A 55,917-nucleotide genomic window follows, 5' to 3' on the forward strand; every position below is an offset into this window, starting at 1 on the left:
ATCAGGATGTGCGGCAGGCCGGCGGTGCCGAGCACGAGCGCGAGGCCGAGGCTGACGAAGTCGATCTTGGACGTCAGGCTGACCCCGTACTTCAGGCCGGGCTGGAGGAACGCGTCGCCCTTGCCGGTGTTGGAGGCCGCGGCGCCGAGCAGGTCGGAGATGTTGAAGCGGAACTGCCACAGCACGAGGAAGGTGATCAGCACGGTGCCCGTCATCAGCAGCACGGCCTTGACGATCTGCACCCAGGTGGTGCCCTTCATGCCGCCGACGACGACGTAGAAGATCATCAGCACGCCGACGCCGGCGATCACGGTGTTCTTCAGCGCGCCGGAGTCCACGCCGAGCAGCAGGGCCACCAGCGAGCCCGCGCCGACCATCTGCGCGAGCAGGTAGAAGATCGAGACGATCACGGTCGACGTGGCGGCCGCCGTCCGCACCGGACGCTGTCGCATCCGGTAGGCGAGCTGGTCGGCCATCGTGTACCGGCCGGAGTTCCGCAGCAGCTCGGCGACGAGCAGCAGGGCGACCAGCCACGCGACCAGGAAGCCGATGGAGTAGAGGAAGCCGTCGTACCCGTAGAGCGCGATGGCTCCGGAGATGCCGAGGAACGACGCGGCGGACATGTAGTCGCCGCCGATGGCGAGGCCGTTCTGGAAGCCGCTGAACGACCGGCCGCCGGCGTAGTAGTCGGTGGCGCCCGAGCCCTGCCGGCTGGCCCAGATCGTGATGCCGACGGTCAGCGCCACCACGGAGAGGAAGAGGATCGAGGTCAGGGTCTGCGTGCTCATCGGCCGAGCTCCTCGTTGTAGCGCGCCTGGAGGCGCGAGGCGATCGGGTCGAGCTCCTTGTTGGCGTGCCGGGCGTAGAGCCAGGCGATGCCGAACGTGGAGACGAACTGCAGCAGCCCGAAGACGAGCGCGACGTTGATGTTGCCGAAGAGCTTGGTGTTCATGAAGTCGTTGGCCCAGTTCGACATGATCACGTAGGTCAGGTACCAGACCAGGAAGGCGACCGTCCACGGGATCGCGAAGCGGCGGTAGCGCCTGCGCAGCTCCTGGAAGTCGTCGCTGCTGTGCAGCTCCTCGTACACCGCGTGCCCGGACGACTGGTGGGTCGTCTGGCGGATTTCCTCAGCCACGGAGGTCACCTCTCTCTGGGTGTCGCCGCCACGCGGAGGGCGCGCCGGTCGGAAATGCTGTGACGCCCGTCACCGTAGGGAGGCCGGGGTGCCCGTGGGGAGGGGCCTGAGGGGGCGTTGCGGTCAGCGGCGAACCGGCGTCGTCGTACGGCGTGAATCGCACGACGAGCGGTCAGAGGGGGGACGGCCCCCGGTCGAGCGCGACGGCCTCGGGGGTGTGCAGCCGGACCATGGTCCGCGAGACGTGGACCGGCAGCCGTCGGGGCGTGGCCAGGGACACCACGACCATGGTCAGGAAGGCCGCGGGGACGGTCCATGCCGCGGGCTGGTTGAGCAGCGCCGCGAGCCACGCGCCGTGCTCGTGCTGGAGCAGGGTGTCCACCACCGCGGCCCCGGACAGCCCGCCGCCCACGAGGATCCCCGCCACCGCGCCCGCGTCGGTGAGCCGGCGCCACCAGATGCCGAGCACCAGCAGCGGGCAGAACGTCGACGCCGCGACCGCGAAGGCGAGGCCGACCGCGCGGGCCACGCCCACCCCGCTCGCGAGCACGGCGAGCAGCAGCGGCACGAGCACCGCGACGACGGCCGCCGCCTGGAAGGCCCGCACCCCGCGGAACCGCCGGCCCATCACGTCCTGGCTGAGCACGCCGGCCACCGCGATGGTGAGGCCCGAGGAGGTGGACAGGAACGCCGCGAACGCGCCGGCCGTGGTCAGCGCGGAGAGCAGGTCGCCGCCGACCCCGCCGACCATCCGGCTCGGCAGCTCGAGCACCACCGTGTCGGTGCGGCCGCTCGCCACGAGGTCGGCGGCGTAGAGCCTCCCGAGGGCGCCGTACACCGGGGGGAGCACGTAGAAGACCCCGAGCAGGCCGAGCACCACGAGCGTCGTACGGCGGGCGGTCCGGCCGTCGGGGTTGGTGTAGAAGCGCACCACCACGTGCGGCAGGCCCATCGTGCCGAGGAAGGTGGCCACGATGATCGAGTACGTCGTGTACAGCGGGTGTGCGCTCGCCGAGCTCAGCGGGTCGGACCACACGTCGCCGGAGACCCCCGAGGTGACCACGTCGGTGGCGGCCGGGGAGGTCGCGCCGTCGCCGGCCCACACCGCGAGCAGGAACATCACCGGGACCAGCAGCGCGGTCAGCTTCAGCCAGTACTGGAACGCCTGGACGAAGGTGATGCTGCGCATCCCGCCGGACATCACGTTCACCAGCACCACGACCGCGACGATCAGCCCGCCGACCCACGGCTCGGTGCCGGCCACCGTGCCCAGGGAGAGCCCGGCGCCCTGGAACTGCGGCATCAGGTAGAGCCAGCCGATCGCGACCACCAGCACCGAGGAGACCCGCCGGGCGAACCGCGACTCCAGGCGCATCTCGGCGAAGTCGGGGAGCGTGTAGGCGCCCGAGCGGCGCAGCGGCGCGGCGACCAGGACCAGCAGCATGAGGTAGCCCGCGGTCCAGCCGACCGGGTACCAGAGCATGTCGGTGCCGAACGCGAGCACGAGGCCGGCGACCCCGAGGAACGATGCCGCGGAGAGGTACTCCCCACCGATCGCGGAGGCGTTCAGCGCCGGGCGGACCGACCGGGAGGCGACGAAGAAGTCGCTCGTCGTGCGCGAGAACCGCCAGCCGTAGGCGCCGATCGCGAGCGTGGCGACCGAGACCAGGGCCACGGCGATGAGGCCGTACGTCGAGCTCATCCGGCGTCCTCGCGGGGTCCCGTGCGCCGGTGCGGGGTCACGACCGCTCCACCACGTCGGCGAAGTCCCGCTCGTTGCGCTCGGCGGACCGGACGTAGAACCAGCCCAGGAACCACAGCAGCGGGTAGACCGCGGCGCCGAGCAGCACCCAGGCCAGCGGCATGCCGAGCACGACGGTGCCGCTCAGCCCCGGGAACAGCCAGAAGAACACCGGCAGGCCGGCGACCAGGACGCCGACGGTGAGGATCACGAGGCCGGCCAGCCGCAGCTGGGCGCGCAGCAGGGAGGCCATGTAGATCTCCCCGATCCGGGTCTGCGCGTCGATCTCGGAGGTCACGTCCACCCGCCGGGGGCGGCCGGCGGTGGTCCGCGGGCTGGTCACCCGGACCCGGCGCGGAGGGGTGCCGTCGGGGGTCATGACCGTGACGCGGTACCCGGGCGGGACCGCCGTACGAGCAGGTCGCGCAGCTCGCGGGTGTGCCGGCGGCTCACCACCAGCTCCTCACCGCCGACGACCACGGTGCAGCGGCCGGCGTCCATCCGCACCTCCTCGACGTGCGGGAGGGCGACGAGCAGCGAGCGGTGGATCCGGACGAAGCCGGCGTCCTGCCACTGCTCCTCGAGCGTGGTCAGCGGCACCCGCACCAGGTGGCTGCCCGAGGGCGTGTGCAGCCGTGCGTAGTCGCCCTGCGCCTCGACGTACCGGACCTCGCCGCGGGAGACGAACCGGGTCACCCCGCCGAGCTCGACGGCGATCTGGTCGTCGTCGGCCTGCGCGGTGGTGGTGCCCTGCGCCTCGACCACCCGGCGCACGGCCTCGGCGAGCCGGTCGTCGCGGACCGGCTTGAGCACGTAGTCGACGGCGTTGAGCTCGAAGGCGTCCACCGCGTGCTCGTCGTGCGCGGTCACGAACACCACGGGTGGCGGTGCCCTGAACCGGGAGAGCACCCGGGCGAGGTCGAGGCCGGTCAGCCCCGGCATCCGGATGTCCATGAAGACCGCGTCGACCTGCTCCTCCTGGAGCACCCGCAGCGCCTCCGCGGCCGAGTCGGTGGTGAGCACGGTGCCGACCCGGGGGTCCCGGTCGAGCAGCCAGGCGAGCTCGTCGAGGGCGGGACGCTCGTCGTCGACGACGAGGACCCGGAGCGCGGGCGTGCTCATGCGGACCCCCGGTGGACCGGTGGCCGGGCGGAGCGGTGGCGGGCGGTGCTCACGGGCGGACTCCTGGCGCGTACTTCGGCACTCGAACGATAACCTTCGTGCCCGCTCCGGGGGCAGTCTCGACGACGAGCCCGTAGTCGTCGCCGAAGGCCGAGCGCATCCGTTCGTCGACGTTGCCGAGTCCCACGGAGTCCATGGACACGTCCCCCGACATGGCCTGCCGGACCCGCTCGGGGTCCTCGCCCACGCCGTCGTCCTCCACCGAGATCACGCACTCGCGGTCGAAGTCCTCGGCGATGATCGTGATGTGGCCGCTGCCCTCCTTGCCCTCGAGGCCGTGGCGTACGGCGTTCTCCACGAGCGGCTGGAGCGCCAGGAAGGGCACCGCCACCGGCAGCACCTCCGGCGCGACCCGGAGCGTGACCTGGAGCCGGTCGCCGAACCGGGCCTTCTCGAGCACGAGGTACCGCTCGATCGAGCGCAGCTCCTCGGCCAGCGTGGTGAACTCCCCGTGCTTGCGGAAGGAGTACCGGGTGAAGTCGGCGAAGTCGAGGAGCAGCTCGCGGGCCCGCTCGGGGTCGGTGCGCACGAACGACGCGATCGCGGTGAGCGAGTTGTAGATGAAGTGCGGGCTGATCTGCGCGCGCAGGGCGCGGACCTCCGCCTCCATCAGCCGGGTGCGGGAGGCGTCGAGCTCGGCGAGCTCGAGCTGCGCGGAGACCCACCGGGCGACCTCGTTGGTGGCCCGGACCAGCCCCGCCGACGCCGACGGCGCGAACACCTGGAGGGTGCCGACCACCCGCTCCTCGACGGTCAGCGGGCTCACGATCACATGCCGCAGCGGGCACCCGGGGTCCCCGCAGGAGATGTCGGAGGGGTCGCCGACCGACGTGCCACCGTCGGAGACCACCGGTGCGGCGAGCCCGGGGGCCTGCGCCGCGTGGTGGTGGTAGCGGCCGTCCCACGCCAGCAGCCGCTCGGTGTCGGTGAGGGCGACGGCGGGCGCCCCGAGCAGCTCGCGGAGGAACCTGATGGCTCGCGTCGCGGAGGCCTCGGTGAGCCCGGCCCGCAGCGGCGGGGCCGCCAGGGAGGCGGTGTGCAGGGTGCGGAAGGTGGCCCGGTCCGACTCGCTTCCGAGGTGCCCCGGCCGCAGCCACCCCCAACGCGAACGCATCGCCGGCCTACCGGAAGTCGATCAGCAGGGCGTCGGTGTCGACGTCGTCGGGGTGGACCCTGGTGGGGCGCCCGGAGGACGGCGGCGCCGCCTGCGGACGCACCCGCGCCCGGTAGGCGTGCGTCACGTAGGGCAGGAGCATCCCGTCGGCGCCGCGGCCGTACTCCTCGTACAGCTCGTCGACCTTGCGGAGCACCCGCTCGCGCTCCAGGTCCGACATCACCGCGACACTCGACCGTGAGGTGACCAGGTCGCGCAGCGACTGCGGGGTCAGCGGCTGCCAGAACCGGAAGGTCCGGCTCTCCACCTCCTCGAACAGCTCCGACTCCTCGAGCGCGGGCAGTGCGACCTCGGGGCCGGGGGCGGTGCCGAGCAGGCCGCTCAGCCGCCGTACCCACGGGATCCGCTCGTCGCGCTGGTTCCACACGAGCGCGAGGTGGCCGCCGGGCCGGAGCGTCCGGGCGGCCTCGGGGAGTGCCCGGGCGGGGTCGAACCAGTGGAAGGCCTGGGCGGACACGACCACGTCCACGCTGCGGGCGGGGACCGGCAGGGCCTCCGCGGCGGCGACCGCGCACCGGGCCCGCGGCGCCCGGTCCCGGAGCCGCGCGAGCATCGCGGAGGAGGGGTCGGTGGCGAGCACGGCATGGCCGAGCGCGGTCAGCTGCTCGGTGAGCTTGCCGGTGCCGGCGCCGAGCTCGAGGATGCGGCCGCGCTCGGGCCCGGCGAGCCACCGGGCGGCCTCCCGCGGGTACGTCGGGCGTCCGCGGTCGTAGGCGTCGGCGACGAGGTCGAAGGACCGCGCGTGCTCGACGTCGGGCAGCGGGGGAGGGAGGGAGGTCATCGCCCGTGAGGCTACCAACTGAGGCCACTGGTCTGGTCCGTGTTGGGATGATGCGTAATGATGATTACATGATTACAAACGAAGCGTTGGAGCGGGTGCGGGGCTGGTTCTCCGGCCGGCTGCCCGAGGAGTGGCAGCACGCCGCGCCCACCGTGACCGTGGACCGTGAGGAGATCACGGTCGTGCTCGACCTCGGCGACGTCGACCTGGCCGAAGACACCGGCGACGCCGAGGCGGCCGAGAAGCGCGCCGGGCGGGCGAAGGCGTTCCGCGAGGAGACCCGGGACCGGCGGATCGCCATCGCCCGGGAGGCCGAGCACCGCTACGACCGCAAGGTCGCCTGGGGCGTCCGTGTCGGCGGGCACGAGGAGCTGTTCACGCACATCGCGGTCCCCGTGATGACCCGGCTGCGCCAGCCGCAGCGGCAGGTCCTCGACACGCTCGTCGAGGCCGGCGTCGCGCGCTCGCGGTCCGAAGCCCTCGCGTGGTGCGTGCGGCTCGTCGGCCAGCACGCCGACGACTGGCTGGAGGAGCTGCGCGAGGCGATGAGCCACGTCGCCGAGGTGCGCACCAAGGGCCCGGACGCCTGACCCGCCGTCTGCTGCCCGGAGTGGGGGTCGGCTAGCCTGCCGCTCGTGCCCGACGCCGCCCCTGCAACCTCCGACCCCCTGGCCCGGCTGACCTCGCTCGAGGGGGTCGCGTCCGCGATGGCGGCCGCCCGCGACGGCATCGACGCGCTGCTGCGCGACCGCGGGCTGCGCAAGACCGCCCCGGACCTGACCGGCGAGTCGCTGCTGCGCGGCGCCCACGCCAGCGCGGTGCTCGAGGGGTCCGGGGCCGACCTCGAGCAGGTGCGCTCCGGGAACGCCGACGCGGTGGCGCTGGCCTCGGTCCGGCTGAGCACGGAGCTGCTCGGTCTCGCGCCGGTGCTGGGGGCCTCGCCCCTCCAGGCGTTCGCGCGGATGCACACCCTGGCCGGCAAGGGCGAGGTCGACGAGGAGACGCTCGGCCGGCCCCGCGACGCCGGGTCGGCCGCCCGGGTCAACGACCTGGCCCGCACCCTGCTCGCCCCGACCACCGCGCCCGCGCTCGTGGTGGCCGCGGTCGTCCACGCCGAGCTGGCCACCGCCGCGCCCTTCGTCTCCCACAACGGCCTGGTCGCCCGGGCGGCGGAGCGTCTGGTGCTCGTGGCCCGCGGCGTCGACCCGAAGGCGCTCGTCGTCCCCGAGGCCGGGCACCTCGCGCTGCGGGCGCAGTACGAGTCGAACCTGCGCGGCTACCGCGAGGGCGGCCAGGCCGGCGTCCACGCGTGGCTGCTCTACGCGGCCGAGGCCTACGCCGCCGGCGCCGAGGCGAGCCCCGTCGCCGGGTGACCCGCCGGGGCAGGAGTCCAGGCCCGTACATGCGAGCGGCACTCCAGTCGCATGACCGAGAGTGCCGCCGCTGACACGTGAATACCTCTGGCTACCAAGCGTGCACCGGTTATTTGTTGCTCCGGGTCAACCCGAAGACAACGCCCAATAGGAAGGGTAGGTCGCCGCGTGGGTACCGGATTCACGTGCGGCTCTGGAGTTGTTGTCTCCTTTGTACGCCGGATGCACGAACCGGACAAGGCCCCCTAGTCCTGGTCTAGTGACAGGTCCGGGGTCAGCCCTGGGCGTCCCGTCTGCGGGCGCCGAGGTAGATCGCGCCGCCCACCGCGGCCGCCGTCCCGAGGGCCAGGGCCGCCAGCGTCGGCTTGGCCGCGGGCAGTCGCACCCGGCTCTCCAGCGCCACCGGCCGGGTGAAGACGAGGATCGGCCACCCCCGGCTCGACGCGTGCCGCCGCAGGTCGCGGTCGGGGTTGACGGCGTACGGGTTGCCCACCGCCTCGAGCATGTGGACGTCGGTGACCGAGTCGCTGTAGGCGTAGCTGCGCCCGAGGTCGTACCCCTTGCGCTCGGCCAGCTCGAGCATCGCCGCCGCCTTGTTCTCCGCGTAGGCGTAGAAGCCGATCTCGCCGGTGTACTTGCCGTCGACGATCTCCATCCGGGTCGCGATCACCGCGTCCGCGCCGAGCATCTCGCCGATCGGCTCGACCACCTCCGCACCGGAGGCGGAGACGATGACCACGTCGCGTCCCGCGAGCTGGTGCTCCTCGATCAGGGAGACGGCCTCGTCGAAGACCAGCGGGTCCACGATGTTGTGCAGGGTGTCGGCGACGATGTCGCGCACGGTCTGCACATCCCACCCGGCACACAGGTCGGAGAGGAACTCGCGCATCTTCTCCATCTGGTCGTGGTCCGCACCACCCACCAGGTAGACGAACTGCGCGTAGGCGCTGCGCAGCACCGACCCGCGCGAGATCAGGCCGCCGGCGTAGAAGGAGCGGCTGAACGCCAGCGTGCTCGACTTGGCGATGATCGTCTTGTCGAGGTCGAAGAAGGCGGCCGGGCGGCCCGTCGAGCGGCGAGGCCCGTCGGAGTCAGTGGCGGAGGCCATGGGGTGGCCCTTTCTCGAGTGAGGCGGAGGCCGGGAGCCGGGGACGCCAGGGGTCGCGACCGGCAGTCTCTCTGCGGGTGCCACCGGACACGCCTGGCGTGGCACGAACCAGCATAGGTGGCGACAAAGGTAAAGGACGCGCTACCGTTGCCGTGGCCGGGGGACGACGTCCCCCGGCCTCCGGCGACATCGGAATCCTGGCCCCGCCAGTCCATATTCCGCCAGCGGCACTTTCCCCCCGCCGCTGGCCCCCCGGCCCGGCTCATCCCCCCCGAGCCAGGCCGCGCGGCCCTCGGTCATCCCCCCGGCCGAGGGCCGCACCCTTTCTCCGGCGTTTCGTCCCGCAGAGCCCGATTTCGTCCTCAGCCTGGCGGTCGTACGGCGTGCGCACAGCCCGTGCCCCGCCCCTGGAGGCGGCCCCGGTCCCGCGGCACGGTCGGCGCATGACCTCAGACCATCCGCTCCTCGTCACGCGGGACGAGGCCCTGCTCGACGACCTCCTCCGACTCGCCGCCGCGGCCGGGGCCGTGCTCGACGTGGCCCACGACAGCGGTGCCGCACGGACGGGCTGGGCCACCGCGCCGGTGGTGCTCGTGGGTGCGGACGCCGTCGCCTCCCTGGCCGCGACCTCGCCGCTGCGCCGCGAACGGGTGCACGTGGTCGGTCACGGCCCCGCGCCCGACGACCTCTACCGGGCCGCGCTGGCGGTGGGCGCCGACACGGTCGCCGAGCTGCCCGCGGCCGAGACCTGGCTGGTCGAGACCCTCACCGACGTCGTCGACGGCACCTCCGGACGAGCCGTCACCCTCGCCGTGGTCGGCGGTTCCGGCGGCGCCGGGGCCACGACGTTCGCCGCGGCCCTGGCCAGGACCGCTGCCTCCGCCTCCCGCCCGGCCACCCTGGTGGACGCCGACCCGCTCGGCGGTGGGATCGAGCGGGTGATCGGGCTGGACGCTCCGGACGGTGTGGGCTGGGGGTCGCTGCGCGGCTCCGCCGGACGGTTCGGGTCGCGCTCCCTGCGGGCCGCGCTGCCGCAGGTCGACGGACTGGCCGTGCTCGGCTGGGGTGCCTCACCCCGCGGCGGGCTCGACCCGGGCGTGGTGCGCGAGGTGGTCTCTGCGCTGCAGCGCGGCAACGAGACCGTCGTGCTCGACGTGCCCCGCTACCCCGACGAGGCCACGGGCGAGGTGCTCACCCGCTGCGACCACGTGCTCGTCGTGACCACGCTGACCCTGCCGGGCGTCGCCGCGAGCGGACTGGCCGCGGCCGCGGTGGCGCCGTACGCCCGGCAGGTGCACCTCGTCGCCCGGCGCGGGCCCGCCGCGCTCGACCCGGACGACGTCGCGCGCACGCTCGGCCTCCCGCTGGTGGCCGTGATGGCCGGCCAGCGCCGGCTCGCCGAGGCCGTCGACCTCGGCCTGGGGCCGGTGCACGCCCGGCGCGGCCCGCTGGCGCGGGCCGCCCGCACCACCCTCGCGGCGCTGGCCGCCGCCCCGGTCCCGGTGGGGTGAGCCAGGTGACGCACGCCGAGATCGTCGAGCGGGTCCGGGACCGTCTCGCCCGGGACGGGTCCCCGCTGAGCCCCGCGCACGTCGCGCGGGCGCTGCGCGACGAGGGCCGTCCGGTCGGCGACGCCACCGTCCTGGCCGTGGTCGACGAGCTGAGCCGCGACGTGCTCGGCGCCGGGCCGCTGGAGCCGCTGCTGCGCCTCGACGGGGTGACCGACGTGCTCGTCAACGGCCCGGGGCAGGTGTTCGTGGACCGCGGTAACGGGCTCGAGCCGACCTCGGTCCGGTTCCCCGACGACGGCGCCGTGCGCCGGCTCGCGCAACGGCTGGCCTCCTCCGGCGGGCGACGGCTCGACGACGCGACGCCGTACGTCGACCTCCGGCTGCCCGACGGCACCCGGTTCCACGCCGTCCTCGCCCCGGTCTCCCGGCCGGGCACGCTGCTCTCCCTCCGCGTCCCACGCCGGCGGGGCTTCGACCTCGCCGGGCTGGTCGGCACCGGCACGGTCTGCGAGGAGGGGGCCGACCTGCTCCGCCGGATCGTGGACCGCCGGCTCGCCTTCCTGGTCTCGGGCGGCACCGGGTCCGGGAAGACCACCCTCCTCGCCGCCCTGCTGTCCCTGGTCGACCCGACGCACCGGCTGGTGCTGGTGGAGGACGCCAGCGAGCTGCGCCCCCAGCACCCGCACGTGGTGGCGCTCGAGGCCCGCCCGGCGAACGTCGAGGGGGCGGGTGCGGTGCCCCTGCAGCTGCTGGTCCGGCAGGCGCTGCGGATGCGCCCGGACCGGATCGTGGTGGGGGAGGTCCGCGGCGCCGAGGTGGCCGACCTGCTCGCGGCGATGAACACCGGCCACGAGGGGGGCTGCGGCACCCTGCACGCCAACTCGAGCGGCGACGTGCCCGCGCGCATCGAGGCGCTGGCGATGGCCGCCGGTCTTCCCCGCGCCGCCGCGCACAGCCAGCTCGCCTCGGCCCTCGACGTGGTGGTCCACGTCGGGCGCTCGTCGGGGCGCCGACGGGTGGAGGAGGTCGCGGTGCTGCGCCGGTCGGAGGCCGGCTACGTAGACGTGGTCCCCGCGGTGACCTTCGGCGCGGACGGCTCGATCCGCACGCACGCGGCCGCCGAGCAGCTCGCGACGAGGCTGGGCCGGGAATGACCGCGCTCGCCGTCCTGGCCGCGGGCCTCGGGGGCTGGCTCCTCGCGGGTGTGCCGTCCCCGCGGAAGGAGCAGCCCCAGCCGCCCGACGGCAGGTCGACCACCGGGAGGCGGGGCGCGGTGCTGGTGGCCGTGGGGTCGGCCACCGTACTGCTGCTCACCGCCCAGGGCACCGTGCTGGCGCTGGGGCTGATCGCCACCGCGACCGCGCTCGCCGGCGCCCGGCTGGTCGCCCGCGTACGGCTCCGCGCGTCCGCGGACCGCACCGCCGACCGGGTGGTGGAGGCCTGTGAGGCCCTCGCCGGCGAGCTGCGGGCCGGGCAGCCACCCTCCGCCGCCCTGAGCCATTGCGCGGAGGTGTGGCCGGCCCTGGAGCCCGTGGTGGCCGCGGACGGGCTGGGATCGGACGTACCGCAGGCGCTGCGCCGGCTGGCCGCGTCACCGGGTGCGGCCGGCCTGCGGGAGGTGGCGAGCGCCTGGCAGGTGTCGGTGGGGTCCGGCGCGGCGATGTCCTCGGCGCTGACCCTCGTGGCGGACTCCGCCCGCGAGCGTCGCGCCACGCAACGGCTGGTCCAGGCCGAGCTCGCGTCCGCCCAGGCCACCGCCCGGCTGGTCGCGGTGCTGCCGGTCGTTGCCCTCGTCATGGGGGCCGGCGCCGGCGGCGACCCGTGGGGGTTCCTGCTGCGCACCCCGGCGGGTCTCGGTTGCCTGGGCGCGGGGCTCGCCCTCGCCTACGCAGGCCTCTCGTGGATGGAGCGCATCGCGACCGCGGCGGTGGACCGGTGAGCCCGGGTACGGCGCTGGTCGCGCTGGCGGCCGCCGCCGCGGTGGCCCTGGCCCTCCCGCCGGCGCCGCCCCGGCCACCCGGAGGGCGGGAGTCGCGGGACCCGCCGGACCGGCGAGCCGGCGGCGGGCCGGAGCCGGAGGACCCGCTCCGCCGGTTCCGGCCGGCGCTGAGCCTGACCGCCGGGGTGCTGCCGTACGTCGTGCTCGGTGGCTGGGTCGGGATGCTGGCCGGCCCGGTCGCCGCGCTGCTGGCGTGGCGGGTCCTGGGGGCGATGGAGCCCGGCGGACGTCGCCGCCGGCGCGAGCGCCTCGAGACCCAGCTGCCCCATGCGGTGGACCTGCTGGCGGCGACACTGGCCGCCGGGGCCGCGCCCGCCCAGGCCCTGTCGCGGGTGGCCGCGGCGGTGGAGCCTCCGCTCCGCGACGAGCTCACGCGGGTCGAGCACGCGCTCGCGGTGGGGCGGGAGCCCGCCCTCGTCTGGCGCGAGGTGAGCCGTGACCCCGCCCTCGGCCCCCTGGGTCGCTGCCTGGTGCGGGCCACCGAGACGGGCACCTCGGTCGCGGACGCGATGCGGGCGCTGGCCGGTGACCTCCGCCGGGCGCAGCGCGGCCGGGCTGAGAGCCTCGCCCGGTCGGTCGGCGTGCGTGCCGCCGCACCGCTCGGCATCTGCCTGCTGCCGGCGTTCGTGCTGGTCGGGGTGGTCCCGCTGGTGGTGGGGTCCGTGTCGGCCTTCCTGGCCCCGTGAGGGGCCGGGTTGTGTCCACAGAACGCGGGTCCCGCTGCTGCGTCCCCGGCTTCCGAGGAGGGCCTCGAAACGGGACGCGGACGCGACGAGAGTCCTGGTCGTCAGATCGGAACAACCCGTCCGCACGACTCGCGGACGACGTCCCTGGAGGTACTCATGACCGCATCACCCGTCGCCCGTCTCCGCAACGAGAAGGGGGTCACGACCGCGGAGTACGCCGTGGTCACCGCCGCCGGCTGCGGCTTCGGCGGTGTCCTGATCAAGCTGCTCACCAGCGAGTGGGGACAGGCGCTGCTGAAGAAGATCTTCGACTTCTTCCTCGCGCTGATCGGTCTCCGCTGACCGTGCCCGACGTCCACGGACCGGCCGGCGGAGGTGGCGGCGTGACGCCTCCTCCGCCGGCCTCGGCACGGGAGGAGCGCGGCTCGGTCACCGCCGAGACCGCGGTGGTCCTCCCGGTGCTCGTCGCGCTGACCCTCGGCCTGGTGTGGCTGGTCTCCCTGGCCGCCACCCAGGTCCGCGTGGTCGACGCGGCTCGGGAGACGGCACGAGCCGCGGCGCGGGACGAGTCCCCGTCGGCCGCCGTGCGCCTCGGTGAGCGAGTTGCCCCGCCAGGCGCCCGGATCGAGGTGTCCGAGGAGGCCGGCCTGGTCCGGGTCGTGGTGACCGCCGAGGTGAGGGGCCCGGGCGGCCTGTTCGCGTTCCTGCCGACCGTCGAGGTCGACGCCGATGCCGTCGCCACCCAGGAGCCCTCGTGACCCGGCGGCGGAAGCGGTTGCCGGTCCGGCCGGGCAGGTGCCCGGCCGGCGGGCCGGCGCGCCGTGGGGCCGGCGCCCGCGACGAGACGGAGCGCGGCAGCGCCACCATCCTGGTGACGCTGCTCGTCGGGCTGCTGGCCCTGGCCGCGTTCGTGTGCGTGGTGCTCGGCGGTCTGCTGGTGGGCCAACGCCGGGCGGCGGCGGCCGCGGACCTGGCCGCCCTCGCCGGCGCGGCGGCGGTGCAGGACGGCGACGAGGCCTGCGCGGCGGCCGAGCGGGTCAGCGCCGCCAACGCCGCGCGCCTGTCCGCCTGCGAGGTGAGCGGGGAGGAGGTGCAGGTCCTGGTGCAGGTCGACGTGCCGCTCGGGCCGTCCGTCCAGACCGCGCTGTCGGCGCGGGCCAGGGCCGGTCCGGTGCCCTGATGCCTAGCGGGGAGCGTCCGGGGTGTCCCGGCGGTAGGTCTCCGTGGTGGACGGGGTGTCCGTCGACGTGGTCGGAGCGGTCTCGGCCGGGGTGACCGGGGCGGCGTGGGTGCCGGCCGGGGCCTCGGTCGTGGTCGCAGTCGTGGCCGCCGTCGGGTGGGTGGTGGCCGTGGGGGCCGGCTCGACGTGACGGGTCTCCGCCTCGCGGGCCTCGAGCCGCTTGAGCTGCTTCCGCTCCTGGCGGCGACGGCTCGCCCGGCGCAGACCCGCCCGGATCAGCTCGAGACCGAGCACGAGCAGCAGCACCGTGGCCGCGCCGATGAGGAACACCCCGAGGGTGTTGGTCTGCACGTCGAACAGCCCGAGGTCGAACTGGGCGGGGTCGTTCGAACCGCCGACCAGGGCGGCGACGAGCGCGCCTGTCGCGACGAGGACGAGGATCAGACCGAGGACCAGCATGGTTCTACCTTTCGAGAAGGACTGTCGACAGGCTAACGGGTTCCCCGTTCCGCGGCGTCCAATCCCGACCCGGGACAGTCCGCCAGGAGCACGTCGAGGAGCTGTACCGCCACGTGCTTGTCCAACGGGTTGTTGCCGTTGCCGCACTTGGGGGACTGCACGCACGACGGGCAGCCGTCGTCGCAGCGGCAGGAGCTGATCGCCTGCCGGGTCGCGGTGAGCCAGTCCGCGGCGGCGTGGAAGCCGCGCTCGGCGAAGCCGGCCCCGCCCGGGTGCCCGTCGTAGACGAAGACGGTGAGCTGCCCGGTGTCCGGGTGCAGCGCGGTCGACACGCCGCCGATGTCCCAGCGGTCGCAGGTGGCGAACAGCGGGAGCAGCCCGATCGACGCGTGCTCGGCGGCGTGCGCCGCACCCGGCAGGTCGCGCTCCTCGAGGCCGGCCTCGGCCAGGGTCGCCGGCGGCAGCGTCCACCACACCGCCGTCGTGTCCAGGGTGCGTTCGGGCAGGTCCAGCGGCTCCTCGCCGAGCACCTCCCCCGAGGGAACCCGGCGCTTGAGGTAGGAGACGACCTGGTGCGCGACCCGGACGCCCCCGAAGCTCACCCGGGCGTCGCCCCACAGCACATGGTCACGCTCGTCGGTGACGGCGATGTCGGTCAGCTCGCGGGCCGAGGTGGAGTACGACGGCTCGTCCCGGACCACCACCGCGACGTTGTCGGCGAGGTCGAGCGACAGCACCAGGTAGGTCTCGCCCTGATGGAGGTACACCGCGCCGGCGTGCGCGGTGCCGTGCGCGGAGGACTGGTCCACCGTGCCGAGGAGCCGGCCGGTCTCCTGCTCCACCAGCCGCACCGGGGCGCCGCCGGTGGAGCGGATGTCGGCCAGGTCGCTCGCGCGGCGCCGGTCGGTCCAGAACCAGCCCCGGCTCCGGCGGCGCAGCAGCCCCGCCTCGGTGAGCGCGTCGACGCCCTGCCGGGCGGCCGAGCCGAACAGCGGCAGGTCCTCCTCGGTGAGCGGTGACTCCTCGGCCGCGGCGCACAGGTGCGGGCCGAGCACGTAGGGGTTCTCGGGGTCGAAGACGTTGGCCTCGACGGGCTGGCCGATGAGCGCCTGCGGATGGTTCACGAGGTAGGTGTCGAGCGGGTCGTCGCGCGCGACGAAGACGCCGAGCGCGTCCTGGCCGCCGCGCCCGGCGCGGCCGATCTGCTGCCACAGCGCCGCACGGGTGCCCGGGAAGCCGGCCATCAGCACCGCGTCGAGGCCGGCGATGTCGATGCCGAGCTCGAGGGCGTTGGTGGCGGCCAGGCCCAGCAGCTCCCCCCGCTTGAGCGCCTGCTCGATCTCCCGGCGGTCCTCGGGCAGGTAGCCACCGCGGTAGGCGGCCACCCGCGACGACAGCCCCGGGCTCACCTCGTCGAGGAGGCGGCGGGTGGTCATCGAGACGGTCTCCGTGCCCCGGCGCGAGCGGATGAAGGCCAGGGTGCGGACGTTCTCGAGCACGAGGTCGGTGAGCAGGTCGGCGATCTCGGCGGTCGCGGAGCGTCGTACCGGCGCGCCGTTCTCCCCGCCGTGCGAGACGAAGGGCGGCTCCCAGAGCGCGAGGGCCACCTGGCCCCGCGGGGAGCCGTCGTCGGTGACCGCGACGAACGGGAGGCCGGTCAGGCGCCCGGCGGAGACCTCCGGCTCCGCGACGGTGGCCGAGGCGACCACGAAGGTCGGGTGCGACCCGTAGAGCGCGCACACCCGGCGCAGCCGCCGGATGATCTGCGCGACGTGGGCGCCGAACACCCCACGGTAGTGGTGGCACTCGTCGACGACGACGTAGTCGAGCATCGCGAAGAACTTCGACCACCGCGCGTGGGCGGGCAGCATCGAGCGGTGCAGCATGTCGGGGTTGGTGAGCAGGTACTCCCCGTGGTCGCGGGCCCAGTCCCGCTGCTCGCGCGAGGAGTCGCCGTCGTGCGTGGTCGCGCGCAGGTCCGGCACGCCGAGCCCGAGCAGGTTCCCGAGCTGGTCCTGCGCCAGGGCCTTCGTGGGGGAGAGGTAGAGGACGGTCGAGCCGCGCTGGCCGTTGGCGCGGCGGCCGGCCACCACCGACGTGAGTGCGGGCATCAGGTAGGCCAGCGACTTCCCCGATGCCGTACCGGTCGAGACCACCACGTGCCGTCCGTCGTACGCCGCCTGGGCGGCCTCGGCCTGGTGCGTCCACGGCGACTCCACGCCGCGCGCTCTCCACGCCTCGACGAGCACCGGGTCGACCCACGCCGGCCACGGCGTACGGCGGCCCGTACGGGGGGAAAGCACCTCCAGGTGGGTCAACCGGTCCTCGCGGCCGGCCGGGCGAACGAGCCGGTCCACGATCTCCGCGACGGGCGTCGACATCCCTTGGACCACGGGCGAAGTGTCGCAAACACCGGCGACAACCGCGGATGCAGCCCGGCCATGTTTGCCGGGAGTGGCCTACACCTCCACCAACGGCATGATTGAATGCTGGTTGCACCTGAGGGCACCTGTCGTGCCTTCACCTGATCGCAGCGCTGCATCGTTGAGGAGAACCACGTGGACCTGTCACTCGAGACGCGCCACGAGGATGGGCACACCATCATCGAGGTTGGCGGGGAGATCGATGTCTACACGGCACCCCGGCTCAGGGACAAGATCACCGAGCTGGTCAGCGACGGCAACTACAACCTGGTCATCGACATGGAGAAGGTCGACTTCCTCGACTCGACCGGGCTGGGTGTGCTCGTCGGCGGGCTGAAGAAGGTGCGCGCCCACGACGGGTCCATGCGCCTGATCTGCAACCAGGAGCGCCTGCTCAAGATCTTTCGGATCACCGGCCTGGCCAAGGTCTTCGCCATCCACAGCTCGCAGGCCGACGCGCTCGCCGACCTCTAGGGGGACCCATGTCCGCCGGTGCGGCTCGGACTGCCACCGCGGTCACCGTCACGATCGCGCGTGACCCTGCGCTGGTGCGCACGGTGCGTCTCGTCGCGGCCTCGGTCGCCCGCCGTACGAACAAGGACGAGGAGTTCGTCGAGGAGGTCCGCCTCGCCGCGGGTGAGGCCTGCGCGCTGCTCCTCGGCCAGTCCTTCGCCGACGGCTCCGTGGCTCCAGGGGAGCCGGTGGCCGTCCGGATCAGCTTCAACGACACGCTGGTGGTGGACGTCTCCACCTCCGGCCCGGTCGACGTGGTCGACCACCCCGACAGCGACGTCGACGGCGTCGAGCCGTGGGCCCTGCTGCGCGGACTGATCAACGACTTCTCGGTGGGACAGGACGGTGACGTCACCACCGTCTCCATGTCCTGGCCGCTCTGACGCACCTCGACCCGCCGTACCCGACGCCGACCTGGCGTGAGCCTCCTCCGGAGACGTCCGTGTTTGTCGACGTCGCGCCGTCGACCTTCTCGAAAAATGTGGCGCAGGCCACACGAACTCCTCTGTCGCTCGGTGCGCCTCTCAGTAGACTCCCGCACATTCGTGTTAGACGGATCACATACCGTCTGTCATCCGCGGAGCTGTCCACGGGTGCGGTGCACAGTCGACGGGCCCCGTGAGGCCCACCGGAGGAGGACGTATGTCCGGTCTCACCCTCGCCGCCGAAACCGGTGCGGACATCTCGCTGTCCGGCGGCAACCTGACCCTGATCATCGCCGTGGGCGGCATCGCCCTGGTCGCGCTCGCGATGGCGATGGTGTTCCGGGCCCAGGTGCTCGCCGCCGGAGAAGGCACCGAGAACATGAGAACGATCGGGCTGGCGGTGCAGGAGGGCGCCTCCGCCTACCTGACCCGCCAGTTCAAGACGCTGGCCGTCTTCGCGGCGCTCGCCTTCGCCCTCCTCTTCGTGCTGCCGGCCGACGACAACGCCATCCGCATCGGGCGCTCGGTGTTCTTCCTCGTCGGCGCCGGGTTCTCGGCCGCCATCGGCTACTTCGGCATGTGGCTCGCGGTCCGCGCCAACGTCCGGGTCGCCGCGGCGGCCCGCGACGAGGGCCGGGACCCCGCGATGCGGGTGGCCTTCCGGACCGGCGGCGTGGTCGGCATGGCCACCGTCGGGCTCGGACTGCTCGGCGCCTCGGTGGTCGTGCTGATCTACCGCGGCAACGCGCCGGCGGTGCTCGAGGGCTTCGGCTTCGGCGCCGCGCTGCTCGCGATGTTCATGCGGGTCGGCGGCGGCATCTTCACCAAGGCCGCCGACGTCGGCGCCGACCTGGTCGGCAAGGTCGAGCAGAACATCCCCGAGGACGACCCGCGCAACGCGGCGACGATCGCCGACAACGTGGGCGACAACGTCGGCGACTGCGCCGGCATGGCGGCGGACCTGTTCGAGTCCTACGCGGTGATGCTGGTGGCTGCCCTGATCCTCGGTACGGCGGCGTTCGGCGCCGAGGGACTGGTCTTCCCGCTGATCGTGCCCGCCATCGGCGCCCTGACGGCGATCCTCGGCGTCTACATCACCCGGCCGCGGCCGGGGGAGAACGGCCTGCGCACGATCAACCGGTCCTTCTACATCTCCGCGGGTGTCTCCGCCGTGCTGTGCACGCTGGCGGCGTTCCTCTACCTCCCCGGCTCGTTCGACGAGCTGACCCGGGTCGACAGCGGCGGTGGCCTGCTGGCCTCGCTGATCGGAGCGGTGCCCGAGCCCACCGGCGACCCGCGGGTGATCGCCTCGGTCGCGGTGATCATCGGCATCGTGCTCGCCGCGGTGATCCTGGCGCTCACCGGCTACTTCACGGGCACCGAGCACCGTCCGGTCAAGGACGTCGGCAAGACCGCGCTCACCGGTCCCGCGACCGTGATCCTCTCCGGGCTCTCGGTCGGGTTCGAGTCGGCGGTCTACACCGCGCTGGTGATCGGCGCCGCGGTGTACGGCGCCTTCCTGCTCGGCGGCGGCGTCACTGTCGTCTCCCTGTTCGCGGTCGCCCTCGCCGGCTGCGGCCTGCTCACCACGGTCGGCGTGATCGTGGCGATGGACACCTTCGGCCCGGTCTCGGACAACGCGCAGGGCATCGCGGAGATGAGCGGCGACGTCCACGACGAGGGCGCGGCGATCCTCACCGAGCTCGACGCGGTCGGCAACACGACCAAGGCGATCACCAAGGGCATCGCGATCGCCACGGCGGTGCTCGCGGCGACCGCCCTGTTCGGCTCGTTCACCAACGCCGTGTCCACCGCCGCGGAGAAGGCCAACCAGAACGAGACCGGGGAGGCGCTGCTCGGCCTCACCGGCGTGCTCAACGTGGCCAACCCGGCGAACCTGGTGGGCCTGCTGATCGGCGCGGCCGTGGTCTTCCTGTTCTCCGGCCTGGCGATCAACGCGGTCGGCCGGGCCGCCGGCGCGGTGGTCTTCGAGGTGCGCCGCCAGTTCCGGGAGATCCCCGGGATCATGGAGGGCACCGGCCGCCCGGAGTACGGCAAGGTCGTCGACATCTGCACCCGCGACTCGCTGCGAGAGCTCGCGACACCGGGCCTGCTCGCGATCCTGGCGCCGATCGCGGTCGGCTTCGGCCTCGGCGCCGCGCCCCTCGGGGCCTACCTGGCGGGCGCGATCGGCTCCGGCACGCTGATGGCGGTCTTCCTGGCCAACTCGGGCGGCGCCTGGGACAACGCCAAGAAGCTCGTCGAGGACGGCAACTACGGCGGTAAGGGGTCCCTGGCGCACGAGGCGACGATCATCGGCGACACCGTCGGCGACCCGTTCAAGGACACCGCCGGCCCGGCGATCAACCCGCTGCTCAAGGTGATGAACCTGGTCTCGCTGCTGATCGCCCCGGCCGTGGTCGCGCTCTCGGTCGGCGACGAGAAGAACACCGGCCTGCGGGTGGCGATCGCGGTCGTGGCCGCGGTGGTCGTGGCCGGAGCGGTCTACGTGTCGAAGCGGCGCCCGGTCGCGATCGGCGAGGAGGCGCCCGAGCCGCGGACCGTACAGGTCTAGTCGCTACCGGCGCCCGGCCGCACCCGGTCGGCGCCGGGACAGCTCCCGGAGGGCTCGTCGGCGGAAGCCGGCGGGCCCTCCGTTCTCCGTGCGGCGCAGGCCCGCGACCGCGGCGAGCAGGCGGGTCTGCGCGGCGAGCACGTCCTCGGTGGCCGGGGACAGCTCCCGCTCGCCGCCGGAGAGGAGGTCGTCGTCGGGCAGCAGGTCCGCGAGGTCGCCCACGACGTCGTACCCGCGGCTGCGGACCGCCTCGACCGCGGCCGCTGCCTCCGCCCTGGCCGGCTCGGCCAGCGTCGCGGGAAGGCGGGGGAGCGCCCCGCCGGCCCCGGCCAGGTCGTCGACCAGCGCGCGCAGCCGCTCGGGGTCGGCGGACTCCCCGGTGGCCAGGTTCAGCAGCCGCAGCACCTCCGTCGCCGCGATCGGGTCCAGCCGGCGGTGCGGGTCCGGACCGACCGCGAGGTTCCGCGGGTCGATCCCCACGGTGCGGGTGAAGCGGTGCCAGAGCACGGCGTCCTGGTCGGGGGTGTCCGGCACCGGGATCACGTGCACCTGCTCGGGCGCGAGGTAGGCCCCCCACCGCTCCAGCACGTCGCCGACGTCGTGGGAGCTCCAGAACACCCGTGCCATCCGGTGGCTGTCCCGGGCCAGCACCCGGGCGGCGTAGGTGGCGAACGGCGCCGTCCCGCCGTTGCGGACCCACTCCTGCCAGGCCAGCGGCAGCTGTCGGCCGAGGTCGCGGGCGGCGTACACCACGTGCACCTCGGCGTCGCCGAAGGAGCCCAGCACCCGCTCGACCTGGGGGAGGGTGGCGTCCGCGAGCAGCTCGTGCGAGAGCACCACGGTGCCGCGCCGCCAGTCGCGCACCGTCTCCGCGAGCCGGTCCCAGGCGCCCGTGGCCGGAGTGTTCCCGGGGCTGGCGAGCGCGAGGACGTCGAGCACCGCGTCGAGGTGGCCGCCGGCGTGGCCGAGGTGGCTGGTCGGGAAGAGGACGCCCGCCCGGGCGAGGCGGCGGCGGTGCCGGGCCAGGGACTCCCGCAGGTACGCCGTGCCCGTCAGCGGGGCCCCGACGTGGAGGTACACGCTTCTCCTCATCGGGCGGTCACTCCTCGGGCCGGGCACGAACGGGGCAGGTCGCCCGGATTCTACTGACGCTATGCTCGCTGCGATTCTCGTCCGCCCCCCGTTCTGAGGAGCGCGCCCTGTCCCGCACGGTCTACCTCCACGTCGGCGTCGCCAAGACCGGTACGACGTACCTGCAGCGCATCCTGTTCAACAACAAGGCGATGCTGCGCGAGCACGGCGTCCTCTACCCCGGCGCGCAGCGGCGGGACCACTTCCTGGGCTCGATGGACCTGCGCCAGTCCGACTTCCTCGGCCACTCCTACGAGGCGACGATCGGCTCCTGGCAGCGGCTGGTCGACGAGGTCGACGCGTACGACGGCAGCGCCGTCATCTCGCACGAGACCTTCGCCCGCACGCCGAAGGCGGTCATCCCCGAGGCGGTCGGCGCGTTCGACACCGACGACGTGCGCGTCGTGGTGACCGCACGCGACCTCGCCCGCCAGGTCCCCGCGGTGTGGCAGGAGCGGATCAAGAACCGTGGCGTCGTCGGCTACCACGAGTTCCTCGAGGGGGTCTTCCGGTCCGAGCAGGCGCGGAGGCGCACCGGCGGGTTCTGGATGCCGCAGGACCTGCTGGCGCTGACCGCGCGCTGGGCGAAGGTGGTCGGCCCGGAGAAGGTGACGGTGGTGACCGTGCCCAAGGCCGGCGCCGACCGGCAGGACCTGTGGCGGCGGTTCGCGGCGGCCACCGACCTGCCCGACCTGGAGTACGACTTCAGCGACGGCGGCTCCAACCCGTCGCTCGGCGTGGTCGAGTCCGAGCTGATGCGGCGGCTGAACCCGGCCGTGGCGGAGCTGAGCTGGCCGGAGTACGAGTCCCGGGTCAAGAAGAAGTTCGCGGAGAAGACCCTGGTCACGTTCTCCAACAGCGGGCGGCTGAAGGTCCCGGGCGAGTACCACGACGACGTCCGCGCGATCGGCGAGGAGACGGTCAAGGCGCTCGAGGCCTCCGCCTACCGCATCATCGGCGACCTCGACGACCTGCGCCCGGAGCTCGGCGAGCCCGACGGCGCCAGCCCCGACGACGTCGAGGAGGGGACCCTGCTCGACCTGTCCCTCGGCCTGCTCGGGACCTTCGTCGCCGCCAAGCCGGCGCGGTCGTCCCGCCCGCCGGCCAGCCGCCCGCGCAGGCTCGCCCGCAAGGTACGCAACCGCATCCGCCGGCTCCGCGACCGGGGCTGAGCCCCGCGCGTCCGGCCGGCGCCCCGCGCCCGCCGGCAACCTGGGTCAGCGGCGGAGCAGACCCATCTTGCGCAGCACCCGGCCGACCCGGCCCCGGTTGCGCCAGTAGAAGTCCCGGGCCCGGTCCCGTGACGTCGGCTTGTGCACCGGCCGCAGGTCGGCCTGCTCCTGGAGCTCGCGGACCTTCGAGCGCAGCATCGCGGAGTGCCGGAGCAGCCCCTGGGCGGCCCGGATCGCGGCCGGCGCCAGGTCGGCCTCGGTGAGCGCGGTGGGGGAGACGTACGTCGCGTGCGTGGCCGGGTCCGGCATCAGCTCCTCCAGGTCGCCCTCGACCTGGTAGCCCGCGCCCTTCAGCTCGTCGATCAGCTGCCGCGACCGCTGCGAGACCCACTCCAGGCGGTCCGGCGGGAGCGTCAGCCGCGGCGACTGGCCACCCAGGATCCGCTCGGCCAGCACGATCCGGACCAGCCGGTCGTAGTCGTCGTCGCGGATGCTGCGGGCGTCCTCGTTCATCCGCCGGATCAGCTCGGTCTCCGCGACCCCCATCGAGGTGTTCGAGCGCTTGGTCTCGGTCTCGTAGGCGTCGGGGTCCAGACCGGTGACGTGGCAGAAGCGCTGCCACAGGGTGTCGCGCGGGGCGCCCGGCTGCGGGACGGTGACCAGGTGGATGTTCTCCGGCGGCACCACGGTCGCCCAGCGCTGGAGCACGTAGGCCGCGTCGTGCATCCCCCAGAACAGCTCGCCGAACGGCGGCGGCGCGTCGAGGCCCTTCTCGACCAGGTCGTCCACGAACTGCTCGAGGGTGACCCGGTGCTTGTGCTTGACGTGCTCCTGCCAGTCCGACACGAGCTGGCGGGCGAAGTCGCGGGCGGAGAAGATCACGTGCACGTCGGCCGGCTGCACGCTCGCGACGCCGGCGGCGATCCGGTCGGGGCTCGAGCCGCCGAGCAGCTCGTTGGAGATGATCACCGTCGACCCGGTCCAGTCACGGGCCCGCGAGGCGACCTTCTCCCACTCCCCGGCGTAGTAGCCCGGGCCCTTCTGCCCCCAGCTGGCGCCGCGGAAGTCCTGCATCGAGCGGAAGGACTCGTCGAAGAACTCGTATGGGTAGAGCACGCCGTCGTCTGCCAGGGCCTCGCGGTTCTGGAAGAGCACCTGCTGGAGGTACGTCGTACCCGTCTTGGGTGCCCCGACGTGGAAGAACACCTTCTTGGTGGCACCTGCGGGCAGGGCGTCGCCCATCGTGGTCGCTCCTCGGGAGGGTCGGCGGATCTGAGAGCAGGGCCATCGTAGAGCGCCAAACCCTGGACCCCGGTCGCCGGGCGGGACGCTGATACCTTGGGTCGGTCCGAAATCTTCCCCGTCTCAGAGGACACGCCTTGACTGACACTGCCGAGTCAACCGTCGTGGACGCCCGCCAGGATGCTCCCGCGAGCACCAGCTTCCGCGTGGTCCACCGCACGATCTTGCGCCCGGAGCAGGAGATCGACATCCGGCCGCTCTACGTCGGGGGTGTCGCGAGCTTCGGTGCGTCGTCGGCGGCCGGCGGCGCCGCGGGGGCCATGGCTGCCGCGGGGGGCCACGAGCCCGAGCGCAGCGGCGACCCGATCGCCGGTCTCGGCGGGTTCGGCAAGATCGCGGACGACGGGGCCGTGGTCTTCCCGGAGCGCCGGCTCACGTTCGGCACCTACTTCAACGCGTTCCCGGCCAGCTACTGGCGCCGGTGGAGCGACTTCACCCACGTGCGCCTCCAGGTGACCGTGCGCGGCGAGGGCACGGTCAGCGTGTACCGCTCGACGGCCAAGGGCCACGTCCAGCGCGCGGAGTCCGAGTACTTCGAGACCGGCAGCCCGAAGACGCTGACCTTCGACCTGCCGCTCAAGCCGTTCATCGACGGCGGCTGGTACTGGTACGACGTCGAGGCCGGCGAGTCCGAGGCCGTCGTGATCGCCGGCTCGTGGGGCTTCGAGACCGACAAGGTCCGCCAGGGCACGGTGTCGATCGGCATCACCACGTTCAACCGTCCCGACTTCTGCGTCGACCAGCTCGTGAGCCTGTCGCAGGAGACCGAGGTGCTCGACATCCTCGACGAGATCTACGTCGTCGACCAGGGCACCCAGAAGGTCAGCGACGAGGAGCGGTTCAGCGACGTCGCCGCGAAGCTCGGCCCGAAGCTGCGGCTCATCGAGCAGGGCAACCTCGGCGGCTCGGGCGGCTTCTCCCGCGCGATGGACGAGGCGACCGCCAAGGGCGACGCCGACTACGTGCTGCTCCTCGACGACGACGTGGTGTGCGAGCCCGAGGGCATCCTGCGCGGGGTGGCGTTCGCCGACCTCGTGAAGAAGACCACCATCGTCGGCGGCCAGATGTTCAGCCTCTACGACCGCTCGGTGATGCACGCCTACGGCGAGACCGTGGACAAGTACCGCTGGTTCTGGGGTGCGGCGCCCAACACCAAGCACGGGCACAACTTCGCGGCCCGGTCGCTGCGCGCCACCGAGTGGCTGCACCGCCGCGTGGACGTCGACTACAACGGCTGGTGGATGTGCCTGATCCCGACCAAGGTGATCAAGGAGGTCGGGCTCTCCCTGCCGATGTTCATCAAGTGGGACGACGCGGAGTTCGGCCTGCGCGCGAGCGAGGCCGGCTACCCGACCGTCACCCTGCCCGGCATGGCCGTCTGGCACGTGCCGTGGCACGAGAAGGACGACACGATCGACTGGCAGGCCTACTTCCACCGCCGCAACCGGATCGTCGCGGCGCTGCTGCACTCGCCGTACGAGCGGGGCGGCAAGCTGGTCCGGGAGAGCTTCGAGACCCAGGTCCGGCACCTGCTGTCGATGCAGTACAGCCCCGCCGAGATGGGTCTGATGGCGATCGAGGACATCCTCGAGGGCCCGCAGCGGATGCACCGCGACGTGCTGAAGCGGCTGCCCGAGCTGCGTGAGCTGCGCAAGAACTACGACGACTCGCGCTCCGAGCCCTACCTCGACAGCTACCCGGCCGCGCGCCGGAAGAAGCCGCCGCGCAAGGGCAAGGACTCCTCCGCCCCGATCGGCCCCGTCGGCAAGCTGAAGACGGTGGCCAAGGGCGCGGTGCGCCAGGTGCTGCCTCCGCGCGACTTCGCACTGAAGTACCCCGAGGCGAACGTCCCGCACCTCGACCTCAAGTGGTGGAAGCTCATGCAGTTCGACTCCGCCCTGGTCTCCTCCGCGGACGGCACCTCGGTGTCCTGGTACAAGCGCAACCCCGAGCTGGCGCGTGACCTGATGCAGCGCTCGGTGGCCGTGCACGCCCGGCTGGCCAAGGAGTGGCCGCGCCTGGCCGAGGAGTACCGGCAGGCGCTGCCCGACCTGGTCTCGCCCGACGCCTGGCAGCTCACCTTCGAGCAGTCCAACAAGAAGGACGAGTCGAGCTGAGCCTCCCCGCGGGGCTCCGGCACGCGCTGGAGCAGGCCGACTACACGTACGACGGGGTGGCGCGGGCCCTGGGCCCGGTCGCGCACGCGGCACTGTCGCGGAACGAGACCACGCCCGGGCTGCGCGCCACCGCCGACGGCTCACCGCTGTCGACGCTGACCCGGCTCTGGCCGCTCCAGGCACCGGTCCCGCTCGCGGACGCCGAGCGGGCGCTGCCCGGGATGGTCGACGCGCTGTGCGTGACCGGGGTGCTCGAGCGGTCGGTCGGTGAGGTCCGGGCCCGCCTGGACCTGCGCCCCTACGCCGACGAGAACCGGGACTGGTGGGTCCTCAGCGACCTCACCCCCGGGCTCGACGGGGCGGGGGTGCGCGTGTCCTCCGACCACGTGCTCGGGATCAGCTCCGCCTCGTCGTCGCTGGCCCAGCTCACCGTGCGGGAACCCGCCGGCCGCGCGCTCGACCTGGGCACCGGCTGCGGGGTGCAGTCGCTGCACCTCGCCGACCACGTCGACGAGATCGTCGCGACCGACGTGAACCCGCGTGCGCTGTGGATGACCCGCCTCAACTTCGAGCTGAACCGGGTGCACGAGACCACGTCCGCGGAGGTGTGCGACGGCAGCCTCTACGAGCCGGTCCGCGGCGAGCTGTTCGACCTGGTGGTGACCAACCCGCCGTTCGTGATCTCCCCGGCCACCGGAGAGCGGCTGGTCTACCGCGACTCCGGGCTGCCCGGCGACGAGGTCGTGCGCCGGGTCGTCACCGGCGCCCCCGCGCACCTGCGGCCCGGCGCCTGGTGCCAGGTGCTCGCCAACTGGGTGCACGTCGACGGCCTGCCCTGGGACGAGCGTCTCAGCGGGTGGCTCGACGGCTCCGGCTGCGACGCCTGGGTGGTCCAGCGCGAGGTGGCCGACCCCGCGCAGTACGTCGAGCTGTGGCTCAAGGACGCCGGCCTGCACGGCACCCCGCAGTACGCCGAGCGCTACGACACCTGGCTGTCGTGGTTCGAGGAGCAGCGGATCACCGGCGTCGGGTTCGGCTGGCTGAACCTGCACAAGGTCGGCGAGCCGGGCGGTTCCGGCCGGGAGCCGGTGCTGCGGCTCGAGGACTGGCCCTACGAGGTCGAGCAGCCGCTCGGCCCCGAGGTGGCCGCCTGGGGGCGCCGTACCGACCTGCTCGCGGCCACCGCCGACGCCGCCCTGCTCGGGGCGCGCCTGGTCACCCGGGTCGACGTGCGCCAGGAGACCTTCGGGGCCCCCGGCGCGGAGGACCCGGAGCAGATCGTGCTGCGCCAGCAGCGGGGGCTGCGGCGGGCCCGCCAGGTCGACACGGTCGAGGCCGGTCTGGTCGGGGCCTGCGACGGCGACCTCACCACCGGGCAGATCCTGGACGCGCTGGCCACCCTGCTCGACGCCGAGCCGCCGGCCACCCGGGAGGCGTACCTGCCGAAGGTGCGCGAGCTCGTGGCCGAGGGGTTCCTGGCCCCGGCGGGGCTCTGACCGGACGCGCCGGACGCGTCCTGAAAACGGGGTCCGGACGGGTTGGGTCGCTCGGTAGCGTTACCGTGTCGTGCGAGTCCCCCCGTCCCGACCCGCCGAAATCCATCGAGGAGCACTGAACACGTGGCATCGAAGAACGCGGGCGCCGACAGCGGCGCCGGTCACAAGCTGGTGATCGTGGAGTCGCCTGCCAAGGCGCGCACGATCGCCGGCTACCTCGGCCGCGGTTACGTGGTCGAGTCTTCGATCGGCCACATCCGTGACCTCCCGCAGAGCGCCTCGGACATCCCCGCCCGGATCAAGGGCGAGCCGTGGGCGCGGCTCGGCGTGGACGTCGACCACGGCTTCGAGCCGGTGTACGTCGTGTCCAGCGACAAGAAGTCGCACATCACCAAGCTGAAGAAGCTGCTCAAGGACGCCTCCGAGCTCTACCTCGCCACGGATGAGGACCGCGAGGGTGAGGCCATCGCGTGGCACCTCCTCGACGAGCTCAAGCCGAAGGTGCCGGTCAAGCGGATGGTCTTCCACGAGATCACCCCGCAGGCGATCAACGCCGCGGTGGAGAACCCCCGCGACATCGACGACAACCTCGTCGAGGCCCAGGAGGCGCGCCGCATCCTGGACCGCCTCTACGGCTACGAGGTCTCCCCGGTGCTGTGGAAGAAGGTCATGTCCGGCCTCTCCGCGGGCCGGGTGCAGTCCGTGGCGACCCGGCTGATCGTGGCCCGCGAGCGGGAGCGCATGGCGTTCCGCGCGGCGTCGTACTGGGACCTCGAGGGCACCTTCGACGCCGGCGCCAAGCACGACGACCGGATGTTCCCTGCCAAGCTGCACTCCGTGGACGGCTCCCGCGTGGCCCGCGGCAGCGACTTCACCGCGCAGGGCGAGCTGAAGCCGGGCTCCTCGGTGGTGCACCTCGACCGGCCCCGCGCCGAGGCGCTCGCCTCCGGGCTGGCCGAGAGCACCTTCGAGATCCGGTCGGTGGAGTCCAAGCCCTACCGCCGGGCGCCGTACGCCCCGTTCCGGACCACGACGCTGCAGCAGGAGGCCTCCCGCAAGCTCGGGTACGGCGCCTCGCGCACCATGTCGGTGGCGCAGCGGCTGTACGAGAACGGCTTCATCACCTACATGCGTACCGACTCGATCACGCTCTCGGAGTCGGCGATCGGCGCCGCCCGCGAGCAGGTCCGCGAGCTGTTCGGGTCGGAGTACCTGCCCGACAAGCCGCGCACCTACCAGTCGAAGGTGAAGAACGCCCAGGAGGCGCACGAGGCGATCCGCCCCGCCGGCGAGCACTTCCGGACCCCGGCCGAGACCGGCCTGTCCGGCGACGAGTTCCGGCTCTACGAGCTGATCTGGATGCGCACCGTCGCCTCCCAGATGAAGGACGCGCAGGGCCACACCGTGAGCATCCGGCTCGGCGGCGCGGCCTCCACCGGCGAGGACTGCGTGTTCGCCGCCTCGGGTCGTGTGATCACCTTCCACGGGTTCCTCAAGGCCTACGTCGAGGGCTCCGACGACGAGAACGCCGAGTCCGACGACCGCGAGACCCGGCTGCCCGCGGTGAGCGAGGGCGACGCGGTGAACGCGGCGTCGGTCAAGGCGTCCGGCCACGAGACCAAGCCGCCGGCCCGCTACACCGAGGCCACGCTGATCCGTGAGCTCGAGGAGCGGGAGATCGGCCGCCCGTCGACGTACGCCTCGATCATCGGCACCATCCTCAACCGCGGCTACGTCTACAAGAAGGGCACCGCGCTGGTCCCCGCGTGGCTGGCGTTCTCGGTGATCCGGCTGCTCGAGGAGCACTTCGCCCGGCTGGTGTCCTACGAGTTCACCGCCACCATGGAGGACGTGCTCGACGAGATCGCAGCCGGCCGCCGCGAGCGGGTCGCGGTGCTCGCCGACTTCTACTTCGGTGACGGCAACGGCGACGTCGAAGGGCTCAAGCAGCTGGTCACCGAGCTCGGCGACATCGACGCCCGGGAGCTCGCGACCTTCCCGGTCGGCGACGGCATCGACCTGCGGGTGGGCCGCTACGGACCCTACGTCGAGGACACCGAGGGCAAGCGCGGCAACGTGCCCGACGACCTGCCGCCCGACGAGCTGACCCTGGAGAAGGCCCAGGAGCTGCTGGCGAACCCGGCCGGCGCGGAGAACGAGCTCGGTCCCGACCCGGAGACCGGCACCATGATCGTGGCGAAGAACGGCCGGTTCGGCCCCTATGTCACCGAGGTGCTGCCCGAGGACGCGCCGAAGAGCAGGAAGCCGCGGACCTCGTCGCTGTTCAAGTCGATGAGCCTCGACACGATCACGCTCGAGGACGCGCTCCGGTTGCTGACCCTGCCGCGCGTGGTCGGGAACGACCCCGAGTCGGGTGACGAGATCACCGCCCAGAACGGTCGTTACGGCCCGTACCTGAAGAAGGGCACCGACTCGCGCTCGATCGACGACGAGGAGAAGCTCCTCACGATCACGCTCGAGGAGGCGATGGCGATCTACGCCCAGCCCAAGGCGCGCGGCCGTGCGGCGGCGTCCCCGGGCCGGGAGATCGGCGAGGACCCCGCCACCGGCGCCAAGATCACGGTGAAGAGCGGCCGGTTCGGCCCGTACGTGACCGACGGCGAGTACAACGCCACCCTCCGCCAGGGCGACGACGAGGCGACGATCTCGCTGGAGCGCGCCGCGGAGCTGCTCGCGGAGAAGCGGGCCAAGGGGCCGGCGCCGAAGAAGCGCGGTGCGAAGAAGACCGCGAAGAAAACGGCCAAGAAGACCGCGAAGAAAGCCACGGTCAAGAAGAGCGCGACCAAGAAGGCTGCAGCCAAGAAGTCCTCGTAGGGTAGCGCTGTGAGCGATTCCGCGGTTCCCCGCAATTCCGGGACGTCGGCCGAGGAGCTGACGCACGCCCGGACGCACTCGCTGATGGCGGTGCTGCGCATCCGCGACTTCCGGCACCTGTGGATCGGGCTCGGCCTGTCCAGCCTCGGCGACTGGATGGGCCTGCTCGCGCTCACCGCGATGGCCAACCAGGTCGCGGGCGAGGCGTACGGCGACAACTACGCGGTGAAGAACTTCGCGATCGCCGGCGTGCTGTTCCTCCGCGTGCTGCCGGCCCTGGTGATGGGGCCGGTCGCGGGCTGGATCGCGGACCGCATCGACCGCCGGGTGACCCTGGTCTGGGGCGACTACATCCGCGGCGTGCTGTTCCTGACCATCCCGATCGTGGGCACGCTGTGGTGGGTCTTCGTGGTGACCGTGCTGATCGAGATCGTCAGCCTGGTGTGGGGTCCCGCGAAGGACGCCACCGTCCCGAACCTGGTGCCGCGGCACCGCCTCGAGGCCGCCAACCAGATCAGCCTCGCGACGACGTACGGCTCGGCCCTGCCCGCGGCGGCGATCTTCACCGGCCTCACCCTGGTCGACAAGCTCTACCGGAACCTCTTCGACTGGTTCCCCAACGGCCCGATCGACCTCGCGCTCTACTTCAACGGGGTGTCGTTCATCATCTCCGGCGCCGTCATCGCGGCGCTCAAGCACATCCCGCCCGGCCCCGCCGCGGGCGGAGCGGATTACGAAGGCAACGCCCTCAAGGTGGTGTGGGACGGCTGGCGCTACGTCAGCGGCACGCCGATGGTGCGCGGCCTGATCATCGGCATCGTGGGCGCGTTCGCCGCCGGCGGCGTGGTGATCGGCCTGGCCCGCACCTTCGTCGCCGACCTCGGCGGCGGCGAGCCCGGGTACGGCGTCCTGTTCGGGACGGTCTTCCTCGGGCTCGGCGCCGGCATGTGGCTGGGCCCGCGGCTGCTGCAGGGATTGTCGCGCCGGCGGTTGTTCGGCCTCGCGCTGACCGGCGCCGGGCTGCTGCTGTTCCCGCTCGCCCTGGTCCAGCAGCTCGAGGTGGTCACCGCCATCACCCTGCTGCTCGGCTTCTTCTCCGGCGTCGCCTGGATCACCGGCAACACCCTGCTCGGCCTCGAGGTCCCCGACGAGATCCGCGGCCGGACCTTCGCCTTCGTCGGCTCGATGATCCGGCTGTCGCTGGCCCTGGTGCTGGCCACCGCGCCGCTGCTCGCGGGCCTGATCGGGACGCACTCCCCGAAGATCTTCGACGTCGAGCTGGTCTACAACGGCGCCGCGTTCACGTTCCTGATCGCCGCCGTCCTGCTCACCGCCGTCGGTGTCGCGTCCTACCGTCAGATGGACGACCGGAGAGGAGTGCCGCTGGTGAAGGACCTGCGCAACGCGTTCGCCGGGTCGCCCGGGGTCTACTCCGCGACCGGGGTGTTCATCGCGCTCGAGGGCGGCGAGGGCGCCGGCAAGTCCACCCAGTCCGACCGGCTCGCCGCCTGGCTGCGCGACGAGGGCTACGACGTGCTCCTGACCCACGAGCCCGGCGACACCGAGGTCGGCCAGAAGCTGCGCCGGATCGTGCTCGACCCGGCGACCGGCGACATCTCCCACCGCGCGGAGGCGCTGCTCTACGCCGCCGACAAGGCCGAGCACGTCGACCGGGTCGTCGCCCCCGCGCTGTCGCGCGGCGCGGTGGTGGTCACCGACCGGTACGTCGACTCGACGCTGGCCTACCAAGGCGCCGGCCGGGCCCTCTCGGACCGCGAGCTGGAGCGGGTGGCCCGCTGGGCGACCTCCGACCTCCGACCGCACCTGACCGTCCTGCTCGACCTGCCGCCGCAGACCGGCCTGACCCGGTTCGAGGAGCGGGACCGGATCGAGGGCGAGTCGGTGGAGTTCCACGAGCGGGTGCGCCAGGCGTTCCTCCGGCTCGCCTCCGCCCACCCCGAGCACTACGTCGTGATCGACGCGCGCCGCCCGATCGAGGAGATCGCGGCCGTCGTCCGGGAGCGGGTCGAGCCGCTCCTCGAGCAGGCGGTCCGCGGCCCGGCCCGCGCCGGCCAGGCCACGCCGGCCGCGGCGCACCAGACCCCCGCCCACCAGAACCCGGGGCCCCCCGCCCCGTCCCTGGTCGACCGCGACGCGAGCGCGGAGGTGGAGTCGTGACCACCTCTCCCGCCCGGGTCTCCGGGCCCGCGCCCGGCACCGGGTCGGTCTGGGACGGCCTCGTCGGCCAGTCCGCGGCCATCGAGACGCTGCGCCGCGCGGTCGCCGGCCAGGGGATGACCCACGCCTGGCTGTTCACCGGCCCGCCCGGCTCCGGCCGTTCCAACGCGGCGCTGGCCTTCGCCGCCGCGCTCCAGTGCGAGCAGGGCGGCTGCGGGCACTGCCTGGCCTGCACCACCGCGCTCGCCGGCTCCCACGCCGACGTGAGCGTCACCCGCACCGACCGGGCGGTGATCCAGGTCGGCGGGATGCGCGAGCTGGTGCTGCGCTCGGCGCTGGCCCCGGTCGGCCACCGCTGGCAGGTGATGGTGGTCGAGGACGCCGACCGGCTCAACGACTCGTCGGGCAACGCCCTGCTCAAGGCGATCGAGGAGCCGACCGCGCGCACCGTGTGGCTGCTCTGCGCGCCCACGGTCGAGGACGTGCTGCCCACCATCCGCTCCCGCTGCCGCAACGTCGTGCTCGCCACCCCGAGCACCGCGGACGTCGCCGACTTCCTGGTCCGCCGCAACGGCGTGCCTGACGGGATCGCCGCGTTCGCGGCCCGCGCCAGCCAGGGCCACATCGGCCGCGCCCGCGCGCTGGCACTGGACGAGAAGACCCGGAACCGGCGGCACGAGGTGGTGTCGATCCCGTCCGGGCTGACCTCGCTCGGTGCCTGCATGAACGCCGCGGCGAACCTCGTCGACCTCGCCAAGGACGAGACCGAGGCGATCACCGAGGCCACCAACGACCGCGAGAAGCTCGAGCTCGAGGCGGTCTACGGCTCCGACCCCAAGGCCAAGCGGTCCCGGGCCTACCGGGCGGCGCTCGGCTCGCTGACCGACAGCCAGAAGCAGCGAGCCCGGCGCCGCACCCTCGACGTGGTCGACCGGTGCCTGATGGACCTGCTGTCGGTCTACCGCGACGCGATCGCGGTGCAGACCGGGGCCCCCGGCGAGCTCGTCAACGAGGAGCTGCGGGCCGAGATCAGCACGCTTGCGCGGCGGTCCACCCCCGAGCAGAACCTCCGCCGGATCGACGCGATCTTCGCCGCGCGGGAGAAGATGCTGGAGTTCACGGTGCCGCCGCTGCTGGCGCTCGAGTCGATGATGCTGTCCCTGCGGATCTAGCGGCCCCCTACAGTGGGCTCGTGTCCACGAGCCCTGCCGACCGCCGCGGCGTCGCGACGACGTCCGCCCTGGCGGCCGTGCTCGCGGTCGTGCTGACCGCCTGCTCCGGCGACCTGCTCACCTCCGGCGAGGAGCAGGAGACGCCTGCGCCGTCGCTGTCGTCGAGCCCGATCCCGGCGCCGTCCACGCGCGCGCCGCAGCAGCCGAGCCTGGACCGCTACTACAGCCAGGATGTGGACTGGAAGGGCTGCGGCGACGGCCACGAGTGCGCGACCGTGCAGGTCCCGCTCGACTACGCGGAGCCGGCCGGCGAGACGATCGACCTCGACCTGCTGCGGGTGCCGGCCGAGGGCGGGAAGGCGGTCGGCTCGCTCGTGGTGAACCCGGGCGGGCCGGGCGTGCCCGGCACCCGGTACGCCGCGGACGCCACCTCCTACTTCGGGACCGAGATCCGGCAGGTGTTCGACATCGTCGGCTTCGACCCGCGTGGCGTCGGCGGCAGCACCCCGATCGACTGTGTCTCCGACGAGCAGCTGGACGCGTTCGTGGCGATGGACCCCGACCCGGACACCGCGGTGGAGGAGCGGGCCTCCGACGCCGCGGTGGCCGCGCTCGGCCGTGGGTGCGTGGAGAACAGCGGCGACCTGGCCGGGCACATCTCCACCGTCGAGGCGGCCCGGGACATCGACGTGATCCGGGCCCTGCTCGGCGACCGCAGGCTCAGCTACTTCGGTGCGTCGTACGGCACCTTCCTCGGGGCGACGTACGCCGACCTCTTCCCGCAGCGGGTCGGCCGGATGGTCCTCGACGGCGCGATCGACCCGTCGCTGTCGAGCACGGAGATGAGCCTGGTGCAGGCGAAGGGCTTCGAGACCGCGCTGCGCGCCTACGTGGGCGCCTGCGTGGACCGGGGCGGCTGCTTCCTCGGCGACAGCGTGGACGCCGGTACGGCGCGGATCCGGAAGTTCCTCGACGACGTGGAGCGCTCGCCGCTGGACGGGGCGGACGGCCGCCGGCTCGAGATCGGGAACGCCGTGCTCGGGATCTGGGCGCCTCTCTACAACCAGGGGTACTGGCCGCTGCTCGACTCCGCGCTCCGGTCGGCCTTCGCCGGCGACGGCGCGCTGCTGCTCCGGCTCTCGGACGCGTACACCTCCCGCACGGGCGACGGGTACACCGACAACTCGCTCGAGGCGCTGTTCGCGGTGAACTGCCTCGACCACGACGACGCGATCCCGACCGCGCAGGTGGCGCCGCGGATCCCGGAGTTCGAGCGGGCCTCGCCGACCTTCGGGAAGGTGTTCGCCTACGGGCTGGCGGGCTGTGCGCAGTGGCCGGTCCCGGGGGAGCAGCCGGACGGGCCGATCGACGCCGCGGGCGCGGCCCCGATCCTCGTCGTGGGCACCTCGCGAGACCCGGCCACGCCCCTGGAGTGGGCCGAGGCGCTCGCCGAGCAGCTCGACTCCGGGGTGTTGGTGCGCCGCGACGGCGACGGGCACACCGGCTACAACGCGGGCAACCCCTGCGTCGACGACGCGGTGGAGTCCTACCTGGTCTCGGGGACGGTTCCGGAGTCCGACGTCTCCTGCTGAGCGCCGGCTAGGGGTGCACCGGCTCGGTGATCTGCTGCATCCGCCGGGTGGCCAGCTCGATCATCAGCTCCGCGGCGGGGGAGAGCGCGGCGCCCTTGCGGTGCACGATCGCGATGGTGTCGTAGCAGCGCGGCCGCAGCGAGACCCAGCCGGCGTCCGGGGCGAGCCGGGGGAGGAGTTGGTCGACCACGCCGCGCGGGACCACCGAGTCGGCCAGGCCCATCCCGACGAGCTCGACCGCGGTCTCGACGTCCTCGACCTCGATCCGGGTCGGTGGGTTGTGCCCGGTCTCGTGCAGCATCGTCCGCAGGATCAGCCGGGTGGAGTCCTCGGCGCGCCAGGTTGTCTCCGGCATCACCAGGCTGGAGCGGGAGAGCCGCTGCGCGGTGACCGGGGTGCGCAGCCGCTCGGGGTCGGCGCTGATGTAGACCAGCTCGTCGCGGGCCACCGGCCGCACCTCCAACCCCTCGCTGGCCACCGGCACCGCGATCATCGCGGCCTCCAGGCGCCCGCGGCGCAGCTGCTCCTGGACGTCGGTGGAGTTCTGCCCGATCAGCTCCACCCGCACCCCGGGGTGACGCTCGAGCACGTCCGCGATCAGCGCGGCGCCGGCGTAGAGCCGGGCTGTGCCGAACATCCCGAAGCGGATCGTGCCGGTCTCCAGCGCCCGGACCGAGGCAACCGCCCGGCGGGCCTCGTCGGCGGCGGCGAGGGTGGCCTCCGCGTGGGGGCGGAACGTGTCCGCGACCGTGGTGGGCACCATCCCGCGGCCGACCCGGCGGAAGAGCGTGACGCCGAGCGACTTCTCCAGGGAGCGGACCTGCTCGGAGAGCGACGGCTGGGCGTACCCGAGCTCCTCGGCCGCCGCGGTCAGCGACCCGTGCTCGTAGGTGGCCAGGAAGCAGCGCAGCTGGTGCAGCGAGAACAAGGAATCTCCTATAGGTCATGCTGGAAAGTAAGGCTACCTCTATGCGTCGCGGGTTCCTAGGCTTGACGTCGTCACCCGTTCCGACTCGCGGAACCGCTGATCCCCAAGGGAGGACCATCATGTTCGACATCCACTGCCCCGCGTGCGACAGGCGTCAGCTGGTCTTCCCGAGCCAGATCACCGCGATGGTCAACGACGAGCAGGGCATCGTCGTGATGTACACCTGCTGGTGCGGTGCCGCCGGCGCGTGGCGCACCGGTGCCGCGCAGGCCGACGCGGCCGTCGCCCCGGAGCACGTGCTCGCCAGCTGAGCGCAGGGCAGGATGGGGCCGTGACCCGCTACGGACCCCAGTACGGCCCCGACCTCACCTTCCTCGGCGTCGACCGCTGCGACCTCGACGAGCCGGAGACGTACGCCGGCGCGGACGTCGTGATCGTGGGCGCCCCCTTCGATGGGGGTACGTCACACCGGCCCGGGACCCGCTTCGGGCCGATGGCGATTCGGCAGACCTGCTACCTGCCGCACGACGGGTCGCGGCCCCACCTCGCGCTCCGGGTCGACGCGCTCCAGGACATCCGCGTCGTCGACGCCGGTGACGTCGAGATGTTCTCCGGGGACGTCGAGCGGTCGATCGGCTCGCTCGAGGAGGCGGTGCACAAGGTCAGTGCGGTGGGCGCCGTACCCCTCGTCCTCGGCGGCGACCACACGATCGCGCTGCCGGACGCGACCGGCGTCGCGCGGCACCACGGCTTCGGCCGGGTGTCGATGCTGCACTTCGACGCGCACGCGGACACCGGCGACATCGAGTTCGGCTCGCTCTACGGCCACGGCCAGCCGATGCGCCGGCTGATCGAGTCCGGGGCGCTGCGCGGCGACCGGTTCCTGCAGATCGGGCTGCGCGGCTACTGGCCCGGGCCCGAGACCCTCTCGTGGATGGCCGAGCAGCGGATGCGGTCGTTCGAGATGACCGAGATCGGCGCGCGCGGCCTCGACTCCTGCCTCGACGAGGCGTTCGAGATCGCCCTGGACGACTGCGAGGGGGTGTTCCTCTCGGTCGACGTGGACGTCTGCGACCCGGGACACGCGCCCGGCACCGGCACCCCGGAGCCGGGTGGGCTGTCCGCGCGCCAGCTGCTCGACTCGGTGCGCCGGATCTGCCTGGAGCTGCCGGTGGTCGGCATGGACATCGTCGAGGTGTCGCCGCCGTACGACCACGCGGAGATCACGGCCTTCCTCGCGAACCGGGTTGCCCTGGAGGCGCTGTCGGGGATCGCGGCCCGCAAGCTCGGCCTGAAGCACGACCCAGCCGGTCCGCTGCTGGAGGACCGCTGAGCGCAGGCTCTGTGGGCAGCTGGCTGCGGCTCGTTCGGTCCAGGCGCCGTGGCGAGCCCGGTTTCGGAGATCTGCGCGGGTGTCCGTATACTCGTCCGGCGTGCCCGGCCGTGGTCGGGCACGAGGCCGCCTTAGCTCAGTCGGTAGAGCGATTCACTCGTAATGAATAGGTCGTCGGTTCGATTCCGACAGGCGGCTCCACACAAAAGCCCAGGTCAGCGCCACAATGGCGATCACGACCTGGGCTTTGTTCATGCCCAGAGGCCGCTTCGTGGCCGCATTTTGGCCGTATGTGGCCTTCGGTGCCCCCGAAATGCCCCCGAGAACGTGCTGACTCATTCGCCCCGTCCGATCCGTCGAGAGCGGCCGCGACGGAGTCGAGCTCGTCGTCGTAGAGGTGCGCGTAGATGCGGGCCGTGGTGGTGATCGACTCGTGTCCCATCGCCTTCTGGATCCACCGAAGGTCAGCACCCGCGGCCCTGGCCAGGGTTCCGAACGTGCGACGGAGGTCGTGCGGGGTCACGACCAGCCCGAGCTCCTTCACCGCCTTGTCGAACCCAGAGCGCTGTCGCCAGTTCCGGTTCCGCAGGTAGCCGCCGTTCGGTGCGGTGAACACCAACGCGTCGGGCGCCTTGCCCTCGATCCGCTCGGTCAGCATCGGCAGGAGCAGGGCGGGGATCGCGACGTGCCGGTTGGACGCCGAGCTCTTGGGAGCAGCGACGTCGACACGGCCCCTGACCTCCGTCGCGCGCTCGACGATGTGCACCCGCCGGCGGACCAGGTTGACGTCGGCCACCTTGAGTGCGGCGAGCTCCGACCATCGCAGCCCGAGGTAGGTCATGGCCAGGACCAGGTCGCCCTCCTTGCCGAGCTTGTCGGCCAGGGCTTGGACCTGTGGCGCGGTTAGGAACCGATCACGGGCGGGTGGTCGCTTAGGCAGCCGCACGCCCCTGGCCAGCTGGTCGCCCGGTACCCGGCGCGTGCGCATCGCGTGGTCGAGCAGCGGGCGTCCTGGTCGTCGGCTTAGCGAAGACCAGTCGAATGGGAGCAGAACTCCAGCGGCGGGCGCGGATGCGCTTCTGCACCGGGGTACCCCCGAGCGTTAAGTCCCGGGTGCGCTGACCATGGCGGATACTTAGCTCGCCTGACGCCCGGGTTCTCCCCCTCAGCTCTGACGATCGACCCGTGGGGCACTCGGAGATCCATGGATGCCACCCACGCCTAAGGAGTCGTGCACAGACGAGCATGCAAGAGAGCATTCTCGCTAGGCGGCCCTGCCTTCTAGGCGTGCGCTCAATCTGTCTGCCCAATCGCTACTGCCGAGCGCGTGTTTTCCGGCCATGTAGAGAGAATCAATGAGACCATCTACATCTGCTTGGGCCTTGTTCAGACTGCCAATGTAGTTCCTTAATGCCACCGAGGCGGCCGACAACAAGTCCTTTCCTCGGTAATGCAGTTGTTCGTCGGATTCCTTGGCTGCCTGCTTTATTTGTTGGAGCGAAGGGTGGTTGCCATCACCATTTCGGATCCGGTCGTTGTAAAGACTTGAGCAATACCTGTCGATCTCAAGTTCCAGGGATGTCTGAGTGATGAACTTCGTGAGGTCGGCGCTGTCGAAGTCGAGTCCCCATCTCGCCGCCTCGTTTCGGCGCCTCAAACGAGAAACGGGGACGACACAATCCTTAAGTTTGCCTAGTACGACGTCGATGCCGCCGTGCTTCTTGATCTTCTCCTCCTGGCCCTTCACTCGAAGAAGGTCGCCGAGTAGGCCCATTTCAACCAACATCGACTCCAAGTCGTTGGCGTCGTAGGGAAGATATGGTCCATCTTCGCGGTAGTGGTCTGTGCAAAAATCCCTGTCGAACACCGAGACGAAGCGGGATTCTCCGAGTACCAGCATCTTTTCGCTCAGGTTCAATACGTTTACACGGCCCGCGACGTCAAGAATACGCTTTCGGTCGATCATCGACTCCAGAATAAAGGCGTCCGTTGGGCCCTCTGTGATGATGACAGGAGTACGCACTCCGCGGATGTGGAAGATGATTCTGCCAGCTCGGTCTTCGTATTCGCGGAGGGAGACGCTATTCGTCAGCGTCATCGTCAACCCCTAAAAAGGCCTCGCTTTGATCCTCATCCCGTCCGGGATCCGGAGGTGCTGAGATGCTCAGGGGCTCTTCTAGGTCCCACCGTTCGTTTACGATCGAGGGCGAATGCGTGGCGATCACGACCTGCATGGGGACAAGTTCCGCCACGCGATCGATATCCCTAACGAACGCGTGTTGCCACGCGGGGTGCAGGGAAATCTCTGGTTCGTCGATCAGAACCAATGTCCCGCGACGCGTGTCAAAGAGGAGCCTCGTATAGAGCGCCAGCAAGTGCTGCTCGCCAGACGATAATCGATTGACGTTGAGGCGTCTCCCGTGGATGTCGGTTATGTGAATGCCTTGGGCGTGAGCCGACGTTCTCTTGAATGAGGATTCCAGCTTGTCGTCCAACAGTGCCCGGAAGAGCTTGATCTTCTCGTTCAATGGCACCAAGGGCGCGAGACGTTTCTCCCAATCCTCGACGAAGGGGTCGAGGATTCTCCGAACGGTCGGGTTTGTCTTCTCGGGGAATGGGATCGGCGCGTCTCCGACGGTCAGACCATTACGGCCTAGGTCATTGTATTGGGCAACAACCTGGTTGTATCGCTCTCGCAAGGCGGGTTCATTGACAGTTTTTCTGGCGGATGCTAATGCTCGCTCCGCGAAGGAAATGTCTGCCTGCTGACTAGAGCGGATAGCATTTCGGCGTGCTCTGTCCATCTGCGCCGTCACGCGCTCGAGGTAGTGTTCGATGCGAGATGTGGCGTTTCGGCCGCTGGCGGAACGCCCGTTTCTCCATGCGGGATCATCCTCGGGAGGACTCACGTCCAGACGGCGCGTGTCGATAATGAAGGAAGGCATGTTGGGTACTTCATGCCTCAGTTGCTCCAGTCCCCATTGAACTTCAGGACTCAGCACGTTTCTGCTCGGCGCGTAGGCGCGCACGGCTGCGAGAGTAAGGTAGTCGCCGTTCCGCTCATCGCGATAGCGATCGCCCACGCGATGTATCCAGGGTGGAAGCGAGGCGCGGATGTCGTCGTCGCTGGGCATCTGGACGGTGAGGGGTTTGCCCTCAACCCCTCGTGGGTTCTTGTGGCGCAACTGTACTGAGGTGCCGTCGTCATTTACTAAGCGCTCGGCAGCGACCTGGTCTCCAGTGCTGTACGTGAGCGTGGCAACGTGGAATGGCAGAGCGCCAAGGCTGAGAGCGTCACAAACCGTCAGGGCTCGTAGGATGTGCAGTACATGCGTCTTCCCCGCGCCATTCAGTCCGGTAAGAATTGTCGGATCACTCGACCTGAATTCGATGTCGTGGTCCAGGTGACCGAAGAGACCCGTGATCGAGATCTTGGACACAAGGGGGTGCTCAACCATCGGTTTGCAGTCCCTTTCGTTATCTCCCGAGCTGCTCCAGCCGGAGGTGCGTAGTCACACGCGATCTGAATGGATCATGTGCGTAGCGGCTGGACATCCTGATCAACCGTGAGTCGAAACGAGATCACTCCTCGTGTCACATATGCAAGCGTGGCGCGCCATATTTGCTGAGTTGATGCACAGCGAGGGGAGATGCCGAGGTTCTCTTCGAAAGGTACGGGGGCGGCTTGCAGCAGTGGGGTGGTGGGAATGGTTGGCCACTATGGCGAGCAGGTGGACATGGTGTGATGGACGGGCCCGGACTGACCGCGATGATGACAACATTAATCGTTCAAGGTTCGCTGGCTACGCAAACGGTTTCATGTCCCACCTCGGGACCATTGGGTTTGTGGGCGTTCCTCAGGCGCCTGGCTTCCCCTGGTTCCTCTGGCGGCGGTATCGCCTCATTGGTCAGTCAGAACTTCCGCCCTTCCTGAACTTCCGCCATTCCTCGAGGCCACGCCGTAAGCCTTGCTCACGGCTCGACCTGCTAGTTCGCACGTCATTCCCGTCGTTCGGTCCCACGTGAGGTGAGGACTTTCCTTACTGGCTCAAGCGCGCCTTCGGCGCGGGCGCTTCGCCGGGCGGGGACACCCCCGCGCTCCGGGCCTTCGGCCCTCCGCGCACCCCGCCCGCGTCGCGCCGGCAAGGTAAGCGACCCAAGCATTTCAGAGGCCCTCCCGCACGTTGCCATGCAGAAGGGCCTCTTGGCGCCTGGCCTGACTCGAACAGCGCCGCCACCCCTGAGTTCAGTGACGCGCCGCACCAGCACGGCGCGTTGGGCAGGCTGGACGCCGAGGGTACTCTCGCCGCCGACCCGATGCGCGAGGATTTGCACGCCGGCACCCGGCCGCAAGGGCGCTGCGCGTCGCTTGGCGATGGCCTCCGGCCACCCTTTGCCCCCGGACACCGACGAGCAAGAGGGCTGGTTATCGGGTCGGTGGCTCTCCTGTGGCCGTGGCCGCATTCTGGCCGTACAGCCGAAAGAATCGAGCCCCGCGACCGGTCATGGTTCGCACGGTTCACGCGGGAACCCTCAACCAGTGCTAGCGAATCTAGCCCTCGCCGAGCCTCGTAATGAATAGGTCGTCGGTTCGATTCCGACAGGCGGCTCCACCCGATAGCCGGCGCGGCATCAGATCCTCGGCGGTGACGCCGGTGTGTGCGTACTGCTCGGCCCGTTCGTGTGCCTCCACGACCTGCTCCAGGTCGCCGAGGTTGGGGACATCATCGTCGGCGATCGCCATAGAACCGTGGACGAGAGCGAGCACGGCCTCGGTGGGGGTCGCGTCGGCGTCGAGGGCCTGCAGTACCGCGGTCGGCGCCTCATAGGGCAGTGTCTCGATGTTGTCGGCCTCGGTGACCGCCTAGGTCCAGTGCAGTCCGGTGCCATCGGTGGCCACCTCGGTGACGCCTCGGAGCCAGGCAGCGGCTGCGGTGGGGTCCAGGGTGGTCAGCAGCGTGTGGAAACAGCCGAGGGGTCGGCGTGAAGTAGGTCCCAGGCGGCCTGAACCTGGGTGGTGGGGGAGACTCGGCGCGGGAGAGGGTCGCCGCCTGCTCGGCCCGCCTGGACAGGTCACCGAGCTCGGCGCGGCTCACTGCGTCCATCTCCCGGCGGACCTCGGCCTCCACCGCGTCGATCACCCCGAGGGTCCTCGAGGATGTACAAGGTCCGGCCGACCCGGTGCCTCCTCGACCTCGGTAGGAGGTCATGCCCATTCCTCGCTAGGGCAGGTGTGGCCGCCGCAGGGCGGCCAGGGCAGCATCGAATGCGTCGCGCTCCTTGGCTCGCCGCCACGCCGTGCTGTTGGCCTCCCCGGGGTCAGCCGCGATCGCTGGGTGGTAGGTGCGCCAGCAGGCCTTGGCCGGCATCGACAGGGTCTGCGCCAGTCGTCGTCCCGCGACCGGGTGTTGGACTCGGGTGACCACCGCGGCCCGGTCTCCTGCTCCGGTCTGCCACACCACCAGCAGCTCACCGCTTTCGTCGTTGAACGCGTACCCCGTCACCAGCACCCTTCCGGTCGTCCTTCATCGCGACCCTAGGCAGCCACAGCTCGCGGTTCACCGGGCCGCCGAGGACGGTTTCGCCCACCGGCGTGACTCTCTAGCTTTGCGATGACCTCAAGCTGTCCGGCGAGGAACCAGCGCCGTGCGCCGAGTCGGGGCTGGTGGCAGGGGGTCGGTCGGTGTCGGCGAGCTGGCGACCATCGACTGATTCACGCCGAGGATGATGGGTGGCCTTGGCGATGGTGACCCAGCGCTGTTCTCCAGAAGTCCTCGAGGGGACCGGCGAGGAGAACGGTTGCCAGACGGGTGTGGCCGACGCCGAGGAGTTCGCAGGACGGGCGCCTGGAGAGCTCCTCGGTGATGCGCCGACGGTACGCTCAGGGCTACCACAGTTCGCCGAAGCGAGCCTGCTGTGAGCCGGTGCTGGGGTTGTCGGACTGATTCGATGCGGCCTCTGGCCTCTGGCCTCTGGCCTCTGACTCCGGTCCGGGCGTACATTCGTCGAACGACGGGGGAGGCGGCTGTGGGAAACCTGAGCGGCAGACGAGTGGTCGCCGGCCTCGCCGCCGCAGCCATGTTGACCGCAGCACCCCTGCTTGCCCCGCTCCCATCCACTGTGGCCGTGCCGACGGCCGCTGCGCAGCGGCCGTCCCCGGGTGTGAACGGCCGGATCGCCTTCGTCGCCGAATCCACCACAAGGTGCAGCAGCTGCTATGACATCTTCACGGTGCGTCCCGACGGCACGGGCCTGCGCCAGTTGACCCGGTCCGCGTTCGTCGGCGACCCTGCCTGGTCGCCGGGCGGGCGGCGCCTTCTCTTTACTCGAGTGCGTCCGGGGGGCAGCCACCGCACCGACATCTGGGTGATGGGCTCCGCCGGTCGGAATAAGAAGCGGCTGATCTCGCACCGGGCCTCCGACTACTCCCCGGCCTGGGCACCGAGTGGCCGACGGTTCGTGTTCACCAGCGGCCGCGGTGACATGACCCAATTGTACGTCTACTCGTTCGAGACCAGACGGGTCCGGCGCCTGCTCGACCCCACCAAGTGGCGCGCTGCGGGCAGTCCGGCCTGGTCACCGGACCGCCGCCGGATCGCGTTCATCGGGAACAGGGCCGGCGACCCCGAAGTGGACTGGCCCGACTTGTTCACCGTCCGTCCGGACGGGACGGGGCTGCGCCGGCTGACCGAGACCCCGGACCGTTTCGAGGACGCACCGGACTGGGCGCCGAGCGGCAGGCGGCTTGTCTACGCTCGCGCGCGGGGGTTCGATGCGGGGTGTACCGGCCCGTTCATCATTCGCCGTGACGGGACCGGTGCGCATCGGGTGCCGGGGGCGTGCGGTTACTGGTCGCCGACCTGGTCGCCGGACGGCCGCAGGATCGCCGACACCGGGATCTGGATCTTCGCCCCGGACGGCACCCCAAACCGGTTGCTTGTCGACAGTGGTTCGCAACCGGATTGGCAGACTCGACCCGGCACCTGAGGCTGACCCGGTTTTCCCCTCGATCGCGGTAAGCCGCTAGGCACTATTGGCGATGTATACGACCTCAGGTCGGAATTGGTCTTGGTGGCTGGGAGAGGATCAGGTCCGTCGTCAGGGGGCAGCGTCATGACCGTTGTGGAATCGGCACCCTGTCGGGGTGAGCATCGTCGGCGCGACCGCCATGGCGGTCGTCTTGGTGGTGCTCGCGTTTACCCCGTCATGGGTGACAACATCGGTAAAGCCAGCCAGCACCTGGCCCTCGGTGTGCCGCTGCTGCTGGTGGTTTGGGCACTGCTGCGCTGGCCACATCCCGGGCCGGAGCTTGCGGCTCGGCTGGCCCGCGGACTGCTCCTGATCGGAATGGCGGTAGCGGCTGGCGGCCCAGCTGATCTGATCGGTGAGGTTGGTCAAACGGCTGATGGGGCGCGGACCTTCCGATCGCGGTGTGGTTGCTTGAGGTCAGGCCCGTTCCTGGCCATGGGGTCGCTCGAACACCTCGCGGGCCCAGAGTGCACCGGCGGAGCGCTGGGCGTCGCGCTCGTGAGCCAACCGCCGGGGATCGCCACGCCGCTGCACCGTCACCACAACGAGGCCGAGGCCTTCTACCTGCTCGACGGCGAGATCACCTACGTCGCCGGTGAGGAGACGTACGAACTGTCCGCCGGCTGGTTCATGTACCTTCCCCGCGGCTTGCGTTCCGCATCCGGGGGGACCGACCGGCCCGCTTCCTCGCACTCACTGTCCCGGGCGGTCTCCTAGGGCTGTACGACGAGGTGGGGGTGCCGGCAGCTGCCATGCGCATGCCGGGCGAGGACGAGGGCCGAACGATGGCCGAGGAGATCAGCCGGTGGAACGAGGTGGGGCCCCGTTATGGCCTCGAGGTCGTCGGTCCACCCATCCCCCGAGTGAGTCCTGGCACCTCCGGGTCGCGGCGACCGCTCCCGGGCAGTGGCCGATAGGTCCGGCAGACGCGTCGGGGGGACGCGCAGCGATCTGGCACCTGCGTGTCGGCCGGTGCGAGTCTCGAGAGGGCTGCACGAGGGGACCGCCATGACCAGGTCGGCCGTGTGGGGATCGCGTGGGTGGGGCAAGGGCGCGGGTAGCTATCGCATTGACCTTGTGTGCCTCACGGGGCAAGGCTTGCACGAGGAACCCATGGAATGTGCTCGACGTACACGGCTCCGAGGAGAAGCGAATGAACCCCGAACAGCCCCCGAGGATCGTGCGCTGGACCCTGCGGCTCGAGGAGGCTGCGCCGCTCGACCGGCCAGTGCATGCGTTGGAGCCGGTGATCAAGTCCTGGTTCGGCACCGGGGCGCGAGCCTCGGTGCTGCGCGGCGAGTGGCTCGGCCATGCGGTCCACCCGCTGCTCACCGACGTCGCGCTCGGCACCTGGACCTCCGCCACTCTGCTTGACCTGTTCGGAGGGTCCGACTCGTCCGCCGCCGCCCAGAGGCTCGTCGGTGCCGGGCTGCTCGCGGCCGGCCCCACAGCCTGGACCGGATGGGCTGAGTGGTCGGCGGCCGGGTCTCGCGAGAAGCGGGTGGGCATCGTCCACGCTGTCACCAATGGCGTCGCGATCAGCGTCTACGCGGCCTCGTGGTTTGCCCGCCGGCGAGGCCGGCACGGCACCGGGGCCGGGCTCGCCCTCGCCGGAGCGGCCGTCTCGGGAGTCGCCGCCTACCTGGGCGGCCACCTCGTAGGGGCGCGCAAGGTGGCGAGCCACCATCCCGCCTATGACGACGCGCCGTCTGGGGTCTGAGGAGCGCAGTCTCGTCACCGGCGCGAAGCAGCAGTGCCGTCGGGGGAGATGACGAAGCCGGGCGTCAGTCGTCCTCGATGTAGCCCGTCGTGGGGTCAATCTGAGCAAGGAAGGTGCGGATGTTCTCCCGGTGCCCCTCCAGCGACTGACGGGGGGTCGGGCTCGAACTGAATCCGTAGCCTTCGTTCGGCCCGCTCAACCACGTGTAGTGAGTGCCGCCTTGCTCATCGGAACGGAGGTCGAACAGCTCGCCATCGACCGCGAGGGTGAACGACGGGACGCCGGATTCGCTGTCAGCCCCGTCGACCACGCCTGGAACGGCGAACGGGTCGAGGTCATTGCCTTCTGGGTAGGTCGCGTCCACAGAGCCATGGTCTGAGGTTCGAGACGCTCATGTCCACCATGAACGTGCCTGGCTGACGCACGTAGGTGCCGCGATCCGAGAGACTGCCGACGCAAGGTCGTGCACGGCCGGCGGATCGAGGCGGTTCGAGCGCGATGTGCGTCAAGATCGTGCTGTGACAGAGCCTGGGCTGGCGGCCTCCGCTGAACCTCGTCCCCCACGAGGTCCAGCCCGCCGGTGGCTCCGCGCCCGGCCGGCCGACGTCATCGACCTCTTCGTCTACGTGGTCGTCCTCAACCTCGCCATCGAGTACGTCCCATCGGTCATCAGCGAAGGCTTCACCCTCTCGCTGCTGACTGCACTCCTGCTCAAGATCGCTCTGGAACTGGTGATCGTCCTCAAGAACAAGGTCATCGTTAGGCTCCGCGCCGCGACGACCCGGCGCGCCAAGGCCGCCGCCGCCCTGTCGTTGTGGGTGGTCGCTGCCGGGAGCAAGCTGGTCGTACTCGAACTGGTCGACCTCGTCTTCGGCGACGCTGTGAGCCTCGGCGGATTCATACCCGTGACGTTGCTCGTGGTGGCCCTGCTCGGGTCACGGGCCGCCGTACGACGACTCCTCGTCGACGACACGCCGGCAGCGACCTGACCAGGGCCATTTCCGCGAATCCAGTAGCTCTGTCCGCGCAGTGCGGCACGATGAGCTGACGCAACCTCACCAGGAGCACATAGATGGTCACTCTCGCGGCACCGATGAGGCCGCTGGCGACTCTCGCGTGGGGGCTGCTGCTGGTCGTCCTCGACTTCCGCATAGGGGGCGGCGTCGACCTGTTGCCCGACCCGATCGGGTGGGTCATCGGCGCGGTAGCGGCGCACGCTCTGTTCCGGTCGGTGGGTGAGTCGCAGCCGGACGCGCGGCGGTGGTTCGCTGTCACGTCGGCGACGTGTGCCGCGGCGGTGCTGCCTGCCGTACCGGAATGGGCCGGAGTGCAGCACCCGATCATCCTCGTCGCGGTCTCGGTGGCAGAGACCGTGGTGGTGTTCGCCGCCTGCACCGGGATCATGTCGGTGCTGCCCACGCGCCGCGCCACCGCCAACGTCGTGCGGTGGTCCAACCTCGGTACGGCGGCCGCGCTAGCGGTCCTCGTGGCCGGCGCTAATGTGGAGCCCGAGCTCGCGCCGCTCGTACTTCTCACGGGCGTGGCCGCGCTGGCAGTGCTCGTCTGGTTCCTGATCCTGCTGTTCCAGGCCGCCAAGGATCCCGCTCCGGCGTACTGACGCACGAACCGCGCGGTCGCGCGCGCACTAGCCGCTCGCGTTGCGGTGGCGCCGACGGAAGGTGGCCGCACGGGTCCGGTTCTGGCAGGTGAGGGAGCAGAAGCGACGCCGCCCGGTGGGGGAGCCGTCGACGTACACGTCGGCGCAGTCCGTCCCGCCGCAGGTGCCCATCCGCTGCCCCGAGGCCTGCGCCACGTGGTCACGCAGCGCCACGGCGGCGGCGGCCAGGACGGCGTCGCGGCTGTCTTCGACCAGCCAGCTCTCGCGGAACGCGTCGCCGTCCCGTCGCACGCAGGGCCGGACGGCCACCGAGGTGAGGATGTCGTTGACGAGGGCGCGGCGTTCGTCGGCGTCAGCGGCGGCGAAGACCGGGTGGAGCCGGTCCGCGACGTCGACCAGCGTCCGCTCGTCCCACCGGACCGCAGGCTCGAGGAACCCCATCCGACCCGACACGTCCGAGGCCGGCGGGTAGGGGTCGCCCTGCTCGCCCGCCTCGAGCCGTGGCCGGCTGCCCCAGCCGTTGACGAGGTCGACCAGGGTCGCCAGCGGCATCGTGTCGACGGTTGCTCTCACCCCTCCAGAGTAACGGGTTATCTGCCTCTAGCGCGTTGCGCCGCTCGACGGATCGGCGTAACGTATTAGTTCCCGGTTGTGCGTTAGGGAGGCGTCATGCTCGATCCGGCGGTGTTGCCCGGTTTCGTCGCGGCGGTCGTCCTGGTCACGGTCGCGCCGGGTCCGGACAACGCGTTCATCGCGGCCGTCGCCCTGGACCGGGGCGCCCGTGCCGGCCTGCTCTCGGCCGTGGGGATGGCGCTCGGCATGGTGGTTCACGTGACGGCCACCGCGCTGGGCCTCGCCCTGGTGCTTCAGTCGGCGCCGGCTGCGCTCGACGTCGTACGTCTTCTCGGTGCGACGTACCTGGCGTGGCTTGCCTTCACCACGCTCCGGTCCGCGGGGAGCCGCCCCACGGCCGCGCATCGTCCGCCGCCGGACCGCAACCTCCTCGGCCGGGCGGTGCTCACGAACGTGACGAACCCCAAGGTCATCCTGTTCTTCGCGGCCTTCCTCCCGCAGTTCGTCCGTACCGGGCACGGACCGGCCGGACTGCAGCTCGCCACCCTGGGCCTCATCTTCCTGCTCGTGGGTCTGGCGGTCGATGCCGGCGTCGGGGTAGGGGCGGGCAAGCTCGGCGAGGTACTGGCGCCCGACGGGCGTGCTGCGACAGCGACGACGCGCCTCGCCGGCCTGACCTTCGCGGCGCTCGCGACGCTGCTGCTCATCGACGCGGTCCGCTGAGCAGGCGCTGCTCACTCTCTGCTCAACGACGCGTCCTCGAGCAGGCGCAGCACGAGCGCGAGGGGCGGCCACAGCGACCGGCCGCGCCGGGTCACGGCGTACGCGCGCAGGGTGACGTCGGGGCGCCGCAGCCGGAGCAGCGTCACCCCGCGCGCGGTCGGCTGGCCGGCCGGGAGCAGGCCGACGCCCAGGCCGGCGACGATCATGTCCTGCACGAGGTCGAGGCTGTCGGCGCGGTGTGCCACGCGCGGCGAGAAGTCGGCGAGGGACGCCAGCGTCAGGACGACCTCCTCGTCGGCGGTGTTGCGTGAGTTCACGATCCAGTCGCGGTCCCGGAACCGGCCGAACGTGTCGAGCGCTGTACCTCCGCGCCGTCCTTCGCCGGTGGGCACACCCAGGCCCCACTCCGTGCTCCCGAGGGGTTGGCTGACCAGGGTGCGGTCGAAGCGAGCCGGCGCCAGGTTGTAGTCGTAGGTCAGCGCGAGGTCGACGTCGTCGCCGGCCAGCAGCTCGAGCGCCTCGGCCGGCTCGTGCTCGTGGATGCTCAGCACCACCTGCGGGTGCTGCTCGGCGAGGGTGCGCGCGACCGGCAGCAGCGCCTGGCGCACGGCCGTGGCGAACGCCGCCACCCGGAGCGTGCCGGCCGGCTCGGTGGTGGAGTCGAGGTCGGCCCGCGCGGCCTCCAGGGCGGCGAGGACGTTGACCGCGTGGTCGGCGAGGCGCCGCCCGGCCGGGGTCAGCCGCACGCGACGCCCCTCGTGCTCGAGCAGCTCGGTGCCGGCCTCCCTGGCCAGGGCGGCGATCTGCTGGGAGACCGTCGAGGTCGTGACGTTCATGGTCTCGGCCACCTCGCGCATGGATCCGAGTCGTGACAGCTGCAGCAGCAGCTCGAGGCGGCGTGGGTCCATCCCCCTATCGTTCAGGATCACTGAATGGTTTGTCCATCAAGATCACGTGGACGTGAACGTTTCCGTCCGTGTGTACTGAGGTCATGAGCACGAGAGGCACTCACCCGGGCACCGCCGGGTCCGGCGCTGCGATGGCAGTGGGCGCGATGACCTGCGTCCAGCTCGGCCTCGCCGTGTCCGTCGGGCTGTTCGAGCAGATCGGCGCGCAGGGCGCGGCCTGGCTGCGGTTGTTCTTCGCGGGCGTCCTGCTCCTGGTGATCGTGCGGCCGCGGCCGGCCTCGTTGAGCCGTCGGGTGCTGGGGGCGGCGGTCGTGCTGGGGGTCGTCACGGCCGGGTTGACCATGCTGTTCATGGAGGCGGTGCAGCGGCTCCCGCTCGGGACCGCGAGCGCCCTGGAGTTCCTCGGGCCGCTCTCCGTGGCCGTCGCGCGGAGCAGGCACGTCCGGCTGCTGGTGTGGCCGGCGCTCGCCGCGGTCGGCCTGGTCCTGCTCACCCAGCCGTGGCAGGGCGGCGCGGACCTGGTCGGGGTCGCGTTCGCGCTCGGTGCGGGGGCCTGCTGGGCGGCGTACATCCTGCTCACCCAGGCCGTGGGTGACCAGGTGGCGGGCATCCAGGGCCTGGGTCTGTCCATCCCGGTCGCCGCACTGGTCGCGACCGTCGTCGTGGGGCCGCAGGGCGAGATCCCGACGCTGACTCCCGAGCTCGTGCTGGTCGGGCTCGGACTCGCCCTGCTGCTCCCCGTGGTGCCGTACAGCCTCGAGATGCTGGCCCTGCGCCGGATCACCACCGCGGCGTTCGGGACGCTGATGAGCCTGGAGCCGGCGATCGCGCTCGTCATCGGCCTCCTGCTGCTCCACCAGGTGCCGCCGGTCTGGTCCGTCCTCGGTATCGCCTTCGTCGTGACCGCGGGCATCGGGGCCGAACGGACCGGCGCCCGCGCACCCGCCGCGGCGCAGTCTCGTGAGCCCTGCCCCCTCGTGACCTGACGCTCGCGGCGCAGGTGGTCTCGGCTCTGCAGAACGGCGACGCGGCAGCCGTCGAGGACGCGGTGGTCGCCGCGTGGCGGATGCAGTCCGACAACCCGCGAGACACGGTCGGCGGCATCAAGGTCTAGAGCGCCGTGCCCGGGCGCTGCTCCTGACCTTGTGAGGGTCCCCGCCCGGGGTGTGTGCTGAGTGCACCCGGCCTGGTCTCCGGGCCGGCGACATGACGCTCACCGCTGCGTCTGCCAGCCCCGCCTTCTTCCCTGAGCGCGAAGGGAACGAGATACATGGAACCGCGTCACACCGAGTCCCGCCCGCCTCTGCGCGGGGAGGAGACCTGGACCATCCGGCTCGCCGCGGCGGCACTGCCGCTCGGCATCCTCATCGTCGTCGTCGCGACGGCCATCCATCCCCACCAGCGCGCACCCATGGACAACCCCGGCGTCTTCACCGAGTACGCCGGCACCGAGGCCTGGGTGGCCATCCACTTCGCCCAGTGGCTGGGGGTCCTGCTCGTGCTCGCCGGGCTGGTCGGGGTCTACCACGCGATCAAGCACGGGTCCGCGCTCAGCGCCGCCCTGGCGAGGTACGGCCTCGCCGCGTCCGTGCCGGCGGCGGCCGCGTTCACCGCCCTGCAGGCGGTGGACGGAGTCGCCCTGAAGTGGGCGGCCGACGGCTGGGTCGCCGCCTCGGGTGACGAGAGGGCCACCCTGTTCGCGGCCGCCAAGTCGGTGCGGTGGACCGAGTACGCCTTCCAGAGCTACTCGAACATCCTCCTGGGACTCGCCCTCGGGCTCATCGGGCTGGCCATGGCCCTCGGGTCGACGTACCCACGCTGGCTGGGAGCGGTGGCCGTCGCCTCGGGGCTCGCGTGGATGCTCCACGGAGTGATGGTGCCGTACGTCGGCCTCTTCGACTCGACCCCTCGACTGGTGGCGATGGTCCTCCTGGCGACGTGGGGGTTCGCCACGTCGTACCTGATGTGGCGCGGCACCGCGGCCCCGAGCGCAGCCGGTCGCCGGGACGTGTCAGGCGTCGGGCCGGCGGCGTCCGTCGGCTGAGCCGCGGGAAGGGACGGCGAACGGAGCCGAGGACCATCGGCTCTGGCGTCGGCGATACACGTCCCGTTGGCTGGAGGCATGACCCCGACAGGCCACCGCCGTACGGCGCGGCGGCCGGTGTCCCGCGCGGAGCGACCGGTCATCGAGCGGGCCAGCGCCACCGACCGTGCGTTCCTGGCGATGGACACCGGGCAGGTGCCCGAGCAGTTCGGCATCGTCCTCCTGCTCGACCCGGTCAGCGGGTTCGACCTCGCCCGCGCCCGCCGGGTCCTCGCCCGGCGTGCCGCTGCCGTCCCCCGGCTGCGCCAGCGGCTGGTCCGCGTGCCCTTCGGCTGCGGCGCCCCGATCTGGGCCGACGACCCCGACTTCGACGTCCGCGCCCACGTCCACGCGGTCTCCTGCCCCGAACCGGGCGACGAGCAGGCCGCGCTCGACGTCGCGCTCGGCGCGATCCTCACCCCGTTGCGACGGACGGCGCCGCTGTGGTCGGCGGTGTTCGTCACCGGCATGGCCGACGGCCGGGTCGCCCTGGTCGTCGTGCTGCACCACGTCCTCGCCGACGGGATCGGCGGGCTGGCGGTCCTCGCCCACCTGGTCGACCACGGACCCGGCGCGGCCGACGTGTCCTTCCCGCGCCCCGCGCCCACGCGAGGCAGCCTCGCCCTCGACTCCCTCCGCGGTCGTGCCCGCGCGGTGCGGCGGACCGCGGAGGCCTGGCGGCTGCTGCGGGCGTCGATGTCCGCCGACGGGGGCCTCCGGCCACCGCGGGCCGCGCCCTGCTCGCTGGTCCGGCGCACCGGGCCACGGCGCCGGCTCGGGGTGGTCCGTGCCGACCTCGGGGCACTGCGAGCCGCGGCCCACCGGCACGGTGCGACCACCAACGACGCCGTCCTCGTCGCCGTCGCCGGAGCACTGCGCCGGGTGCTGCTGGCCCGAGGGGAGTCGCTCGACGAGCTCGTGGTCACCGTGCCGGTGTCCGGCCGCCGTACCGCCGACGGGGCGCTCGGCAACATGGTCAGCCCGCTGATCGTGCCCGTCCCGGCCACCGGCGACGTGGGCGAGCGGCTGGAGCGGGTCGCTGCCGTCGTCCGCACGCACAAGGAGGCCGCGACCGGGCCGCCGCCGATCGCCCTGCTCGGCTGGCTGTTCCGGCCGCTCGCGGCTCTCGGCGGCTACCACTGGTACATGCGCCACCAGCACCGGTTCCACACGCTCGTGAGCCACGTCCGGGGCCCGGCGCAGCCCCTCGGCTTCAACGGTTCCCCGATCGTCTCCGCCGTCCCCGTCGGCCTGGGGGAGGGCGGCAACACGACGGTCTACTTCGAGGTGCTGTCGTACGCCGGCACGCTGACCGTCACGGCGGTCGTGGACCCGGAGCACTTCCCGGACCTCGACACGCTGACCGGCGCCCTGCGGAGCGAGCTGGACCTCGTCACCCGCCTGAACCGGCCCCGGGCGGATGCGCCGGCTCCCTGAGCCGGACCACCGGGAGGTTGCCGTCGGTGCTGATCGCGTCACCGCCGCCGTTGCGGGCGTGGTAGCCGGAGAAGTAGTCCTGCACCCAGCGGACCGAGGTGACCCCGTCGGCCTGCTCCATGGTCTGCAGGACGTGGTCGCGCTCCAGGTCGGTGTTCTCGCCGATCTTGTGCGTGATCTGCAGCGTGAACGCGGAGAACCCCACGCTGCGGTCGTAGGTGCCGGCGCCGACCCAGTCCACGCGCAGCCCGCCCGGCATGTACCAGCCCTCCGGGCACCTCCAGAAGCGCACGTGGTGGCGCCGGGACGGCTTGCCGACGATCTCCTGCTCGAAGGCGAGGTCCTGCCGCCGGGTGAACAGGAACAGCGGGCTGACCGGCGCCGCCGGGTAGCGGCGCCGCACGAGGGTGTCCCGGACGAGCCGGAACCCGGTCCGGAAGCTCAGGTCGTCGGCGCGGGTCCAGCCGGCGTCCCGCATCGTGCGGAGCAGCGCGTCCTCCGTGCCCATCACCGCGAGGTTCACCGGGTCGCCCAGCAGTCCCTCGTTCGTCCGTGCCCGGCCCACGAAGTAGTCGGGCACGTAGATCTTGGTGAGCAGGCGTTGGAGGCGCGGGAGGACGAGGTACGCCATCACCAGCCAGAGGACCACGAAGGCGAGGGCCGGGTCGTCGTCCTCGATGATCGGCACCACGAGCAGCTCGAAGATCGCCCACCCGGTAAGGACGACGACGCCCAGGAACACGACCCGCTTCGCGAGCCAGAGGACCGTGGCGCCGGAGCGGTGCGTCAGGCGCTGGAGCAGCCCGGCGGCACCGTCTCCCTGCTGATGCATACGTCGAGCATCCACCCGGCCGGGGCGCGGCGTACGTGGGACCGGGAAGTCGGGAGCGCGTGGGCGCCCCGCTGTCACCCGGCCATGCCACGATCGGGGCTGTGGACCCGGCAAGCTCGGCAGCGGCAAGACGACGCGGCGCGCTTCCGGAGGATGGACGGGCTGCTCGGGCTGACGGCGCGGTACGACGTCGACGTCCCGGTCGTGACCTTCCCCGACGGGCGGTCGGTCCGCGGTGACGACCGCGGCATCCACGAGGCGCTCTCCGTGTACGTCGGCCGGCCGGTGACGCTCGCGCCGGAGGAGGCCGTCGCGCACTTCGACGAGGGTCCCCTCCACCTGGTCACGACCTGGGCGCCGACGTGGTCCGGCCCGGCACGCTGGCGGTGGGGGACGCCGCGCGCCTCGTGCGCTGAACGTACGGTCCTTGACGAGCGGCGCGGCCGGCGGAGACTGGTGGCGACCCGCCACGAGAGGAGCCCCGGTGAGTGAGCCGCCCCTGGACCGGCAAACGGTGCACGAGGAACTGGAGCGAGCACGCGCCACCCTGCACGCTCTCGTGGCGGACGCCTCCGCGGCCGACCTGCGCCGGGCCACCGACGGCACCCGGTGGACCAACGGCCAGCTGCTGTTCCACATGGTGCTCGGGTACATGGTCGTCCGGGCCCTGCTCGGCCTGGTGCGCACCTTCGGCAGGTTGCCGGACGGGTTCAGCCGCGTGTTCGCCGGCGCGCTGGACGCCGGCACCCGGCCCTTCCACGTCGTGAACTACCTGGGCTCCTGCGGAGGCGCACTGGTGTTCCGCGGCGGACGGCTGACCCGGCAGCTCGACCGTACGATCGCGTCCTTGCACCGACACCTGGACCGGGAGACCGACGGGTCACTGGCCCGCCGCATGCACTTCCCGGTCGGGTGGGACCCGTTCTTCTCGGACACGATGAGCCTGCTCGACGTGTACCACTACGGGACCGTGCACTTCGCCTTCCACCAGCGGCAGCTGACACTGGGCGGCTGACACCGGGGCGGCCCGGGCCCTGGACCGACGACCAGCCCCGGAGCCACGGGGCCGGCGCCGCCGTACCCCTCGTCAGCGGCGGTGCAGCATGTGGTCGATCTCGCGCTGGATCTCGCGCTCCCCGATGTCCTGGGCGAAGTAGACGTCCCAGGCGTTCATCACCACGCCGATCCCCCAGCCGACGATGGGGAAGATCGGCCAGAAGAAGCCGTCCGGGCTCGTCACCGCCCAGATCACCACCAGGAAGGCGTTCACCAGGACGTAGACCAGGAGGTGGCCGTGGAAGTCGCGGCGCTTCTTCAGCCGCTTGATCGCCGTGTCGCGCAGCTCGGTGTCTCGTGCAGGATCGACGTTCGACATGACTGCTCCCTTCTCCCTCCGACGCTACGCGCGGACGGCCCCGGGGACAGTGCCGTTGGGCCCGACTGCACCGACACCATGGGCACGTCTTCCGG

Annotated in this window: 55 protein-coding genes, 1 tRNA gene and 1 pseudogene (1 of these 57 cut by a window edge); 33 read left to right on the forward strand and 24 right to left on the reverse strand. The window is 71.7% G+C overall.

The features are described from left to right. The 7 genes from K1X13_RS06160 to K1X13_RS06190 all read right to left on the reverse strand — a co-directional run. Positions 1–788 carry the 5' portion of a monocarboxylic acid transporter gene (locus tag K1X13_RS06160; protein ID WP_221024081.1) on the reverse strand. Its footprint begins 835 nt before the window's first position, so 788 of the gene's 1,623 nt are visible here — the first part of the coding sequence; it begins with the start codon at positions 786–788; the stop codon falls past the left edge of the window. Further along, the gene (locus K1X13_RS06165) at positions 785–1,138 is read right to left on the reverse strand and encodes a DUF485 domain-containing protein (protein ID WP_308249420.1); all 354 of its coding nucleotides are present in this window, start codon (positions 1,136–1,138) and stop codon (positions 785–787) included. The genes K1X13_RS06160 and K1X13_RS06165 overlap by 4 nt, the downstream gene beginning before the upstream one ends. 172 nt (positions 1,139–1,310) lie before the next feature. Continuing rightward, entirely contained in the window at positions 1,311–2,840 is a 1,530-nt protein-coding gene (locus K1X13_RS06170) for a sodium/solute symporter (protein WP_221024082.1), read from the reverse strand. Positions 2,841–2,877: 37 nt separating this feature from the next. Further along, complete coding sequence (locus K1X13_RS06175; RefSeq protein ID WP_221024083.1) at positions 2,878–3,258, reverse strand: hypothetical protein; 381 nt, start codon at positions 3,256–3,258, stop codon at positions 2,878–2,880. Continuing rightward, positions 3,255–4,001 carry a LytR/AlgR family response regulator transcription factor gene (locus tag K1X13_RS06180; RefSeq protein WP_221024084.1) on the reverse strand — a complete coding sequence of 249 codons (747 nt, stop codon included), beginning with the start codon at positions 3,999–4,001 and terminating at the stop codon, positions 3,255–3,257. Before K1X13_RS06180 ends, K1X13_RS06175 begins: the two co-directional genes overlap by 4 nt. Positions 4,002–4,050: 49 nt before the next feature. Beyond that, positions 4,051–5,175, reverse strand: a complete 1,125-nt coding sequence (locus tag K1X13_RS06185; RefSeq protein ID WP_221024085.1) for a sensor histidine kinase — start codon at positions 5,173–5,175, stop codon at positions 4,051–4,053. A gap of 7 nt (positions 5,176–5,182) precedes the next feature. Beyond that, positions 5,183–6,016: a class I SAM-dependent methyltransferase gene (locus K1X13_RS06190; RefSeq protein ID WP_221024086.1), complete on the reverse strand. Its 834-nt coding sequence runs from the start codon at positions 6,014–6,016 to the stop codon at positions 5,183–5,185. Positions 6,017–6,084: 68 nt separating this feature from the next. On the opposite strand from K1X13_RS06190, the gene abmR reads away from it, so the two are divergent. Then, on the forward strand, positions 6,085–6,606 hold the full coding sequence (abmR, locus tag K1X13_RS06195; RefSeq protein ID WP_221024087.1) for an ATP-binding transcription factor AbmR: 522 nt from the start codon (positions 6,085–6,087) through the stop codon (positions 6,604–6,606). A 45-nt stretch (positions 6,607–6,651) separates the two neighbouring features. Beyond that, on the forward strand, positions 6,652–7,389 hold the full coding sequence (locus tag K1X13_RS06200) for an oxidoreductase (RefSeq protein ID WP_308249421.1): 738 nt from the start codon (positions 6,652–6,654) through the stop codon (positions 7,387–7,389). A 274-nt stretch (positions 7,390–7,663) separates the two neighbouring features. On the opposite strand, the gene K1X13_RS06205 is transcribed toward K1X13_RS06200, so the two are convergent. Further along, complete coding sequence (locus tag K1X13_RS06205) at positions 7,664–8,497, reverse strand: HAD family hydrolase (RefSeq protein WP_221024088.1); 834 nt, start codon at positions 8,495–8,497, stop codon at positions 7,664–7,666. Between the two features lie 443 nt (positions 8,498–8,940). Here K1X13_RS06205 and ssd point away from each other — a divergent pair, with 443 nt between their 5' ends. The 7 genes from ssd to K1X13_RS06240 all read left to right on the forward strand — a co-directional run bounded on the left by ssd (position 8,941) and on the right by K1X13_RS06240 (position 13,873). Then, a complete protein-coding gene (gene ssd, locus K1X13_RS06210; protein ID WP_221024089.1) occupies positions 8,941–10,008 on the forward strand; it encodes a septum site-determining protein Ssd in 1,068 nt (355 codons plus the stop codon). After that, the gene (locus K1X13_RS06215; protein WP_221024090.1) at positions 10,005–11,162 is read left to right on the forward strand and encodes a TadA family conjugal transfer-associated ATPase; all 1,158 of its coding nucleotides are present in this window, start codon (positions 10,005–10,007) and stop codon (positions 11,160–11,162) included. Before ssd ends, K1X13_RS06215 begins: the two co-directional genes overlap by 4 nt. Next, positions 11,159–11,947: a type II secretion system F family protein gene (locus K1X13_RS06220; RefSeq protein WP_221024091.1), complete on the forward strand. Its 789-nt coding sequence runs from the start codon at positions 11,159–11,161 to the stop codon at positions 11,945–11,947. The genes K1X13_RS06215 and K1X13_RS06220 overlap by 4 nt, the downstream gene beginning before the upstream one ends. Next, positions 11,944–12,693, forward strand: a complete 750-nt coding sequence (locus tag K1X13_RS06225; RefSeq protein WP_308249423.1) for a type II secretion system F family protein — start codon at positions 11,944–11,946, stop codon at positions 12,691–12,693. Before K1X13_RS06220 ends, K1X13_RS06225 begins: the two co-directional genes overlap by 4 nt. Before the next feature lie 156 nt (positions 12,694–12,849). Continuing rightward, the gene (locus tag K1X13_RS06230; RefSeq protein WP_221024092.1) at positions 12,850–13,035 is read left to right on the forward strand and encodes a DUF4244 domain-containing protein; all 186 of its coding nucleotides are present in this window, start codon (positions 12,850–12,852) and stop codon (positions 13,033–13,035) included. Positions 13,036–13,076: 41 nt separating this feature from the next. Continuing rightward, the gene (locus tag K1X13_RS06235; protein WP_221024093.1) at positions 13,077–13,451 is read left to right on the forward strand and encodes a TadE family type IV pilus minor pilin; all 375 of its coding nucleotides are present in this window, start codon (positions 13,077–13,079) and stop codon (positions 13,449–13,451) included. Further along, positions 13,448–13,873 carry an Rv3654c family TadE-like protein gene (locus K1X13_RS06240; protein ID WP_221024094.1) on the forward strand — a complete coding sequence of 142 codons (426 nt, stop codon included), beginning with the start codon at positions 13,448–13,450 and terminating at the stop codon, positions 13,871–13,873. Before K1X13_RS06235 ends, K1X13_RS06240 begins: the two co-directional genes overlap by 4 nt. Positions 13,874–13,876: 3 nt before the next feature. Here K1X13_RS06240 and K1X13_RS06245 read toward each other — a convergent pair whose 3' ends face one another. Both K1X13_RS06245 and sftH read right to left on the reverse strand, forming a co-directional pair. Continuing rightward, entirely contained in the window at positions 13,877–14,332 is a 456-nt protein-coding gene (locus K1X13_RS06245) for a hypothetical protein (RefSeq protein WP_221024095.1), read from the reverse strand. Between the two features lie 32 nt (positions 14,333–14,364). Beyond that, positions 14,365–16,725 carry a DEAD/DEAH box helicase gene (gene sftH / locus K1X13_RS06250; protein ID WP_308249424.1) on the reverse strand — a complete coding sequence of 787 codons (2,361 nt, stop codon included), beginning with the start codon at positions 16,723–16,725 and terminating at the stop codon, positions 14,365–14,367. 165 nt (positions 16,726–16,890) lie between these two features. Between sftH and K1X13_RS06255 the strand changes: the two genes are divergently transcribed. The 3 genes from K1X13_RS06255 to K1X13_RS06265 all read left to right on the forward strand — a co-directional run bounded on the left by K1X13_RS06255 (position 16,891) and on the right by K1X13_RS06265 (position 20,268). After that, positions 16,891–17,229: an STAS domain-containing protein gene (locus tag K1X13_RS06255; protein ID WP_221024096.1), complete on the forward strand. Its 339-nt coding sequence runs from the start codon at positions 16,891–16,893 to the stop codon at positions 17,227–17,229. Positions 17,230–17,237: 8 nt separating this feature from the next. Continuing rightward, positions 17,238–17,651, forward strand: a complete 414-nt coding sequence (locus K1X13_RS06260) for an ATP-binding protein (protein WP_221024097.1) — start codon at positions 17,238–17,240, stop codon at positions 17,649–17,651. A 259-nt stretch (positions 17,652–17,910) separates the two neighbouring features. Next, positions 17,911–20,268, forward strand: coding sequence for a sodium-translocating pyrophosphatase (locus K1X13_RS06265; RefSeq protein WP_221024098.1), 2,358 nt, complete (start codon positions 17,911–17,913; stop codon positions 20,266–20,268). 3 nt (positions 20,269–20,271) lie between these two features. Here K1X13_RS06265 and K1X13_RS06270 read toward each other — a convergent pair whose 3' ends face one another. After that, positions 20,272–21,360 (reverse strand): hypothetical protein, encoded by a 1,089-nt coding sequence (locus K1X13_RS06270; RefSeq protein ID WP_221024099.1) that lies wholly within the window; start codon positions 21,358–21,360, stop codon positions 20,272–20,274. A 191-nt stretch (positions 21,361–21,551) separates the two neighbouring features. On the opposite strand from K1X13_RS06270, the gene K1X13_RS06275 reads away from it, so the two are divergent. Beyond that, complete coding sequence (locus tag K1X13_RS06275) at positions 21,552–22,571, forward strand: hypothetical protein (protein ID WP_221024100.1); 1,020 nt, start codon at positions 21,552–21,554, stop codon at positions 22,569–22,571. 45 nt (positions 22,572–22,616) lie between these two features. Here the strand turns inward: K1X13_RS06275 and K1X13_RS06280 are convergent, their stop codons facing one another. Continuing rightward, positions 22,617–23,813: a hypothetical protein gene (locus K1X13_RS06280; protein WP_221024101.1), complete on the reverse strand. Its 1,197-nt coding sequence runs from the start codon at positions 23,811–23,813 to the stop codon at positions 22,617–22,619. Between the two features lie 137 nt (positions 23,814–23,950). On the opposite strand from K1X13_RS06280, the gene K1X13_RS06285 reads away from it, so the two are divergent. From K1X13_RS06285 to K1X13_RS06310, 6 genes are all read left to right on the forward strand, one after another. Beyond that, positions 23,951–25,990 (forward strand): glycosyltransferase, encoded by a 2,040-nt coding sequence (locus tag K1X13_RS06285; RefSeq protein WP_221024102.1) that lies wholly within the window; start codon positions 23,951–23,953, stop codon positions 25,988–25,990. A 26-nt stretch (positions 25,991–26,016) separates the two neighbouring features. Then, positions 26,017–27,486, forward strand: coding sequence for a DUF7059 domain-containing protein (locus K1X13_RS06290; protein WP_443678914.1), 1,470 nt, complete (start codon positions 26,017–26,019; stop codon positions 27,484–27,486). 123 nt (positions 27,487–27,609) lie between these two features. After that, positions 27,610–30,321: a type I DNA topoisomerase gene (gene topA / locus K1X13_RS06295; protein ID WP_308249426.1), complete on the forward strand. Its 2,712-nt coding sequence runs from the start codon at positions 27,610–27,612 to the stop codon at positions 30,319–30,321. A 9-nt stretch (positions 30,322–30,330) separates the two neighbouring features. Beyond that, positions 30,331–32,499 (forward strand): dTMP kinase, encoded by a 2,169-nt coding sequence (tmk, locus tag K1X13_RS06300; protein ID WP_308249427.1) that lies wholly within the window; start codon positions 30,331–30,333, stop codon positions 32,497–32,499. Further along, positions 32,496–33,671, forward strand: coding sequence for a DNA polymerase III subunit delta' (locus K1X13_RS06305; protein ID WP_221024103.1), 1,176 nt, complete (start codon positions 32,496–32,498; stop codon positions 33,669–33,671). Before tmk ends, K1X13_RS06305 begins: the two co-directional genes overlap by 4 nt. 20 nt (positions 33,672–33,691) lie before the next feature. Beyond that, on the forward strand, positions 33,692–35,263 hold the full coding sequence (locus tag K1X13_RS06310) for an alpha/beta hydrolase (RefSeq protein WP_308249428.1): 1,572 nt from the start codon (positions 33,692–33,694) through the stop codon (positions 35,261–35,263). 7 nt (positions 35,264–35,270) lie between these two features. Here K1X13_RS06310 and K1X13_RS06315 read toward each other — a convergent pair whose 3' ends face one another. Further along, positions 35,271–36,191, reverse strand: a complete 921-nt coding sequence (locus K1X13_RS06315) for a LysR family transcriptional regulator (RefSeq protein ID WP_221024104.1) — start codon at positions 36,189–36,191, stop codon at positions 35,271–35,273. A gap of 119 nt (positions 36,192–36,310) precedes the next feature. Between K1X13_RS06315 and K1X13_RS06320 the strand changes: the two genes are divergently transcribed. From K1X13_RS06320 to K1X13_RS06330, 3 genes are all read left to right on the forward strand, one after another. After that, complete coding sequence (locus tag K1X13_RS06320; RefSeq protein WP_221024105.1) at positions 36,311–36,502, forward strand: hypothetical protein; 192 nt, start codon at positions 36,311–36,313, stop codon at positions 36,500–36,502. Positions 36,503–36,522: 20 nt separating this feature from the next. Beyond that, positions 36,523–37,524 carry an agmatinase gene (speB, locus tag K1X13_RS06325; RefSeq protein WP_221024106.1) on the forward strand — a complete coding sequence of 334 codons (1,002 nt, stop codon included), beginning with the start codon at positions 36,523–36,525 and terminating at the stop codon, positions 37,522–37,524. Positions 37,525–37,649: 125 nt separating this feature from the next. Further along, positions 37,650–37,725, forward strand: a tRNA-Thr gene (locus K1X13_RS06330). A 199-nt stretch (positions 37,726–37,924) separates the two neighbouring features. Here K1X13_RS06330 and K1X13_RS19830 read toward each other — a convergent pair. The 5 genes and pseudogenes from K1X13_RS19830 to K1X13_RS06355 all read right to left on the reverse strand — a co-directional run. Then, a pseudogene (locus K1X13_RS19830) lies at positions 37,925–38,512 on the reverse strand (tyrosine-type recombinase/integrase); the annotation flags it as partial. A gap of 276 nt (positions 38,513–38,788) precedes the next feature. Beyond that, positions 38,789–39,622, reverse strand: coding sequence for a hypothetical protein (locus K1X13_RS06340; RefSeq protein WP_221024107.1), 834 nt, complete (start codon positions 39,620–39,622; stop codon positions 38,789–38,791). Continuing rightward, positions 39,606–40,982, reverse strand: a complete 1,377-nt coding sequence (locus tag K1X13_RS06345) for an AAA family ATPase (protein ID WP_221024108.1) — start codon at positions 40,980–40,982, stop codon at positions 39,606–39,608. Before K1X13_RS06345 ends, K1X13_RS06340 begins: the two co-directional genes overlap by 17 nt. A gap of 1,094 nt (positions 40,983–42,076) precedes the next feature. Then, the gene (locus K1X13_RS06350) at positions 42,077–42,268 is read right to left on the reverse strand and encodes a hypothetical protein (protein WP_221024109.1); all 192 of its coding nucleotides are present in this window, start codon (positions 42,266–42,268) and stop codon (positions 42,077–42,079) included. A 478-nt stretch (positions 42,269–42,746) separates the two neighbouring features. Beyond that, entirely contained in the window at positions 42,747–43,028 is a 282-nt protein-coding gene (locus tag K1X13_RS06355) for a hypothetical protein (protein ID WP_221024110.1), read from the reverse strand. A gap of 523 nt (positions 43,029–43,551) precedes the next feature. On the opposite strand from K1X13_RS06355, the gene K1X13_RS06360 reads away from it, so the two are divergent. Continuing rightward, positions 43,552–44,511: a TolB family protein gene (locus K1X13_RS06360; RefSeq protein WP_221024111.1), complete on the forward strand. Its 960-nt coding sequence runs from the start codon at positions 43,552–43,554 to the stop codon at positions 44,509–44,511. A gap of 111 nt (positions 44,512–44,622) precedes the next feature. Here K1X13_RS06360 and K1X13_RS06365 read toward each other — a convergent pair whose 3' ends face one another. Continuing rightward, complete coding sequence (locus tag K1X13_RS06365; protein WP_221024112.1) at positions 44,623–44,922, reverse strand: hypothetical protein; 300 nt, start codon at positions 44,920–44,922, stop codon at positions 44,623–44,625. Positions 44,923–45,051: 129 nt separating this feature from the next. Between K1X13_RS06365 and K1X13_RS06370 the strand changes: the two genes are divergently transcribed. Together K1X13_RS06370 and K1X13_RS06375 are read left to right on the forward strand one after the other, a co-directional pair. Beyond that, positions 45,052–45,270 carry a cupin domain-containing protein gene (locus K1X13_RS06370; protein WP_221024113.1) on the forward strand — a complete coding sequence of 73 codons (219 nt, stop codon included), beginning with the start codon at positions 45,052–45,054 and terminating at the stop codon, positions 45,268–45,270. A 436-nt stretch (positions 45,271–45,706) separates the two neighbouring features. Beyond that, on the forward strand, positions 45,707–46,273 hold the full coding sequence (locus tag K1X13_RS06375; RefSeq protein ID WP_221024114.1) for a DUF2231 domain-containing protein: 567 nt from the start codon (positions 45,707–45,709) through the stop codon (positions 46,271–46,273). A 64-nt stretch (positions 46,274–46,337) separates the two neighbouring features. On the opposite strand, the gene K1X13_RS06380 is transcribed toward K1X13_RS06375, so the two are convergent. Further along, positions 46,338–46,637, reverse strand: a complete 300-nt coding sequence (locus K1X13_RS06380; protein ID WP_225914531.1) for a hypothetical protein — start codon at positions 46,635–46,637, stop codon at positions 46,338–46,340. Between the two features lie 262 nt (positions 46,638–46,899). Between K1X13_RS06380 and K1X13_RS06385 the strand changes: the two genes are divergently transcribed. Together K1X13_RS06385 and K1X13_RS06390 are read left to right on the forward strand one after the other, a co-directional pair. Continuing rightward, a complete protein-coding gene (locus tag K1X13_RS06385; RefSeq protein ID WP_221024115.1) occupies positions 46,900–47,262 on the forward strand; it encodes a hypothetical protein in 363 nt (120 codons plus the stop codon). A gap of 83 nt (positions 47,263–47,345) precedes the next feature. Then, positions 47,346–47,891 carry a hypothetical protein gene (locus K1X13_RS06390; protein WP_221024116.1) on the forward strand — a complete coding sequence of 182 codons (546 nt, stop codon included), beginning with the start codon at positions 47,346–47,348 and terminating at the stop codon, positions 47,889–47,891. 27 nt (positions 47,892–47,918) lie between these two features. Here the strand turns inward: K1X13_RS06390 and K1X13_RS19615 are convergent, their stop codons facing one another. Further along, positions 47,919–48,464, reverse strand: a complete 546-nt coding sequence (locus tag K1X13_RS19615; protein ID WP_221024117.1) for a CGNR zinc finger domain-containing protein — start codon at positions 48,462–48,464, stop codon at positions 47,919–47,921. A gap of 96 nt (positions 48,465–48,560) precedes the next feature. Here K1X13_RS19615 and K1X13_RS06400 point away from each other — a divergent pair, with 96 nt between their 5' ends. Further along, entirely contained in the window at positions 48,561–49,187 is a 627-nt protein-coding gene (locus tag K1X13_RS06400; protein WP_221024118.1) for a LysE family translocator, read from the forward strand. An 11-nt stretch (positions 49,188–49,198) separates the two neighbouring features. Here the strand turns inward: K1X13_RS06400 and K1X13_RS06405 are convergent, their stop codons facing one another. Then, positions 49,199–50,095 (reverse strand): LysR family transcriptional regulator, encoded by an 897-nt coding sequence (locus K1X13_RS06405; RefSeq protein WP_221024119.1) that lies wholly within the window; start codon positions 50,093–50,095, stop codon positions 49,199–49,201. 83 nt (positions 50,096–50,178) lie between these two features. Here K1X13_RS06405 and K1X13_RS06410 point away from each other — a divergent pair, with 83 nt between their 5' ends. From K1X13_RS06410 to K1X13_RS06420, 3 genes are all read left to right on the forward strand, one after another. Further along, the gene (locus tag K1X13_RS06410) at positions 50,179–51,081 is read left to right on the forward strand and encodes an EamA family transporter (protein WP_221024120.1); all 903 of its coding nucleotides are present in this window, start codon (positions 50,179–50,181) and stop codon (positions 51,079–51,081) included. Positions 51,082–51,365: 284 nt separating this feature from the next. Next, positions 51,366–52,139, forward strand: coding sequence for a hypothetical protein (locus K1X13_RS06415; protein WP_221024121.1), 774 nt, complete (start codon positions 51,366–51,368; stop codon positions 52,137–52,139). Positions 52,140–52,217: 78 nt separating this feature from the next. After that, positions 52,218–53,615, forward strand: a complete 1,398-nt coding sequence (locus tag K1X13_RS06420) for a wax ester/triacylglycerol synthase domain-containing protein (protein WP_221024122.1) — start codon at positions 52,218–52,220, stop codon at positions 53,613–53,615. On the opposite strand, the gene K1X13_RS06425 is transcribed toward K1X13_RS06420, so the two are convergent. Beyond that, the gene (locus K1X13_RS06425) at positions 53,572–54,447 is read right to left on the reverse strand and encodes an LssY C-terminal domain-containing protein (protein WP_221024123.1); all 876 of its coding nucleotides are present in this window, start codon (positions 54,445–54,447) and stop codon (positions 53,572–53,574) included. The two genes, K1X13_RS06420 and K1X13_RS06425, sit on opposite strands and share 44 nt — an antisense overlap. 153 nt (positions 54,448–54,600) lie before the next feature. Between K1X13_RS06425 and K1X13_RS06430 the strand changes: the two genes are divergently transcribed. Together K1X13_RS06430 and K1X13_RS06435 are read left to right on the forward strand one after the other, a co-directional pair. Next, complete coding sequence (locus K1X13_RS06430; protein WP_221024124.1) at positions 54,601–54,939, forward strand: hypothetical protein; 339 nt, start codon at positions 54,601–54,603, stop codon at positions 54,937–54,939. Continuing rightward, complete coding sequence (locus K1X13_RS06435) at positions 54,932–55,462, forward strand: DinB family protein (protein ID WP_308249429.1); 531 nt, start codon at positions 54,932–54,934, stop codon at positions 55,460–55,462. The genes K1X13_RS06430 and K1X13_RS06435 overlap by 8 nt, the downstream gene beginning before the upstream one ends. A gap of 72 nt (positions 55,463–55,534) precedes the next feature. Here K1X13_RS06435 and K1X13_RS06440 read toward each other — a convergent pair whose 3' ends face one another. Further along, positions 55,535–55,822: a 2TM domain-containing protein gene (locus tag K1X13_RS06440; protein ID WP_221024125.1), complete on the reverse strand. Its 288-nt coding sequence runs from the start codon at positions 55,820–55,822 to the stop codon at positions 55,535–55,537. Positions 55,823–55,917 lie beyond the last annotated feature (95 nt).

This window comes from Nocardioides jiangsuensis (genome assembly GCF_019679455.1).
In the GTDB taxonomy this organism is placed as follows: Bacteria; Actinomycetota; Actinomycetes; order Propionibacteriales; family Nocardioidaceae; genus Nocardioides_C; species Nocardioides_C jiangsuensis.

Excerpts from the sequence above, each read along its gene's own strand:
- K1X13_RS06170 (WP_221024082.1), bottom strand. The coding sequence starts at position 2,840 with ATGAGCTCGACGTACGGCCTCATCGCCGTGGCCCTGGTCTCGGTCGCC.
- K1X13_RS06175 (WP_221024083.1), bottom strand. The coding sequence starts at position 3,258 with ATGACCCCCGACGGCACCCCTCCGCGCCGGGTCCGGGTGACCAGCCCG.
- K1X13_RS06180 (WP_221024084.1), bottom strand. The coding sequence starts at position 4,001 with ATGAGCACGCCCGCGCTCCGGGTCCTCGTCGTCGACGACGAGCGTCCC.
- K1X13_RS06185 (WP_221024085.1), bottom strand. The coding sequence starts at position 5,175 with ATGCGTTCGCGTTGGGGGTGGCTGCGGCCGGGGCACCTCGGAAGCGAG.
- K1X13_RS06190 (WP_221024086.1), bottom strand. The coding sequence starts at position 6,016 with ATGACCTCCCTCCCTCCCCCGCTGCCCGACGTCGAGCACGCGCGGTCC.
- abmR (WP_221024087.1), top strand. The coding sequence starts at position 6,085 with ATGATTACAAACGAAGCGTTGGAGCGGGTGCGGGGCTGGTTCTCCGGC.
- K1X13_RS06205 (WP_221024088.1), bottom strand. The coding sequence starts at position 8,497 with ATGGCCTCCGCCACTGACTCCGACGGGCCTCGCCGCTCGACGGGCCGC.
- ssd (WP_221024089.1), top strand. The coding sequence starts at position 8,941 with ATGACCTCAGACCATCCGCTCCTCGTCACGCGGGACGAGGCCCTGCTC.
- K1X13_RS06220 (WP_221024091.1), top strand. The coding sequence starts at position 11,159 with ATGACCGCGCTCGCCGTCCTGGCCGCGGGCCTCGGGGGCTGGCTCCTC.
- K1X13_RS06230 (WP_221024092.1), top strand. The coding sequence starts at position 12,850 with ATGACCGCATCACCCGTCGCCCGTCTCCGCAACGAGAAGGGGGTCACG.
- K1X13_RS06245 (WP_221024095.1), bottom strand. The coding sequence starts at position 14,332 with ATGCTGGTCCTCGGTCTGATCCTCGTCCTCGTCGCGACAGGCGCGCTC.
- K1X13_RS06260 (WP_221024097.1), top strand. The coding sequence starts at position 17,238 with ATGTCCGCCGGTGCGGCTCGGACTGCCACCGCGGTCACCGTCACGATC.
- K1X13_RS06265 (WP_221024098.1), top strand. The coding sequence starts at position 17,911 with ATGTCCGGTCTCACCCTCGCCGCCGAAACCGGTGCGGACATCTCGCTG.
- K1X13_RS06270 (WP_221024099.1), bottom strand. The coding sequence starts at position 21,360 with ATGAGGAGAAGCGTGTACCTCCACGTCGGGGCCCCGCTGACGGGCACG.
- K1X13_RS06275 (WP_221024100.1), top strand. The coding sequence starts at position 21,552 with ATGCTGCGCGAGCACGGCGTCCTCTACCCCGGCGCGCAGCGGCGGGAC.
- K1X13_RS06280 (WP_221024101.1), bottom strand. The coding sequence starts at position 23,813 with ATGGGCGACGCCCTGCCCGCAGGTGCCACCAAGAAGGTGTTCTTCCAC.
- K1X13_RS06320 (WP_221024105.1), top strand. The coding sequence starts at position 36,311 with ATGTTCGACATCCACTGCCCCGCGTGCGACAGGCGTCAGCTGGTCTTC.
- K1X13_RS06340 (WP_221024107.1), bottom strand. The coding sequence starts at position 39,622 with ATGACGCTGACGAATAGCGTCTCCCTCCGCGAATACGAAGACCGAGCT.
- K1X13_RS06345 (WP_221024108.1), bottom strand. The coding sequence starts at position 40,982 with ATGGTTGAGCACCCCCTTGTGTCCAAGATCTCGATCACGGGTCTCTTC.
- K1X13_RS06350 (WP_221024109.1), bottom strand. The coding sequence starts at position 42,268 with ATGGCGATCGCCGACGATGATGTCCCCAACCTCGGCGACCTGGAGCAG.
- K1X13_RS06375 (WP_221024114.1), top strand. The coding sequence starts at position 45,707 with ATGAACCCCGAACAGCCCCCGAGGATCGTGCGCTGGACCCTGCGGCTC.
- K1X13_RS06390 (WP_221024116.1), top strand. The coding sequence starts at position 47,346 with ATGGTCACTCTCGCGGCACCGATGAGGCCGCTGGCGACTCTCGCGTGG.
- K1X13_RS06400 (WP_221024118.1), top strand. The coding sequence starts at position 48,561 with ATGCTCGATCCGGCGGTGTTGCCCGGTTTCGTCGCGGCGGTCGTCCTG.
- K1X13_RS06405 (WP_221024119.1), bottom strand. The coding sequence starts at position 50,095 with ATGGACCCACGCCGCCTCGAGCTGCTGCTGCAGCTGTCACGACTCGGA.
- K1X13_RS06410 (WP_221024120.1), top strand. The coding sequence starts at position 50,179 with ATGAGCACGAGAGGCACTCACCCGGGCACCGCCGGGTCCGGCGCTGCG.
- K1X13_RS06415 (WP_221024121.1), top strand. The coding sequence starts at position 51,366 with ATGGAACCGCGTCACACCGAGTCCCGCCCGCCTCTGCGCGGGGAGGAG.
- K1X13_RS06420 (WP_221024122.1), top strand. The coding sequence starts at position 52,218 with ATGACCCCGACAGGCCACCGCCGTACGGCGCGGCGGCCGGTGTCCCGC.
- K1X13_RS06425 (WP_221024123.1), bottom strand. The coding sequence starts at position 54,447 with ATGCATCAGCAGGGAGACGGTGCCGCCGGGCTGCTCCAGCGCCTGACG.
- K1X13_RS06430 (WP_221024124.1), top strand. The coding sequence starts at position 54,601 with ATGGACGGGCTGCTCGGGCTGACGGCGCGGTACGACGTCGACGTCCCG.
- K1X13_RS06440 (WP_221024125.1), bottom strand. The coding sequence starts at position 55,822 with ATGTCGAACGTCGATCCTGCACGAGACACCGAGCTGCGCGACACGGCG.